A 57,671-nucleotide genomic window follows, 5' to 3' on the forward strand; every position below is an offset into this window, starting at 1 on the left:
AGCGAAGCCGAAGGACCTGCATTCCTCTCAAGCCACTACAACGTTTCTGGAAGCCAACATTCTGCGGGCAAGGCTTCAGCCGCTGAGGGAATTCAACACCCGCTGCTATCCTCAACCCAGCGGCACATGATGCAAACACGCACGATCCCCCGGCTTTTCCTTTGTTCCCTGTTGCTCCTTTCCGGTTGCGGCCAGCAAGAGACAAAGACCCCCGACACCCCGCAGCAAATCACTGCGCCGGAACTGCTGCCGCTTTCGCTTCCGCTCGCCATCGTAGGAACCACCTTCAACACAAGCCTGCTCGCACGTTACGGCACATCGCCATACACTTACGCCGTCACCAGCGGAACCCTGCCCACGGGCCTCACTCTTAGTTCCGGCGGCGCACTCACTGGCACCCCAACCACCACAGGCGTCTACGCATTTCAGGTCACACTCACGGACTCTGAGACTCCCGCCAAAACGGCAACGCAATCTTTCTCCGTCACCTCCTCCACACGGCTGCAGGTGGCATCTTCGGTGCCCATCCAGATTGCACGCGGAGCATCCTTCACCTCGCGCCTGTTGAGTGGAGGAACACCGCCATACACATCGGCAATTCTCAGCGGCACACTCCCCAGCGGAGTCGTACTGAACGCAGACGGCACAGTATCCGGAACAGCAACCGTGGCCGCTCCCTTCACAGCAACCATTCGCTGGACAGATGCCGTCGGTCAAACCGGAACCGGCACAGTAAGCATTCTCGTCACATCACCACCACTCGTCGCAACACCAGTGGCGCCGCTCTCCCTTCCTATCAACCAGAACATTCTGCAGCCGCTGAACGTGCAGGGCGGCACAACGCCCTATACGTTCTCCATCACCAGCGGCACCCTGCCCAACGGCGTTACTCTCACATCCACCGGCACACTGCAGGGTCAGGTCACGCAACCAGGCACATACAACGTCGTAATATCCGTCACCGACGCCACCATCCCGCAAAAGACCATCACCATTCCCGTCTCATTCCTGGTGTCGACAACCAGCGTGCACGTGAACTCTGACATCAACCTGCACACAGTTTCCGCAGAAGCCTACGGCATCCACACCTCTGTCTACGACCACTCCATCGGCGACATCAGCGGCGCAGCTCCCCTGCTCTCAACCGCAGGCACAAAGGTCCTGCGCTTCCCCGGCGGCTCTTACTCTGACCGCTATCACTGGGCGCAACATACCCTCACGCCAAACTTCTCGCCATCCGACACCGGAGCCTGCGCCAACATCTGGAATGGCTACCTTGCAGCCAACTCTGACTTCGGAAACTTCGGGCGACTCCTTCAGGCCAGCGGCACCACCGGCATCATCACCGTGAATTACGGCACCAGCGTGGCCGACTCCCTTGGAACAATCTCCACCAGCTGGAGCGGCGACAAGGACTGCTCTGCGCCCAACACCGGAGGCCAGCCGCAGGAAGCCGCCGCATGGGTCGCATACGCAAACGGAGCACCCGGCAACACACAAGTCATCGGCACCGACGCCACCGGATACGACTGGAAGACCGTCGGCTACTGGGCATCGCTGCGCGCCAGCCAGCCACTCGCACAGGATGACGGCCTCAACTTCCTGCGACTCGGCATGACCACGCCCATCGGCGTCCGTTACTGGGAGATTGGCAACGAGATCTACTACAACGGCTACAACAGCATCCTGACTGAAACTGATCTGCACGCGCCGTTCATCTACTCGAACGGCTATGCAAACGATCCTGACAGTCGACAGGGCATCAGCACGCTATCACCCACCGCATACGGCACCGGTGCCGCAGCGTATGCCAACGCCATGCGCGCCGTCGATCCCACCATTCAGGTCGGCATCGTCGTCGGTTCGGACATTGACCCCATCCCATCCACATGGACATCCGACGTCCTGACCGCAGCCTGCAGCAAAGCCACATTCGACTTCACCATCCTGCACTACTACCCCGGTACGTATAACGCCGTCACCACCGACGAACTACTCAGCAATCCCCAAAAAGATTTCCCCGGCATCGTGCAAGGGATTCAATCGCAGACCAACAGTCTCTGCACCACCTCACGCACTCCCATGCCCATCTTCATGACGGAGACCAACCCCAACGGCACACTCGCCTCCGCCACACCTGATGTCGCCACAGCACTCTTCGCCGCGCACGACTTGCTCACCGCATTCGAATCCGGCATCGACAACGCCGAATGGCTCGAACTGCACGGCGGTGCAGGCACCTTCCTGAGCGAATCAGAAGTACCCGGCCCAGCCTTCTACGGCTTCCAACTCGCCACCATCCTCGCCAGCGCAGGCGACCAACTCGTGCAAACCACCAGCGCCAGCAGCAACCTGCTCGTACACGCAGCAAAGCAAAAGAACGGCAAGCTAGCCGTCATGCTCATCAACCGCAGCGCCACAGACACGGCCTACGTCAACGTGCAGGGCAAGGGTCCGCTCACCAACATCGTCCGCTACGAATACGGCTCTCTCACAACCCCAACCAGCGCAAAGCTCGTTGGTAAATCGCTCGATAACAACGCAGCAAGCGCCATCAGCGTCGCGCCTCTCACTGCGGTCGTCATCGTCGCGGACGAGTCATCTTCCGCCAACTAAAACAAACACGTTGACCTGTAATGACAGCTCGTTGGCGTCTGTAATGCGCCCTGTGTATCCTGTGCGCGTGTCCAAACCAACTGAAAATCTGCCCTCTCTGAAAACTGAGACCGCTGCACCTTCGCGCGTCGATCGCCGTGACTTCCTTAAAACCAGCGCTCTCGTCGCAGGTGCATTCGCCGTTGGCGCGCCTGCCATTGTGCGTGGACAACATCTCAACAGCAAGCTGAACATCGCCTGCATCGGCATCGGCGGCAAAGGCCGCAGCGACACCGATGCCTGCTCCGCGCAAAACATCGTCGCTCTCTGCGACGTCGACGCCGGCACCGACGCCTATGCGATTCAGACCAAGAAGTATCCTGACGCAAAGTTCTACAAGGACTACCGCCAGATGCTCGATCAGATGGGCGACCGCATCGACGCCGTGACCGTCTCCACACCGGACCACATGCACGCCATCATCGCGTCCGCGGCCATGAAGCGTAATAAGGCAATCTTCTGCCAGAAGCCGCTCACGCAGACCATCTACGAAGCACGCTACCTCCGCAACATGGCGCATGACCACAAGCTCGTCACACAGATGGGTAATCAGGGCAGCGCCGCACCGGGCCTGCGCCGCGGTGTGGAAGTCATTCAGGACGGCCTCATAGGCCAGGTGCATCAGGTACACGTCTGGACCAACCGCCCCGTCTGGCCACAGGCAATGGACCGCCCCGTCGGAGAAGATCCCATCCCATCTACGCTCGATTGGGACGTTTGGCTCGGTCCCGCGCCCGTGCGCCCCTATGTCGGTCATCGCAATCCCAAGGACAAGAACGGCGTCTACACCCAGTTCAACTGGCGTGGCTGGCAGGACTTCGGCACCGGCGCACTCGGCGACATGGCCTGCCACACCGTCAACATGCCGTTCCGCGCCCTCGGTTTCGATGCCCCAACGGAAATCGAAGCCATCCCCTTCGGCACCATGAACAAGGAGTCCTACCCCGTAGGCACTAAGATCCGCTTCGAATTTCCCAAGCGCACCGCAAAGGTTCCGCTGGAACACCCCAGCTTCTTCCATCACACCCGCAAGATTGAATACGACGCCACCACACTCTTCTGGTACGACGGCGGTCAGCCCGACGAAAGCCTCCGCGGCGGGCACGATCTCACCAACAAGCCACCCGCAGAACTCACCGCAGACATCGTCGCTCTGCAGGGCAAACTCCCCGACAGCGGCTGCCTGCTCGTAGGCGACGGCGGCATGATCTTCTCGCCCGACGACTACGGCACGAACTTCTTCATCAAGCTCAAGGGCGAGAAGGAATTTGTTAACTACCTTAAGCATCCCGCGATGGCGAAGTACGCAGAGCGAATCCCACGCAACTCGCACGTCATGACGGATGCAAAAGGCTCCGCCAATCTCGTCCAGGCACACGCCGCCGAATGGCTCGCCGCAATCAAGGCCAACAAGCCCGAAGACTGCTACTCGCGCTTTGACATCGCAGGACGCCTCGTAGAAATCATGCTGCTCGGCTGCGTCTCCCTGCGCGCCGGCCAGAAGATCGAATGGGACGCCCACAAGATGGAAGCAAAGAACTGCCCACAAGCAGCACCCTACATCAAGCGCCAGAACCGCACCGGCTGGGCGCTCTCCTAGAGCAACTTCGCCACAAGCATGAAGAACGGTGGATGAGACAAGCAAACAAGCTTCCTATCCACCGTTTTTCATGCGCTCGTTCAACTCTTCTTCGGCGGATTGCCGCTGCCATCGTCACCAGGGCCACCATCGCCCGGCGTTCCGCCATAGATCGAACGACCATCCGGCAACGTAACGCGACGACCATCAATCAGGTGCGAACCATCCTTCGCACGATAACCATCCACAACAAGCGTGTCGCCGATTTTGATATCGCCCTTCTTCAAGCCACGACGTGACAACGCACCCGGCCCCGCGCCTTCACATCCCCACGTCGTTACTTTGCCTTTGTCATCCACTACGTCGACATAAAAGTAAGAGTGAGGGTTAGTCCATTCCACACGCGATAGTTTGCCCACCAGTCGAACCGGCTTTGAACCATCGAACTCCGCGGCAAAGGAATGGTGTGCGAAAGCAGGCACTGCAGCAAGCAGCACAAGCGCAGACGTAGCTGCAAACACTTTTGCCTTCATGGCAAAGGTCTCCTTAGTTGTATGTGAAAAACAAATGCGCAGACGCACGAAAGGCTCGCTGATGCGAGCCTGACAGGTGACTACGAGTAAGAGCGAAACTCTATCGACACAAGTGGGCGCAACACCAGCTCAGGGTGAGGGTGCTACAACAACGCGCCTGCAAAATTGCGTGCATGGGCTTGAATGTAAGCGGAACTTATCTTGCTGTCAACGGAATTGCTTGACGCCCCGCGCAATGTAACTTATGTTTTGGTTCATGCATCTACTCCCGATCGCGAATTGTTGCCGCCGGCCACATCTGCTGATCCGCGGAGTGATCGTGCGCGTTCTCTAACCTGAGCTTCTGCGTCCATCCCTTTTCTAACAATCCTTTGCGGGTCCGCTTGTTATGCGGAACGCGGCTGTGTGCTTTCTGTGTAACTGCGGAGTCGCACATACCCTTCGTCGCAAGGAGATTCCTGTGTATAGCCACGCCAAACGAGCGCTGCCTGCGTTCAGTCTGCTTTTCGCTCTACTTTCTGTAGGTGTGCCTGCCAACGCACAATCAGGAACCGGGCGTCCATCTCCCAACGCTGTCAATGAAGCAGACTTACCAAAGGGTCCCGCACCGCGACTTACAGATGGCCATCCAGACCTTTCCGGCTATTGGGTACCTAACAGAAAAGACAAACCAGGCGGCAACATCGGCAAGGATTATCCCGGCTATAAGTTGCCCTTCACACCCGCAGGCGAAGCCGCACTCAAATACAACGTAGAACACACAGTTGATCCCGAAGCACTCTGCATCGTCGGCGGCATTCCACGGCACGACGCAAGCGGACTTGCATTCCAACTACTACAGGGCCGCTCACAGGTTGCCTTTCTCTACTGGTACACCACCTATCGCCTCATTCCGTTCGATGTGAAAAAGCACGATCCCGATCCGGATCCGTCATTCTTCGGTGATGAAATTGGATGGTGGGAAGGCGATACCTTCGTCATCGATTCCACTTCGTTCAAAGAAGAGCGCACGTGGATTGATGAAAATGCTAATCCACACAGCGATCAACAGCACACCATCGAACGCTGGACGCGTCCCGACGTCTCGCATCTTCATCTTGAGCTCATCGTCGAAGACCCCAAGTTCTATAAAGAACCGCTGCACTACCAACGCACATGGTTCGCGGGTAAGCCCGGCCAGATTATTCGTGAATACTCCTGCGCAGAAGACAACGTTGATGCCCCGCACATCGGCCCTGGACCTGGACCAATCGGTCCTGACGGACAGCGAGGCTACGGCAAACTAGCACCTCTGCCACCACCTCCGGACAAGGATCATCCCGCAAAGACTTCTATTCCTGAATAGGTAACTTTCCTAACGAACGTCTCCGTGAGCCACTGCAACTCACGGAGACGAGCCACCTTTTTTTGAATAAGGATGTAGCTTGCCGCACTTCATTCAACACGTATGCCAGTTGCTTTACGACTCGCAATTCGGCACATACATCCGTGAATCGGATTACGCCTTCTCCATCATTGAGTCGATCCATGTACTTGCCATCACACTGCTCGTGGGCACAATCGCTCTGCTTGATCTGCGCATGCTCGGCGTTGTCCTGCGTGGCGTCTCCGTCACACGCATCGCACACACGGTATTTCCGCTCACATGGTCAGGCTTTGCCGTCATGTTTGTTTCCGGATTCCTGCTGTTCTGGGCTGAGGCGGCAAAGAACTACGGCAATCCAGCCTTTCGTATCAAGCTGGTTCTGCTTCTGCTGGTGGGATTAAATCCCCTCATCTTTCACACCACCATCTACCGCCGCGTCCATGAGTGGGAGCAGCTTGAGCTGTCTCCCTGGCGCGCCCGAGCTGCAGCCATCGCCTCGCTTTCCCTGTGGAGCGGCATCATCGTCGCGGGCCGCATGATTGCTTACTTCTAAAGGAGAGCCAATGCTTCCGTTGTTCGTTGCCCTATCGCACTCATGGCTCGGCCAGTACATGCAGCAATCACGCTGGGGTTTTGCCGTAGTTGAAGCGATTCACCTTCTTGGACTCGCGGTATTGGGTGGTGTTGTCCTCGTCGTCGATCTTCGCTTGCTCGGTCTGATTCTCAAAACAGAATCGGCACGCAACATCGCCCGCGGATTAAGCCGCACCTTGTTAGCAAGTCTTACGGTAATGCTTCTAACCGGTATAGCTCTCACCTCAGAAGAAGCGCTCAAGTGCTATCACAGCCCCGCATTCCGCTGGAAGATGTTGCTCCTCGCTGCGGCATTGCTGTTCTACTTCACCTTTCACCGCGCAGCACTGCTGCGCACAGATAAGTACCAGACAAACCTATGGTCGCGGCTCGCGGGCGCTGTATCGCTCACATTGTGGCTGGGTGTTGGTGTAGCAGGCCGCGCCATCGGTCTGCTCTAGACGAACTATTTGAAGAAAAGAGGCTGCATGAAATATCAATGGTCCAGGCTGTACACCCTGTCGATAAGTAGCCTCGTATGCATTGCCTCTGCCGCGATCGCAATCGGTGCACAAAACTCAAAGAGTACCGCCAAGCCACTTCCATCCAGCATTCAGCAAACGATGGATCTCCTGATCGATCCTGCAGCAGATTCTCTTTGGGAATCAGTTGGCACAGAAGAAACCGCCCATGGAACGCGTGAGAAGCAGCCGCGCACAGCAGCGGAATGGCAGAAGGTTGCACAACACGCACAGGCTCTCGTGCTTGGAGCAAAGCGCCTGCAAACGCCAGGCTTTCCCGTAGGTGCAAACGCACACAGCAAATTAGCAGACGCAGACACCCCAGGCACACGCACGGCTGCGCAAATCAGAGTCGACATCGATGCAGACCCAGCGCGATTTCGCGCAGCAGCGATTCGTTTGGAAGAGGCTGCAAATCACGCGCTAACAGCCAGCAGGACACACAATGCTGCGGGAGTCCTTACTGCAGGTGCAGAACTGGATGCTGCCTGCGAAGCATGCCACGCCGCCTATTGGTATCCGCGAACACCACCGCAACACCTACCCTCCCCGGCCGAGTTCGCCGCGCAATCGACACGACACTGAATGCAAGCACTGCAAGACCGACAAACGACTCACGCTTACGCTTACGCTTCCCTGCGATGAATGCACGCCAAAACGGAATATAGGGAGGGCCACCATCGCATAAAGATGGCTTGTGCGAACATACGCGTAAGCAACCGTCGCGCGTCAGCAGTTGGGAGAAAACAGCATGCAGCAGGAAGCAACGAGCGGTCTGGTAATACGTCGCAGCAGTCATTCTGTCGATGAAGTCGTGGAATCGTTGCAGGCGATGTTAGCGGCAAAAGGCATCCACCTGTTCGCCTTAGTCGACCATAGCGGAGAAGCCGCAAAGGTCGGCCTCAGCATGAGACCCACAAAGCTATTCATCTTTGGTGATCCCAAAGCCGGAACCCCACTCATGCTCGCATCCATCACCAGTGCGATCGACCTGCCGCTTAAGATTCTCGTTTGGGAAGACGAACAAGGGGCAACACAACTGGCCTACAACGACCCGGCATATCTCGGCGCTCGCCACCACATACCGGAAACATTGTTAGTGAACATCGCAAGCATTGAGAAACTCGTTGAAAAACTGATATAGAAAACGATTGCCATGAAGCTCATGGCTGGCCGCTCCCACAAACGGCAAGCAGCGGTGTCAAGCCCCCAAAGCACCTAAGTAAAACAAATCAAAACAAATAGAGTTGGCATGTTATTTCCCGACGCTCTCTAATAATAGAAACAAGGGAAAAACTAAGAGCTAAGGTCCAATAGCTAAAACCTTTAGAAAGACGATTTTGCCTCTAACCCCAATGGGCAGACGATTTTAGCGGCACTAGCGCCGTAACCCCAATAGAAAGACGATTTTAGGAAAACAGGGGGGAGGGGGTACCCCCCACACCTAAGGGCGGACAACACGCCGAAGGCGTCGAGGACAGCACGAAGTGCCCTACGCTCCGGCTATCGTCATCCCCTCAACTCGGAAGCACGGAGAAGCCGAAGCACCGCGAAAAATCAGGTCATTCCCAACCGCAACAATGTTGCGATACATGTCCTTCAGATTGCCTGCAATCGTGATCTCTTCCACAGCGCCGGTGAACTCACCATTCTCAATCCACAAACCAGCAGCGCCCTGCGAATAGTCGCCCGTCACCAGGTTCACACCGCTGCCCAGAACCTCGGTGACATAAAGCCCGTTCTGCACCTCGGCAATGATCTCCCGCGGTGTCTGCGTTCCAGCCTCCATGTAGAAGTTCCCCGCACCAATACCAGGCGCTCCGGCCAACCCGCGCGAAGCATTCCCGGTGCTCTTCACACCCAGCTTGCGTGCGGTGTACGAGTTTGTCACATACGTCTGAAGCACGCCCTTGTCGACGATCACCTTGCGCTGCATCGGCAAACCATCACCATCAAACGGCAACGTGCCGAAACCACCAAGCATCGGCTCCAGCATCATTGTGCCGTCATCCACAACCGTCACCAGCGGACTGGCAATCTGATCGCCCAGCTTGTCCTCGAACATCGACGCATGACGATAGATCGCATCGCCGTTCACCGCGTCGAAGATGTCCCCGATAATGCCGCGTGCAATCTCCCGTGAGAACACCACCGAAGCCTTCTGCGTCTTCACCCGCCGCGAACCAAGCCTGCGCACCGCACGCTTCGCCGCCTCTTTGCCAACATCCTCCGGCGATTCCAGCTTCGTCAACGTACGCGCACCGCTGCTCCATCCATCGCGCTGCATCCCGGAAGCATCCTGCGCAATCGCCGTCACGCCAATGCTGCAGTAGCTCTTGCGATACTCACCCGCAAACCCACACGAGTTCGCCATCGCCTTATACGAAGTCGCCGCAGAGAACGTACCGCCATCACTGTTCTGGATACGCACATCAGCCGCCATCGCCGCAGCCTCGGTCGCACGCGCCATCTCAATCCGGTCCGAAGCAGACAGCTTGTACACATCCTCGAAGTAGATATGTAAACCTTCCGCATTGCGTACCGACGAATACTCCCTCGCATCCGGCAACCCGGCAAATGGGTCTTCCTCGGTAATGCGCACCAACTCCACCGCACCACTCACCAGCCGCTTGAGGCTCTCCTCACTCAGGTCATTGGTAGAGGTACTGGCAGTACGCAACCCATGGAACACCCGCAAACCAACCGCCCGCGACGTCGACTCCGTAAGCGTCTCCACCTGCCCCAGCCGCACCTTGGTGGAGAACTCATCCCCCTCAAACACCACAGCCTCAGCATCGGTGGCCCCCGCCCCCAACGCACGCTCCACAATCTCCTGCACCAGAGCCAGCTTCACCTGCTTCGTCGTCGCCATGCTTAGTTCCCTATTCCGTGGCCAGTCCGCCGACCGTCATTTTGTCCAGCTTCACCGTCGGCATACCAACACCAACAGGCACGCCCTGTCCGCGCTTGCCGCAGGTGCCAATGCCCTCATCCAACGCCAGGTCATGGCCCACCATGCTCACGTGCTTCAGCGCCGTCGCTCCATCACCAATCAGCATCGCGCCCTTCACCGGCGCAGTCACCTTGCCATCCTCGATGAGGTAGGCTTCGCTGGCGGCGAATACGAACTTGCCGTTGGTAATGTCCACCGAACCACCGGAGAAGTTCACCGCGTACAAGCCACGCTTGACGCTGCGCAGGATATCCGCGGGATCATCCTCACCCGCCAGCATGTAGGTGTTGGTCATGCGCGGCATCGGCACGCAAGCATAGCTCTCGCGGCGTCCGCTGCCCGTCGACGGCAGGCCCAGCACCTTCGCCGACAGCTTGTCGCTCATGTACTGCCGCAAGATGCCCTTCTCGATCAGGACGTTGTTGCGCGTCGGCGTACCTTCGTCGTCCACGTTCAACGACCCGCGGCGGTTGGCGATGGTGCCGTTGTCCACCACCGTCACCTTATCCGTAGCCACACGCTCGCCCATCAACCCAGCAAACGCTGACTGCTTCTTCCGGTTGAAGTCCGCCTCCAACCCATGTCCGACAGCTTCGTGGATCAGTACGCCCGGCCATCCCGGCCCGAGCACCACTTCCATCTCACCGGCAGGCGCAGCCACCGCATCCAGTTGTAGGATGGCCTGCCGTGAGGCTTGGTGCGCATAGTGTTCTGGTGTACGCTCCGTGGTGTAGAAGTCCAGCTTGACACGGCCCCCGCCTCCGCCAGACCCGCGTGTGGTGACCCCGTCCGCCCCCTTCGCAATCACAAAAACACTGAACCGACTCAACGGTTGCGTGTCCGAAGCCCACGTGCCGTCACTGGCAGCAATCAGAATGTGACGAACCTCATCGTTGAATCCTGCACGAACCTGCGTGATGCGCGAGTCATACGTACGCGCCGCCTTATCCGCACGCTGCACCAACGCCAGCTTCTCGCGTATCTCCGCATCCAGCCCAACAACCGGATATAGGTTATGCACCTGCGTCTCCACAAACGGCACAACCTGCTGCTTCGCTGGCCCACTGGCAATCAACGCAGCCGTCTTCGCCGCATGGGTCAGCCGGTCTTCCTCCAGCGAATCCGTATAGCTATAACCTGTTCGCTCACCACTAAGTACGCGAACACCGCAACCCGTACTGTGGCCTTGGCTAGCCGACTTCACGATCCCCTCATCAATCCCAATAGAGGACGAAGTGACCGACTCAAAGTACAGCTCCGCGAAGTCCCCCCCGGCACTCAACGCAGCAGCAAGGCAGCGTGTCACAAGCGCATGGTCGACGCCGAAGCGTTCCTGGAAGTAGTTAGGAGAAGTCGATGTGGACGGCGGGGCAGCCAGGCTACTCATTCTGTCCTGATTCTACCCCTCTTTGTGCTAGGTTCAGGAGGATGACAACCGACACCCAAACGCAGCCGTCCAGCGATCCACGGTACCCGGTGGGCCGCTTCCACAAGCCGCAGACCATCGACGCAGTTGCTATCGAGACTGGCCTGAAGACGCTGGAAGAATTACCCAGGAAGCTTCGGAATGCAGTCGCGGATCTGAACGACGCGCAACTTGCCACCCCGTATCGTGAAGGTGGATGGACGGTGCGGCAAACGGTCCATCATGTCGCCGATTCCCACATGAATGCCTACATCCGTATGAAGCTCGCACTGACGGAAGATGCTCCCGTAATCAGGACGTACGAAGAGGCGCTCTGGGCTGAGTTGTCCGATGGCAAGAACGCGCCTTTGGAATGGTCACTGCAACTCCTCGAAGCACTGCATTCGCGCTGGGTGATGATGCTCCGTTCCTTAGATGACAAGCAATGGCAGCGCACGTTTGTACATCCCGAACATGGTCCGGTCAGTCTCCAGACGGGGCTGCTTATGTACGACTGGCATAGCCGTCATCACCTCGCACACATCACTTCCTTGCGGCAAGCCAAGGGCTGGTAAGCATTGGCATCATTGCGCACAGTGGAAGACCAATCGCCGGAAGTGGTTGCGCGTGCGCTGGAAGACTTTCTTGCAGACTACCCAACCGCCCTTGTCCTGGAAGAAGGACGCATGATCTTCGACATGCGTTCCGCACGCTACTCCATCCAGCAGGATCGCGGACGCTGCACTCTGCACCTGTGGAGTGAAGAGCACAACATGGTGCGGCGCATCACCGGCTCTGCATTGCGCAAGGATACGCTACGACTTGCCAGCATGCGCTTTGGACAAAGCAAGCCGCAGATGCTGGAGTTTGTATCGCGTCCTGATCGTCGTACACCAACAGAACGCGACACAACGCGAAGAGAATATGTTGCGCGTCTCGAACGTGTGCTTCAGCGTCAGTTCCCTGATTGGAAGTGCGATGCATTTCGTTCCGCAATGGACCTGGAGAAATCATTCGGTCCTGCATACGCGCGGGGCATGCTGATGCGCGGACAGGATGCGTGGGCTGTCGTCGGCGTGAATGCAGAGGAATCGCAAAGCACCATCGACGGCATTCTGACTGTTGGGATTTTGTGGCTGCAACACTGCCGTGATCATGCGGGCGGCAAGCGGCTGTTTCGCGGTTTGCGTGTTGTTCTTCCAAAGGGTACATCGCTCACGACACTCTCGCGTATGGGATGGCTGCGCCCCGATGCTGCGCAGTGGGAGTTGTACGAACTGGATGAGGGCACAGAAGCGCTGGAAGAGTGCGACCTGGCCGATACCGGTAACCTGGCAACGCGGTTGATTCATGCCACAGATCAACGACGCATGATAGAGCGCTTTGCCACTGCCATCGAGCAAGCACTTTCTCTCGTGCCAGAGACGATGCGCGATCGTGTGGAACTACGTCCACGTTCTTCCACAGAGATGGCACTCCTGCTGCACGGCCTGGAATTTGCGCGGATTCGTCATGGTGCATCCGCAAATTCATTTGACCGCACAACGGAGATAACGTTTGGGAACAGTGCACAGGAAACACCATTGGAGCCAGATACGGAGCCGATGCTGCGAGACTTTGTACAGCGGCTCTTCGAACGTCGTTATGCTGCAGGCTCGCAGAAGGATCCCCTGTTTCGTATGGCGCCGGAAGCATGGCTTGAGTCATCTCTGCGCGCCAATATCGGTTCATTGACCGATGGGCAAAGTAGCCTGTCGCAGTTTGATCCGGAACATGTCTACGCACAGGTCCCTGCTTTTCAAGCGGGTGATCGCGGCATGCTGGACCTGCTCACAGTCACACGCGATGGCCGTCTTGCAGTTCTGGAACTGAAAGCAAATGAAGATATGCACTTTGCATTACAGGGGCTGGATTACTGGCTTCGCGTTCGTTGGCACCACACGCAAACCATCGACGCTTCTTCAGGACTGGGCGCATTGCAACAACACGGATACTTCCCTACGCTGCGTCTGAGCGCATTACCACCACGGCTGTATTTGGTTGCGCCATCATTGCGTATCCATCCGGTAACAGAAACAGTTCTCCGCTACCTCAAACCAGAGGTGGAATGGGCCCTGCTTGGCCTGAATGAAAAATGGCGCGAAGGCGTGAAAGTAATCACGCGCCTCCGCGCCTCTTCTTTCGGACGCTAAGTTAGCGGCTGTTCACCGGACGCCACAGATCAATCTCCGGCGTATCCACAGCGTACTGATTAATCTGCTTCAGCTCTTCTTCACTGAAGGTGAGATTTCTCAGTGAGTTCAGCGAATCATCCAACTGGGCAACGTTGCGAGCGCCAATGAGCGACGAAGTAACGCGAGGATCACGCAGCGTCCATGCAATGGCCATCTGCGCCAGCGACTGTCCGCGCTTTTCTGCAATTGCACTCAGTGCTCGTACGCGCCCCAGAGTTTCCGGCTTCAGCAGATCTTTGCTGAAGCTGCTGTCGCCACCACTTGCGCGTGTGTTTTGTGTCGCATCACCCTTCAGATACTTGTTGGTCAGGAGGCCCTGCGCCAACGGGGAAAACGCAATGCATCCCACGCCAAGCTCGCCCAATGTGTCCAACAGTCCCTGCTCCAGAAAGCGATTCAGCATGGAATACGACGGCTGATGAATCAGAAGGCGAATGCCTTCCTTCGCCAGCAGTTCATACGCGATCTTCGTACGCTCAGGCGAGTACGAAGAGATGCCCACATAGAGCGCCTTGCCCTGACGGACAATCTGCGCAAGAGCACTTACCGTCTCTTCAATCGGAGTATCGAAATCGGGGCGATGGGTGTAGAAGATATCGACATACTCCAGCCCCATACGCTTCAGTGATTGATCTAGCGAAGCGACAAGATACTTCTTCGATCCACCAATGCCATATGGCCCGGGCCACATATCCCAGCCAGCTTTGGACGAAATGATGAGTTCATCGCGATGCGCCGCGAAGTCTGTGCGCAGCACCTTGCCGAAGTTTTCTTCCGCAGAACCATAGGGCGGGCCATAGTTATTCGCCAGATCGAAGTGCGTAACACCGCGATCAAACGCGCGTCGCAACATGGCTCGGCCTGTCTCAAAGACATCATCGCCACCAAAGTTCTGCCACAGGCCCAACGTAATCAGAGGCAACTTAATGCCGCTCTTGCCGCAGCGACGAAACTGCGCATTACTGTATCGATCAGGATTGGCGACGTACGACTGCGGAAATGCCATGCACTTACTCTCCACGGATAAAAGCTATCTGCATCGCAAAGTATACGCGGCTGACATCACACTCTTCCCGTGCCACGGAGGGTATAGGCAAGTGCTTCCAGTGTTCGTTCAGGAGGCACATCGGTCGGTACAGCCACCTCCATCTTCATGCACAGTGTATCCAGAAGGCGCGACCCAAGCTGAGCGCGTGCCTCCATTGGCAACGAGATCGCACGAGCAAGGAAACTGTCGATCAGGTGCAGGTCGTTATGTGTGAGACGGGCGACACGGTCCGCAGGAATTTCAGACAACATTGGAGGCGGAGTTGCAGGAGCTTCAAAGAGGTTGGAAGTGAAACTCCGACTTACAGGTGCAGACAAATATCCACCGAACTCATCTGTGCGTTCATGCACAACGATAGTGCCAGCTACGAGATCCCCCAGCCGCTTATTCTGCTTTGTCACAAGAATGGAAATCACACCTGTGAGATAGGCTCCCGGCAAGTTATCAATCACACGCAGCAGATTGCGTGCCAATGCCTCAAACAGCGTAATCTGCCGCCCGCTGTCTTTGATTACGCGGATCTTCAGCACACGTTTACCCGGCGTCTGCCCGTTGCGGAATGCTTCGAACAATGCGTAATAACCCCAGATAAGGGTGAAATATCCAAGGATAAGGAGCGCTACGAACCACTTCGCCGCAGTGTTGGACATGTTGTCCAGCTTGCTCGTACCAATCGCGCTGAAAACAATCGCTGCAACAAAAATCAGCAACAGTGTGACCGCTGTCTGGATCGCAATATCCAGTGCAGTCGCAAGAAACCGGCTTCCCAGGCCAGCCAGCGGAAAGTACAGCGCGACCTGTTCTGGCGTGTCGATTGCGTGATCGTCAAAAGTGGCGGGCGGTTGGGAAAACGTGCTCACAGAGGCAGACTCTCCAGTTAGCATTCACTATATGGTCTCCAACGGCTGGATTGCGGCGCGACGTGAAGATTGGGATCGACTGCATGCGCTGACCACAAGTGTGGAGGCAAAGGGATTGAAGTCGCTTACGGCAGACGATCTGCGCGATTTCGGCCTGCTCTATCGTCGTGCGACGGCTGATCTTTCCGCAGTACGCAGCGACCGAACCGCACAATCTCTGGCTGAATATCTGAATCGCCTTGTTAGCCGCGCTCATAATCACGTCTATAGCGGGCAGCGCACCAGCATGCTCAGCGTCTGGCGTTTTCTCAGCGCGGATTTCCCCATATTGGTGCGGCGTCTATGGCCTTACATTGCCGCTTCAGTAACCCTGTGTCTTCTGGGTGCGCTGCTCGGTTCGTTAGAGACGATCGCTCGCCCGCATTTCATGCGCGCTGTTCTAGGGCCGGAGATGGTGGCAACCATTGAACGCCATGAAATGTGGACAGAGAGTGTGCTGAGTGCCAAACCGCAGGAATCCAGCGCCATCATGACGAACAATATCGCCGTTACGTTTTATGTTTTTGCGGGTGGCATCCTTGCGGGCATTCCAACGGTATTGATGTTGTTCTGGAATGGCATGAGTGTCGGCATCATCTCTACGGCCTGCGCGCAACATGGCATGGCGCTCGATCTCTGGAGTTTTGTCGCAGCACATGGTGCGTTGGAACTACCGAGCATCTTCATTGCCGGTGGTGCAGGCCTGCGGATTGCCACAGGCTTGCTTTTCCCCGGCACCCTGACACGAAGGACTTCACTTGCGCGTGCGGGCAACGAAGCCGTACGCCTGCTTGCAGGTACCATCCCCATGCTGTTCATCGCGGGAATCCTGGAAGCCTTTCTCGATCCCACACATGTACCGAAAGCAGTGAAATTTTCAGTGTGCGCACTGTTGCTGACAGGGCTTTTCTTTTGGTTGAGCGAAGGCGGACGCAAGCGTCTGCCTGATATCAAAGCTGTCCCTGCGACTTAACTTCCAGGTACTTCGAGATACTGTCGCTGGCAACGTTTGCAGCACTGGTTTCTACCACCAGGACGCCTTGGGAACGCAATTGAGCCAGTAGAGTTCTTCTACGGTCAAGCATCTCCTGCGCCGCTGTAATGGCATACATTTCATGTGTGTTCTTCGGGCAAGACGACGCCAACGCTTCCAGTTCCGGTTGTTGAAGCAAAACAAGAACGACCAAATGACGGCGCACTAATGCGCTTACGGCGGTCACGATCTCCGGCCTACCTGCGCTTTCCGTCATTTCAGTAATCCACAATACAAGTCCGCGCCTCCGCTGCAACTGCCGCAAACGCACAGAGGCCATCAGATGATCTGCTTCCGCCGTCTCTGATCGCACCTGTGACAGCGCGTCGATCATGCGCCGCAAATGCAGCGTTCCCGATGATGGCAGTAGCTGCTGTTGCACACCACGGCCATACGTCAATAACGCACTGCGATCACCCGACTGCTGAATAACACGCGCGAGCTGTCCAGCTGCTGACGCTGCTTGATCCAACTGCGTAACGATTTGTGTTGCATCCTCTTCACCGTTCGCCGTGGATGTCTTTTCCAACACGAATGTTGTGCGCGATAGCCTTCCGGCATCCAACACAATCCAAACCTGCTGTGAACGCTCTGTGGTGAATTGTTGCGTGATCAGGCGATTGTGTCGTGCCGTTGCTTTCCAAGAAATATTGCGTAGTTCATCGCCAGTACGATACTCGCGCAACTGCTCAAATTCACGTCCGAGGCCAATACGCCGCAGTCTGCGCTTCTCCAGTTCAATCTGTCGCGCACGTAATAGGAATAATTCTGAAGATTCATTCGCCTGCTCTCCTGCCGCATAAACACGAATGGTTTGACGAAGGTCTGCGACTGCCCATCGCTCGGCAAATCCAATCGCGCCGCGATAACGGAAGTACAACTTACCCAGAGCCAGGTCGCCGCGCTGCGATGGCGTTGCCATGTATCTCACTGTCGATGGTTCGCTCGGATAGCTAAACATCGCCCCGATAGGTTGCGAGAACAACATGGATACATGCAGGTCATCTGTAAAGTGCAGCGTATGAATCCCGCTGGCAGACTTTATTGCCTGCAATTCGACATCAGCCGGAGTTCCTAACTCCGGCGCATGAAGAAACCTTCGTGTTAACTGAAATCGCTCAGGCGCTGGCAGCAAGAGCGCATCCACAACAAATGTTCCAAGCAACAATGCGTCAACCCCGAACATCAGCCATGGAGTGCGGCTAGCAAGGAACGCCGGGATACTAAGCAGTACGGATGCGGCCAGCAAAAGCAGCAGACGCGGTGTGGCACCAAAACCCAACAGTCTGCCAAGATGCTTCCCTTTAGGATGCGCAGCAGTAGTAACCGGTGATGGAATGAGCGTCTGCATGATTCTTTAACGAGGCAATGGAGTTGCTGCCAGTAAATCCGCGACCACACGATCCGTATTAAATCCTTCCAGTTCCGCCTCGGGTCTCAGGATGAGCCTGTGGCGCAAAACAGGTGCAGCAGCAGACTTCACATCATCGGGCAAAAGATAGTTGCGGCCGTCACGCGCGGCATAGGCTTTGGCAACCAACAGCAGGCTTGTCGCTGCACGAGGTGATGCACCGAGTGTTAACGCTGGCCATTCTCGTGTGCGCCGTACAACAGCGAGCAAATAGTCAAACAATGCTGGCTCAACCTGCACCGCACGCACTTCTGCACGTGCGGCTTCCATCAATTGCGGCATTACAGGCGTTAATTCGACATCTTCTAAACGGTGACCTACCGGTACTTCATGATGACGTTCAAGCACAACTCGCTCTTCCGCCAACTCTGGATAAGCAACACGAATTTTCAGCAGAAAGCGATCGAGCTGTGCTTCGGGTAGCGGATACGTACCCTCAAACTCAAGAGGATTCTGCGTTGCAAAGACAGTAAAGTATGGCGACAGAGCATACGTCTGGCCATCCAGCGTTACCTGTCGCTCCTCCATGGATTCCAGGAGTGCAGCCTGCGTTCTAGGAGGCATGCGGTTAATTTCGTCAGCCAGCAAAAACTCAGTGAACACTGGGCCACGATGCATGACAAACTCGCCGGTCTTCGGAGAAAACACGTTGGTTCCCAGGATGTCCGCAGGCATGATGTCCGGTGTTCCCTGCACGCGACGAAAATCAAGACCGAGGAAGCGAGCCAGAGTTTTCACCGCAAGCGTCTTCGCGACACCTGGAACGCCTTCAATCAGCGCATGTCCACCACAAAGTAATGTCAGCAAAGATTGCTCAATCAACTCCTGTTGCCCGGCAAGCACGCGGCCAAGCTCTTCGCGACCGCTTTGAAATAGTTCAAGGGAATGGCTCGTGGTGTTCACTTCATCTCCTGTACAAGCGGTTGAGATTGCGATGACTTCATCATGATTTGTAACCGTTCGATCTCTGCGTCCACTGCTCGCACCAATGTCAGCGCATCACGCGGACGCAGAGTTTCATAACGTGCAGCCTGTAGGCGATCTAGCAGCGCAGCAAGCGATTCTTGCGATTCACCGAACCGTTGCGCAATAAAGTCCGCTGCTCTCTGACTGGAATCTGCCATGTCAGCAGGCAGACCGCACACAGATGTCAAGAACCTTATAAGTCTGCGGTGAGCCCCATCTGTGGCAGGCTTGGACACTCCTGCACGTTCGTATAAGGCCCCCATACTCTCTACAAACTCAAGTGGCGATGCACGTGGCACCACAAGCGGTTCACGTATCGGTCCGCTACGCCGTGTGTACGTGAACATCAGAAACAAGAGAACAAGCGATGTCTGTACGATGAGGGAGCGCAGAGGCAGACCATGCAAGTAATCTGACGGCGAGGCCTGCTCACCACGATAGAACTCGTCGAAGATCACTGCACGACGACCATCGCCCGATGCTGGCCCAATTGCAAGCAGCAACAGATGCAACGACTGGTCCTGCTTCAATCCGCGATTGCTGAATGGCTCCGCTGAAGCGAGATAAATCATCGCACCGCCGTGCGGATATTTACGATGCACCAACACGGCATCCGCGCCACATCGCGCATCCACACGTACCAATGGCTCCAACGCATTCCAGGGCGCTATGTCATACAGCGCAAAACTGCCCGCCTGCGCCAGTTCACTATTTCCTTCTGGCAGTGCATTGCATAGGTTGCCTACAAACTGAGTAGGCTTTCCCGTACGACCACCAGGAAGAAATAATGCACCGCTCGATCCTGTTGCAATAACACGGCCACCACGACGAAGGAAGCGCTCCACCGCATCGTAATCACGCTTCTGTGCGTCCTCTGCAGGAGTATTTGGCGCAGCCAGCACATATGTGGTGTGAGCAGCGTCCGCTTCATCCAGCTTGGGTGCAGACGCATCGGATCGGCTTACGTTGTAACCAAGTTGCTGCAGCAGTAGATACGCGCCCTTCCAACCGGCAGCACCAGGATTGTAGGTGGTGGGCTTCTTGTCATCATCACTCGTTGCAGGAGCAAAGATGGCAGTAAGCGTCACCAGGAGCATCATGACACCGAGTACCCACAATACGGTACGGCGATCTGCGTTCGGCGACCTCATCGTGTCGCTCCTACGGCAACGCACTGGACACGATGATAATTCTGCTGCGCCGCTTCGTAATCTTCTTGCGTAGCATGAGCAAAGCCATACCAGATGCGCTCGAATGCAACTGTTTGCGCCGTCAGCGGTTCACGCAACAGCGAAGAAACCAACAGCAGTTGAAGTACCTCTCGCGGCGTACGTGTCTCACTGCGACGTAGCGTACGACGTTCTTCTAACAAAACGATGGTTGCCCAATAGAGACAATGAATCGCATCGCGCCATTCTCCATTTGCAGCGTGTATCTGCGCCAGCTCTGCCCATGCACGTGATGCTTCGATAGCTTCGCGCTTTGCCACATCTCCCGTCAGCTTTCCAAGAGCTATGCGTTGCCGGTCGAGTGCGCGATAGATCCAAAGAACAAGCAATGTAATCGCCGCAAGCAAAGATCCCCATTCCAGAAACTTTCCAAACCAAGGAGCGATCCGGCCAAGTGAAGCCGCGCCGCCAAAGATGCGTGCCAGCTTCTCTGACAACCATGCACTGACGCGTTCTCGCCAGGAATATTCGTGTACGACTTGAAACTCTTTCGAAGCCAGCACGTGGTCGCGCTGCACACGATCTTTCTGTTGCAGCGGTAAAGCAGACTTCGGGTGATTTAACTCCTCTTCCTGATCACTTAACCGTTGCTCTGCTTGTGCGAGTAGTTCCGTATGAGAACGGTGCACTGTAGGATCTCGATCATCCAGCAATGCCCGCAACCATCCATAACGCACAGTAAAGGATTGCCCTTGCAGTGGATGAACACGATCGTCATTGCCCACGCTCTCGGGGTTACACGCAGTCACGACACGGCCACAATCGGCGACCAAACTGCGTAACTCATCCAGGTGATGTCGATATTCATCAACAGAAACGTCCTGCAACGAAGGGAGACCTTGCGGCGGCATCAACGCGGGGACCTGCGCTTGCGCACGCAGGCACGGCGCAACGAATGCCACTACCAAAAGCCATCGATGCACGTCTTGCAAAAAGATCATCGCTAGCGATCAGGCTCCGGCTTCAGCACGTTCTGCAATGGAACGCTGCAACAAAAGTTCAATGTCATACCCTTCGCGGCGCACACGCTCGTCCGTATAGAACAAAGCCATTGCAATGGAAGCCACCGGAGAGACCAAGGCTGTCGCGATGAAAGCAATCAACAAGTCTGCTGCCAGAAGCAGAACGCGTTGTGCACCGTGCATGGTCTGCGCAAGGAAAACGAAAGGCACTTGCAGACCGCCTGCAACCATGTGCAGAACGTACACAAGCAAAAGCGCTAGAAAGATGCGGCCCTTACGCCCTGCTACCAACGCGCGCGAACGCCGAAGCGACGCATTAACACCAAGATTCTCCATCACGCCAGCTGCTTGGGCCAATGCCACACGGAGATAGTTCAATACGCCCAGAACAAAACCCGCCATTAACAGCAACCATCCCAGCAAGACGAGTCCTACAAAAGCCGCCGGGTGCGCCTTGACTCCGCCCGGCAATAGCAGCGCAATCAGCATCAACACAACACCGCCCAACACGGGCCACAAGAAGCTCCAAATCTGGCGTAATGCAATACCGGTCCAACGAAGCCAGTAACCCCGAATCGCGCGATAGGCATCTGCTGCAGTTGAAAGCGTGCCTTGCGATAGCTGCTGAACGGCGCGCACCGTGGCCGCTTGGGCCACGCCATAAACCACAAGGATGAGCAGTACTGCAGGCAGAAATGCCACCTGCATCAGAGCCATGGATCCCATCGCCTGTGCGGCTGCATTGGGATTCCCCGCCGTCGGTTGCGGGAGCTGCGCGAAGTCCCTCAGGAATATCAGCCGCAGAGCAGTGCTCAACACCACAACCGTTGCAGGCAAGGTACCGATGCCCACGAACAACCAGAAGTGCCTGCGGTAGAGCGCAAGCGTGCGGTCAAGGATCTCGCCCGTGGAAAGTGGCCGCAACATGGGCGGTTGCGCAGGTGAAGGCGCGACGGGCTCCTGCACGAGAGGCGCCCCATAACTCGACGGCGAAAATCCCTGGTAGCCAGGCTGCGTTTCCATCGCGACTCTCCTTCTTGCCTAGCGTGAAGCAGTCGACAACCACTGTTGCAGGCCGGGTTGTTGTTGACCACGAAAACGCACGCAACTATTGATGCTGTTTAACGCGTCACGCAAAGCACGGTCTGAGGAGTCCACTTTATGCGACGCGAAGAACTGCTGCACATCATCATGCTCTTCCTGCGAACAGAACGCACCCGTTGCGGAAACCAGACGATTGCCGCTACTGGTGGTCAACTGTGCGTGAATCGCATCCCAATGTTCCTTGATATAGTTCCACGTTTGCTGACGCGTTTTGCGTGTCTGCAGCAGAATGGTGAGCAATATCCAACTGTCCTGGTTGCGAACTTTGCCTGCAGCGATATCATCCAGCGTACGTTTCACCAGCGCAGGGTCTTCAAACGTCGCCAGCAAATACAGCGCCTGTGTTTGCTGGTTGGGATCAGTGCTGGTCTGAGCCACCCGCTGCATACGGTCATACAAAGCGGCGTCGCCGTGCTGTGCGGCGATTGCAAGTGCAGTATGCGCAAGCTCTGGATCTACCCTGCTATCGCCACTGAGGTCAGCGTTGGCAATGGTGTTTGCCTGTGCCAGCACAGCTGGATCTTGAGCGCCACCGAGCAGGCTGAACAACGTAACCCGACGTTGCTCCGCTTCAACGGACTCAGATGCGGATGCTTCTCCCAGCGAGCGATAGACCGGGCCGAACTCATTCCGCACCCACGCCTCGATCTGCCCTGTCTGCTGGTCGGTAGCGACACGGCTGCGCAACGACCCCAGGCCACTCACGGCTTGCTGCAGCACCTGTGCACTTGGGTCCGCACGCAGGGCTTCCACCAGTTGCATGTACTCGCCAACGGAGCCCTGACCGGAACGAAGTAGTGCGTAATGATCACCAACAAGCAGGATGCGTTCGGGTGCAGAATACGACGGTGCATGTTGCAGCACAGACTGCAGCGTGGCCGCGTCGTAGTTGCTGCGATAGTAGCCTCTGGCACTTACGTTCCGCAGGTCTTCCGGCGCACTTGCGGTGACACTCGCATCGCCACGAATCACCTGACACGTTCCCTTCGCAGGGCAGATGGGAACAGACCACGATTGGATAGGAGTTGTCGCTGGAGGGCTGAGGAAGAAGCGGCTCTCCTTCACTGCATAGTTGCCTTTGCCATTCGCCGTGAAGGTTAGTAGCGGCTCTCCCGGCTGTGCGACAAAGCTCTCCATCACTGCATCCACTGGCTTACTGCTGGCCTTGGTCTGCGCACCCCAGAAGTCTTCCGCAGTGGCGTTGCCGAACTTGTGCGCCTCCATGTAGTTATGTACACCGCGCTGGAAGGCACTCTCGCCGACATAGTGTTCCACCATGCCGATGACAGCTCCAGCCTTGCCGTACGCAATGCCGTCGAACTGCTCGTTGATCTCCTCCGGTGTGTCGGCTTTGCTGCGGATGGCACGTGTCTGTGCGGCTGCATCCAGGTTCAGCGTGCTGTTGAGGGTTTGGGCTTCGTCCTCTAGCACGCCCCATGTTGGCTGCCATTCGTGTACTGCCTTCGACTCCATCCATGTGGCGAAGCCCTCGTTCAGCCACAGGTTGTCCCACCACTTCATGGTGACCAGGTCGCCGAACCACTGATGGGCCATCTCGTGCGCGACGACGATCGCCACGTTCTTCCGGTCACTCAGAGAGGAGTTCTTCTCATCCACCAGCAGCGCGGTTTCGCGGTAGGTGATGCAACCCCAGTTCTCCATAGCGCCTGCCTCGAAGTCGGGGATGCCGATGAGATCCAGCTTGGGCATGGCGTATTTCACGCCGAAGTATTGGTCGTAGTAATGCAGGAAGTGTTCCGCCGCCTTCACCGCGAAGGGCGTCAGAGCAACCTTGTCCGGTGTGGAACAGACACGGATGGGAATGCCGTCGGATTCACCCTTGGAGCATGTCCAATCACCTACCTGAAAGGCGAGTAGATACGTGGACATCTTTGGTGTGGTGGCGAAGGTCTGCGTGTGCATGCCATTGTCTACGGGCTTGTCGCTGGTCATGTTGGTGTTGGCGATTACGGTATCGCCTTTGTCGATCGTCATGGCCAGATCGAACGTCGCCTTCATCGCAGGCTCGTCAAAGCTGGGGAATGCACGGCGCGCATCGGTTGCCTCAAACTGTGTCACTGCGTAGTTGCGCTTCGCTGTCTTGGAGAGATAGAAGCCGCGTAGCTTGTCGTTCAGGATGCCGGTGAACTGGATCGATAACGACACCTTTCCTGCAGGAAGCGGCGTGGTGAAGGTGAATGTGGCCTGCTCTTTGTCAGTGTCGTAACTTACGGTTCCGGTTTGTCCCAGCTCTGGTTTCTGCGCGTCTGCGATACGCTGACGAATCACCTTCACACTATTGATCTTCAGCTCGATGGCATTCAGTGTGATCGCGGTCTTCGGTGTGTCGAGTGTGAGATCAATCGTCTCTTCGCCTGTGAATGTTGCTGCCTTCAGGTTCGGCGTGAGATGCAACGAGTAATGCTCGGGATGAACGTCCGAGGGAAGGCGCTGCGCGGAAGCCGCGACTGCAACTGCAAAAACAAAAGGGAGAAAACGAAGACGCATGCGGACAGTGTATGCCTCGCCTCCCGGCATGGGTATACGGGAATCGTGGTGTTGCCGCAGCACGTTCGGTGTCAAGCATGGGACTCAGTTGTCGTCGTCGCCACCTTCACCGTCCTCCACCAGTTGCGTGGAGGTGCCGACTACGCTATAGACCACCGGGTCGCTACCGTTGGGCTTCACCGTTACGCGCATGGGTTCACGCTGCCACACCGAAGGAAGGCAGACGGGGCGAACACGCTCGGTTTGCGGCCATGGTGCGATGACCCTGGACAGTGCTGCCTTGTGCGCGCCGATCTGCCAGACCTCTGCGCTAAGTCCACTTGCCTTGGCCGTGGTGTGAATACCGCAGTACGCTGCGTAGTCGCGATACCAGACCACATCGCTGATGCTGGCGTCGAAGTCCGGCAAGTGCAGTGCCGTTACGCGGCCGGAGACGCGGTCGACGAGTATCCACGAACCCGGCTGCCAGACCCAACGACCAGACTTCTCTCCGGGCAGAGCGTCATTGATGTGCAGTACGCGGCGCGCTACGAAGCTGCGCTCTGTAATGTCATGCGTATCGCCGGTGAGCCATTCGCGCGTCTTGCCGTCGACGACCAACGGGCGGATGCGCAATGTTCCTGCCTCGTCCTCCTTCGCCTCGCTGGAGACGTCTGCCGCAACGAATGGGACGCGACGCACAGCGCCCAGCACGACGGTGTGCACCTTGGCAGTGGCAGCATGAATAGGCAGCAGCGCCGCAAATGCGGCGAGCATTGCAGTGGACCGGCAGAAACGCATACGCGGAGGGTAATGCTGCCGAAGCTACCGGGGCAAATACCAAAAGTTCGGTTTCTGTGATGGCGAAGGGATATTCGCGTATCCAGGAAGGTTCCTCCCTAATTTGGTAGAGTTTTCCGCTGGTTGGCAGAATCTACCGAGTAAACGGAGGCGTAAGATGCAGGCATAAGTTCTTGCGGACCGGCCGCTGTGCCGCTTGTCCGCCCGGATTTTCAAGCCGAAAGGAAACTCAAGAAGCTCATGTGGAAACCCAACACTCCCGGCTCCGGCGCTGCCACACCCTCCACCCCCGAACCCGTTCGTCCCAGCCAGCCTGCTGTGTCGTCCTATGAACAGCAGCCCAGCACCCGCACTGCCAGCCCGCAGACACCTGCCTCCACCGGTGAGCAGGCGACCATCGGCAAGAGCCTGATGATCAAGGGCGAAGTGACGGGCTCGGAATCCCTGTACATCGACGGCCGTATTGAAGGCACCATCAACCTGCCGGGCAACCGCGTTACCGTGGGCCGCAATGGCCAGGTGGCAGCGAACATCTCTGCCCGCGAGATCGTGGTCCTGGGCAAGGTTCGCGGCAACTGCCAGGCAAGCGACCGCATTGACATCCGCAGCGAAGGCTCGCTGACGGGCGACGTGATCGCAGCCCGCATCTCCATTGAAGACGGCGCGTTCTTCAAGGGTGGCATCGACATCCGCAAGCCCGGCGACCCGAAGGCTGCCGCTGCTGCTACCACTTCCGCACCGGCCGAACAGGGCCAGCTTGTGGAATCGGCTTCGTAAGCGAATCCCACCTCAGAATGAGAAACCCCGCTTCGGCGGGGTTTTCTTGTCTTTAGCCCAGAGGGGTACCCCCCTCCCCCCTGTTTTTCTAAAATCGTCTTTCTAAACGGTTTATGGATTTAGTGGCTGTAAAATCGTCTTCCTATTGGGGTTAGGGGCAAAATCGTCTTTCTAAAGCTTTTAGCTGGTGGCTTTCGCTTTTAGCTATTTCCCTTCTTCTATTTTAGAGAGTTTAGGGAAATTACCTGCCAACTCTATTTCTTTTGGTTTGTTGGGGTTGGGTGGTTTTGGGGCTTGACAGTATTTGGTTCGGTTCTGGAAGAGCGGCCAGCCATGGTTGTTCCGTGGGCGCGCGGGGTTGGCGTTATGCTCCTGTTTATTTTGGTGACCGCGCGGGTTCTTGGCTGGGGTTTTGCGGCAGGGCTGAAGCCCTGCCCTCCGAGTACTTCGTACCGTTCACGACGCTTCGCGTGATCGCCCAGGTTTGGCTGTTGATGCGGTTTTGGCTTCCTGCGGCGTTGGAGTGGGGTGAGAGGAATGCAGGTCCTTCGGCTTCACTTCGTTTCGCTCAGGATGACGAATTGCATTCGTACGAGCTTCGCTGGTTCGCACTCTGTGCGACGGATCGCGCTTTGCGCGATAAGCCAGGTTCGCTTCGCAAACCTGGGGCATGCGCGTTTGTGGCCGGAAGGGATGAGCAGCGTTGGTGCGGTGAAGTGTGTGGGGATTCTTCGCTTCGCTCTGAATGACGGCCTTGGGCCGTTGGATCGCGCCTTGCGCGATGCCCGGGTTAGCTTCGCGGACCTGGGGCACCCGGTTTTGGTGGTGATGCGGTTTCGGCTTCCTGCGGCGTTGGAGTGGGCGGAGGGGAATGCGGGTCCTTCGGCTTCACTTCGTTTCGCTCAGGATGACGAATTTCATTCGTAGGAGCTTCGCTGGTTCGCACTCCGTGCGATGGATCGTGCTCGCGCGATGACCCAGGTTAGCTTCGCCAACCTGGGGGATTCGGTTTTGGTGGCGGGGCGAGTCGAGCGGGCCTTTAGCCTTTGTTCTTTACGGACGCGTACCTGGGCCTTCGGCCCAGGCTAAGATATCGGCGCGCCTTTGGCGCTTGTTCGCGTAGTGACTGGCTTTGATTGACCTTCTAGGGAGATTGGGCTGCTCGAAGGTCTGGATGCGAAATACTTTCGCATCGAGTGGGCAATTTTGACTGCGTGCAACCCTTCGAGGTGACTCGTCTCTCAAAGTGGAGGAGCCTGATTTTTTATGAGTTTGCGATCGTTTGTCATTCTTTCCGTTTTTGTTCTGGGTGGGGTTGCGACAGCAGCCGCGCAGAGTGCTGCCGATGATACAGCGCAGAAGCCTTCCGAACTGGTGCAGCCAGCGCTGGATAAGGTGGCGCATGCGGGCAGCAATGTGGACCTGAACAAATGGAAGGGTGGCAACGGACTGCGCGGCGAGGTGGATGCCAATCTGGCCTCGGTGCAGAAGGATTTGCAGAACACGCTGCCTTCGATACTTTCGGATTCCGATAAAGCGCCCGAATCTGTACCGGCGAGTCTTCGTATTCTGATGAACCTGGACGCGCTGTACAGTGTGCTGTTGCGCATTGAGATAGCAGGTAAGGCAAACGCTCCACGGGACCAGGCAGACGCGCTGGATGGGGCATTGGCGGCGCTGGATGGGGCACGTCGTAGCCTGGGTGACCGGATTACTTCTTCCGCAGCGGCGCAAGAGAAGCATGTGACGCAGTTGCAGGCGACGATTCAGCAGCAGAATGCGCAAATTGCAGCTGCACAACAGGCTGCGGCGACGGCGGCAGCGGCTGTGCCACCGGCAAAGACGACCACGAAGAAGAAAACCGTGAAGAAGAAGCCTGCTACGACGACTCCTGCTGCTACAACCGCTCCTGCGGCTGCACCACCGGGGGCTACGAAGTAGGTTTCCCTTAGCCTTCATTCCCTTTGTTACGGCAGGGCTTCAGCCCTGCCCTTCCGAAAGAGGACGTGCTTTGCGCGTTGGAGCTTCGCTTTTGCGAAGCTGGTTTGGGACTCGTGGCTGGAAGGATTCGGAAATAGTGGCAGGATGAGGGTTCGCTGGGATTCTTCGCTGCGCTCAGAATGACGGTCTTTGACCGTAGGAGCTTCGCTGGTTCTCACAATGAGAGCGGCATTCTGACAATGAGAGAGGCATCCCGTTTGGGATGCCTCTCTTGCTTGCCGGTGGCGCGATCTTTGCAATGTTGCATCGCGGCCATGCTTTTCACGTTGCTTAGCGGCCGTGCTCTTCGAGGTATTTTTCGACTTCGAGAGCGGCCATGCAGCCGGTGCCTGCGGCGGTGATGGCCTGGCGGTAGCGGCGGTCCTGCACGTCGCCTGCGGCGAAGACGCCGGGGATGACCTGACCGTTGCGCGTGGTGAAGACGTTGTCCTTGCTCTTGATGTAGCCATCTTCGTCCAGATCCATCTGGCCTTCAAAGAACTTGGCGTTCGGGATGTGGCCGATGCCGAGGAAGAAGCCGCTGAGTGCGATGTTCTTTACTTCGCCTGTGACAGTGTTGCGCACGCGGATGCCGCTGACTTCCTTTTGCTCCACGCCGAGAACCTCTTCCACGACCGTGTTCTGCAGAAACTCAATCTGCGGATGAGCCATGGCGCGTTCCAGCATGATCTTGCTGGCGCGGAAGGTGGCCGAGCGATGGATCAGGTACACCTTGGTAGCAAAACGGGTGAGGAAGATGGCCTCTTCCATGGCCGAGTCGCCGCCGCCAATGACGCAAATCTCTTTGCCGGAGAAGAAGAAGCCGTCGCAGGTGGCGCAGGAGGAAACGCCGTGGCCGATGAGCGCCTGTTCGCTGGGCAGTCCCAGCCAACGCGCTGATGCGCCGGACGCAACGATGAGCGTGCGCGTGTGCACGATGCGATTGCCGCCGAAGTTCAACTCAATGGGTGTCTTGGACAGGTCCGCGGAGTGGAGATGGCCCATCTCGATTTCTGCGCCGAACTTCTGCGCCTGCTTGCGGATGTTCTCCACAAGTTCAGGACCCTGCACGCCGTCAGGCCAGCCGGGAAAGTTTTCCACCAGCGTGGTGATGGAGAGCTGGCCGCCGGGTTCGTGGCCTTCAATGACAAGCGGCTTGAGGTTGGCGCGAGCCGTGTAAATGGCAGCGGTAAGGCCGCTGACGCCGGAGCCGAGGATGACAACGTCGCGTGTGGTGCTGGATGGCGTAGAGGATGTGTTCGACATGAGGTCCGATCTGCTGTCTCTTTTGCGCTGACCATTAAAGCAGACAACGCAACAGCCATCATTCTAAATGCGCGAGCAGTATGAAAGGATTCATGACGGGCCACCCGGTATGCGACGGTGGCGTCCCACAGACTGATGACGACACGACAAAAGAAGCTTTCTGAACCGACACGAGACATTTTGAAGGGCGCGCTGGCGGGATTGATTGGCGGCTTGATTGCCACGGCAGCCAAGTCTGCTGCGGAAAAGGTTTATCCGCCCCATGAGCATGGCGAGCCGGAGCCCCGGCAGAAGAAGTTCTTGGAAGAGAGCCTTCCCTGGGTTCTGGGAGCGACGGCGGGCGCTGCCTATGGTGCGTTGGCCGAGATCTATCCGCAGGTGACCGATAAGTATGGCGCCAACTTTGGCATGACGCTGATGGCGGTGACGCACGAGGGGCCTTTGCATGCCCTGGGGCTGGCGACGCGTCCGGAGCCGAACGAAGCTCGGGAGCAACGCAGCGAAGTGGTGACGCATGTGGTGTACGGCGTGGTGTGCGAGACGGTGCGGGGGCTGGTGCGGCGCTCTCTTTAAGAGCAGTTGACAGGCGAGTGCCGGGTTCACTACATAAGCGGCGGAACACTTGCGTGTGCTGAGGCGTATTGCGAGCACACGCTTTTAAAGGATGCCCCGCTATGCTCGTTGTTCGATCGTCCGGTATTGCGTTTTTGCTGCTCACAACCTTTGCTGCAACCTGCCAGACCGCCGTTCAACCGGGGTCGATGAAGAAGGTTGCGGAGGTTGATCCACGTTTTCTTTCCTACAACGTGGAGACAGTAGAGATTACGGGTGGTCGTTTCTGGAAGCCGTATTCCGCGAAGACAGAAGCGCCTGCAGCGGCGGCGGCAAATGCAAACATGCCTGTAGGGATTGATCCGAGCATGTTTCAATATCGCGCTCCGATTGATCTTTCGCAGGCGAAGTTGCGACGGCTGGCAGGTGCGCTGGCTCCGGCTTATATGCGTGTGAGCGGGACGTGGCGGAACAGCAGCTACTTTCAGAACACGGATGATCCTGCGCCGAAGACTCCGCCGAAGGGTTACCAGGCGGTGTTGACGCGCGCGCAGTGGAAGGGTGTGGTGGACTTTTCGCACGCTGCGGGTGCGGAGCTGGTGACGTCCGTTGCCACGAGTGCGGGAACGCGCGATGCGAACGGGGCGTGGACTCCTGCGGAAGCGGCTGGGTTCTTCGAATACACAAAGAGTATTGGTGGCCACATTGCCGCAACGGAGTTCATGAATGAGCCGACGTATGCGTCGATTGGTGGAGCGCCTGCGGGTTACAGCGGGGCGGACTTTGGGCGCGATATGAAGGTGTTCAGCGGCTTTCTGAAGAAAGCTTCACCCGGTACGCTACTGCTGGGACCGGGAAGTGTCGGCGAGGGCACGGTCATGGCGGGCGGTGCGACTGCGGGTGGACCGAAGCTGTCGCCAACAACGCCGGAGATAATGCAGGCTACGGGGCCGATCTTTGATGGCTTCTCGTACCACTTTTATTCGGACGCTTCGCAGCGTTGTACGCGCATGATGGGGGCGAAGTACATCAACACGCCGGAGACGGCGATGACGACTGCATGGTTTGACCGAAATATGCAGTCACTGAATTTCTATGCGGCCTATCGCGACAAATACCTGCCCGGAAAGCCTCTTTGGTTGACGGAGACGGGCGAGGCGGCGTGTGGCGGTGATCCTTTTGCCGCGCAGTTTGTGGATGTGTTTCGTTTCATGGATCAGCTTGGTTCGCTGTCGGCAAAGGGTGTGCGCAGCGTGATGGTGAACACGCTGGCGTCAAGCGATTACGGGCTATTGGATGAAGAAACGTATGCCCCGCGACCGAACTTCTGGGCAGCCGTGTTGTGGAAGCGCACGATGGGCGAGCGCGTGCTGGATCCTGGCATTTCGCTGGGCAGTAAAGCGCGTGTGTATGCCGCTTGTGAACGCGATCACAAGGGCGGCGTGACGCTGCTGGTGATTAACTTTGACAACGCAGCGGAACAGACGCTTGTACTGCCTGTAGCGGGTGAGCGTTACACGCTTTCGTCGCCGGAGCTGACGAGTAAGCAGACTATGCTGAATGGGACAGAATTGACTGCCGGTGAGGATGGTTCGTTGCCGGCTATGGGTGGCGCGAAGGTGTCTGCGGGGAAGGTTGGCTTTGCGCCTTTGACCGTTAGTTTTGTTACGCTGCCGGATGTTAAGAACGCAGCTTGCCGGTAAATAAAACGCCCTCTTCTCCCGATGTTTTGCAGTAGGAGAAGAGGGCGTTTTTGTTTTGTTGCGAGTTGCTAAATCTGCGAGTAGGCAGTGGGTGTGAGCACGAGGTTGTCGACGTGCGTCACGATGGGTTCGCTGGCGTAGCGCGGATTGCTGGAGAGCTTCTTCCAGTCAGGGTGGCTGGTGAAGTTCTTCCAGTTCTGATCCATGGCGGCGAGGTCTTTGTGCGCCAGCATATAGGTCAGGCTGGGAAGGTCGGGGCCGATGAGGTTGTCAGAGTAGAAGACGCCGCGTGCGCCTGATTCCTCAAAGATGCGGAACTCGCCCTGATGGAACATTTCCACCTTGCGCTCGTGTGCGGCGAAGGTGGGGCTGATGTAGGTGCGGAGCTGCAGGATGCGAGGCTCCTTTGCCGGAACGACGAGCTGCGGGAAACCTTCAAAAGCAATCGAGAGGCGGCTGGTGACACTGATGAACGGCGACTGCGTGGCCGGTGTTGCCCAGAATGGAGCGGCGGCGGAGACGAATGCCGGATCCTTCGCGAGCAGAAGGTCGAGTTTCGCGAGTTTCTCCAGGTCGTTGCCCGAGATGATGACGTAGACCTGCGGTGTGGCGTCGCCGTAGCTGAGATTGAAGACACCGACGGGGCCGAGGCCGAGGCGCTGCAATGCAGGCAGAAGCGCGTCAGACAGATAGGTGCTGAGCAGCTTGCCCGAAGGGCCAGACTGCATTTTATAAATGCGGGTCAGGAAGTAGCTGCGGGGCTTTGCGCCTTGCGCTACGGACGGGGTTGCGTTTGCCATTCCAGCGGCGGCTGCCAGAGCAGCGCCTCCCTTTAACCAGTCGCGCCGGTTCATGTTCGGTTCCTTCTTGGATGAAATCGGATGTGCGGGAAAAGTGTACCGGTATGAGCCATGCATTCGCGAGCGGTTTCACACGCGTGACATCTCCTGACGCTCGCCGCTCCATTATGCTGAGGGTATGCGTAAGTTCCTTGCTACAGCCGCCCTTGTTGCCGTTCTTTTGCCGTCTGCCGCCCATGCGTGGTGGGAGAAGGGACACCGCCTGGTGGCGCAGATTGCCTGGGACCACCTGACGCCGGTTGCGCGCAAGAATGTGCAGTTTCTGCTGGGTAAGGAGTCGCTTTCAGACGTGGCTTCCTGGCCGGATGTGTACCGTCCGAGTGTGACGCAGACGGGTAACTGGCACTTCACGGATATTCCGGGAGACACGGATAAGTATGATCGCGACCGTGACTGCCCGTTGCAACCAGGCGTGAAGATGGGTAGCTATAACGACAAGGTGCGCGACTGCGCCACGGACCGTATTCCGTTCTTTGAAAAGATCGTTGCAGATACAACAGTCGACCCTTCTGAGCGCGCAACGGCGCTGAAGTTCCTGGTTCACTTTGTCGGCGATATCCACCAGCCGTTTCATGCGTCGGGCGTAGAGAAGGGTGGCAACGGCATTATCGTCACCGCGTTTGGTCAGCCGACTTGCAGCAGCTATGCCACCCAATCCAAGTGCAACCTGCACGCGATCTGGGATGGTTTCCTGATTGACCGCCGCAAGCTGAGCGATAAGCAGTATCTGAAGATGCTGGAAGGCGATATTAAAGCGCACTCAGTAGAAGCTGGACCGATTGATGCTGTGGCCTGGACGGAACAGTCAAAGATTGTTTCTGACGCAGGCATGGTGCAGAGCGGCGCTGATATTGATGATGCGTATTACCAGAAGTTCATTCCAACGATTGATCGTCAGTTGGAACTGGGCGGACTTCGGTTGGCCGCAGTCTTGAATGCAGCCTTCACACAACCGCCACACACCTTTGTGCCGGTGGATGCAGAAAAGGCAGAAGCACAACGCGAAAGCGCATCGCAGAAGCCCGCAAGCAAGTAAGTTACGACTTACCTGAATCGACGAGAGAGGGTCGCCATATGGCGACCCTCTCGTACGTTCTTACTCATTTAAGAGATTAGTTTCCTGCAGGAGCGGGCGGTGCAGGGGTCGCAGTTCCTTTCGCTGCGCTAAAGCTGCCGCTGACACCAAACGGATCCACGTCCATGGTGCCGGTCAACGCGCCTTTATCCAGCTTGCCGTGATAGGTGATGGTGTAGTCGTCACCGTTGTATTTGCCATTGTGCTGGAAGGTAACGTCGCCACCTTTGACGGAACCGGTGGTGGGCCACTTGGTTCCCTGCACGTCGCAGTTGCCAGTGAGGCTGGCGTCGTCTGCCTGAACAAAGGTGCAGTGCTCTACCACCTGAACACCGGCGACTTCACCACCGATATCCCATGCGCCCGCAACGTTTGCCGGAGCTGTCGTCTGCGCCATGAGAGGTGCTGCCACTGCGAATGCTGCGATCCATAGCTTCTTCATTTATGTCCTCCACCAAAGGGTGTTGCGGTTACTGAGATTACTTATTGATCTTTTTCATGGCAAAGGCTCCGCCCGCATTGATTGGCTGCATGTCAATGGAGCCAGTGATCGATGAGGAAGAATCCACCTTGCCGAAGAAGGATACCGTCATATCTTCTCCCTGGTACGCAGCAGGGTGTGAAAAGGTTACATTCCCGCCGTTGTTCTTTCCAGTAACGGCAAACTTTCCACCGGGTGTATCGCAGGTGCCACTCAGAACACCTTCTGCGGACTGCTTCAACGCACAGGTTTCATTCACGGCAATTCCCTGCACCTCAGTCTGCGTGGTCCATGTACCGGTGATATCTGACGGAGACTGCGCATGCATTGTGGCAAGAAACAAACATACACAGATAGAAAGGGACAGTTTCACTTGGTATCTCCGCAGAAGTTTGGGTTAACTCCCACTGTAGAACCTGTTTTGTATTTTGTCTGACACAAAATATCCCACATGCGGGCTTTTTCACCCGATAGATGTTTACAGCGTATGCCGTTAAGATGGGGCCATCCGCAATGCAGACCTTATCCGGCCGACAAAGACAGAGAGCGTTGTTCTGGCGCAAAGGAGAAAGCACGTCTCTGCACGCTGTAAGAATTGTCACGGCTACCGTCGTGATGCTTGTGGCGTTTCCTGTGCTTCTGGGTTGGGTACTGCCCGATACAGCGAAATTTGTGCCTGCGGGATGGATGGCCATGAAGGCCAATACCGCATTGCTGATCCTGATGAGTCTGGCGAGTCTTCTTGCGACCGAACGTAGCCGTTCCCGCTGGATGAAGATGGTCGGAGCTGTGCTGGGTTTGGCTGTGTTTGTTTTAGCCGGTGTTACAGCGATTCAATATGCGGACATTCACCTCTTTGAGGTAAATACGATGCTGGCACCGGATCCTTATGGGAGGGTTCCGGGACGGCCATCCTTGCAGGCCAGCATTGGATTTCTGCTGATGGGCGTTGCCCTGTGTACGCTGGGCGGACGCACACGCCGCACACTGCGGGTTGCGGATGGGATGGCCATGCTACTGATCCTGTTTCTACTTAGTTTTGTAGGAAGTATTTTCTTCACCACTGAGGGATCGCCCGGATGGTCGCTGAAGCGCCAACTGGCACCAGAAACATTCCTTTGCCTTTGCCTGCTGACTGCTCTGGTTGCGCTGCGCAGGACAGAGCCAGGCGGCATTTTTCATATCTTTCGAGAGCGTGGCATGGGTGGAAAGACCGCGCGACTGGCGGGGCCAGCGGCTCTGGCATTTCCTTTTGTTTTGTCAGGGCTGCGCGAGGTGATGATTCGTTTCCACCTGCTTACAACAAACTATGCAATCGCTTTTGCTCCTGCAGTGACGGCAGTGCTGGCGCTACTGTTTGTGATGCTGCTGGCCCGCCGTAACCGCGATCTGGAAACCGCGTTGCACGATCTTTCTCTGCGCGACGAATTGACCGGTGTGTACAACAGGCGAGGATTTCATCTGCTGGCGGAACAGGCGTTTCGTGAGGCCGTGCGCGCGAGTTCTGGTTTCTCCGTCATCTTTCTGGATGTGGATGACCTGAAGGTGATTAACGATACTGCCGGACATGATGATGGATCGCGCCTGCTGCAGCGTATGGCGAAAGAACTGCATCATGCATTTCGCTTAACGGACATTGTGGGGCGGATTGGCGGAGATGAATTCCTGGTGGCAGCAAAGGCAACACAAAGTGAGATATTGCATGCCATCCAGAGATTGCATGATGCCACGTCTGTGACTTCAGAGGAAGAGTTTCCGCTGCGCTTCAGCTACGGGATTGCTTCGCGGGAAACCATGAGCGATACGCTGACAGACCTGATCCAGCAGGCCGATGCACGGATGTACGAAACCAAGCGCAGGAGAAAAGGGGAGAGCGGGGCGCACCTTAGAATGGAACCGGAAGAATTGACGCAACGATAGTTAAGTTTGTTACCGTTCCGGCTCTACGTGCTTCATTACCCAGCCGAGCGAGATGCTGTTGGACACCTCTAACGAAGTCACACGCAGTCCGTACTGCGCGGCTCGCGGCTCAATGAGTTCGACGATGCGCTCTGCAAAAAGCGATGGCGAGTTGAGGATGGTGTCTGTCTCAAACTCCACGGATGCGGATGGGATCACCTTCTCAAGCGCGACGTAGAGCGCGCCAAACGCGTCGGAACTCTGCGTGATGTAAAGCTGGGGATCACTGACGCGATACTCACCACCGAAGGATGCGCGGACCACGCCATCGTCTGCAGTGAGCAGTTCGCGGGCAGAGACCTGAAACGGCTTGGTGCGCATGTCCACCGGCACCAACGACTGCGAGGGACGAACCCAGTGATAACCGGGTTCGACGACCTTCACTACGGAGTCGCCCTTGAGAAGAACGCCGCGGTTGAACGGCAGCAGTTTGATGCGCGACGGCACAAACGACAGCTTGCCCAGAATGCGCTGCAGAACCGTGCCCGCCAGCACAATCAGCGCCAGCTCCACTGCTACCCCTGCCAGAACGTCAAACGAATTCGCCATAATCCCTGTCAATAGATTAGACGCTCTGTCCAGCGGAGATGATTCTGTCTCAAAACGACTGCCGAGAAAAAAATGAGCCCGCCGCGAACGGCAGGCCCAATGGCCAAAGAGGATCAGTTGCCTCAGAAGTTGAATTTGGCGGCAGCCTGGAAGATGCGAGGATCGCCTGCGGCGGTCGCGTATCCGAATGTGCTGCTGCTGGGGTTAGAGGTGGTAAAGCCGTTGAGGAATGGGTGGTTGAACATGTTGAAGCTTTCAATGCGAAGCTGAAGATTCAACCGCTCGTGGATGGGGAAGATGCGGCTCAACGCGACGTCCATGTTGTAGTAAGCGGGGCCGCGCAAGGAGTTGCGCGCCAGGTTGCCGTATGTACCGGTCGGGTTGAGCGTATAGGCCGATCCGACGAAGTAGAAGCGGTTTCCGGGAGTTGAGCTTGTTACCTTGACGCCACTGTAGACATTCGCTCCCGCCACTGCATTGGGACGATCATTTGCCTGTGCGGTCAGCGAACGGTCCGAACCGCTGGTTACGTTGTATGTTGCACCGCTCATGATGCGCAGATATGGTGCGAGCTGCCAGTGGTTGACCACCGCCGATGTCCATCCATGCAGACTCTTGAAGTTGCTCTGTGCAACGACTGTGACGTTTGCAATGTGACGGATATCGAAACCGCAGTAGGAGTAATCGCCGCGTGGGTTATCCGAGTTTTGCAACGTGGTTGCAGCCACGTCACCCGGATTGTCCGCCAGCGAAAGGCACTTGGACCAGGTGTAGTTTGCCAGGAAGCTGAAGCTTCCCGTACCGCGATGCTGCACGGTAAAGATGCCACCGTGATACGCCGAGTACGCCTTGTCGTCGATCAGCGTCATCGTTGGTGTGTAATACGCACCCTGCGATGGATTCGTCAGCGAAAGCGGTGTACGTGCGTTCGCGTTGGCTGAAGCCGTGGTGGAGCAAGCCGAACCAGACGCAGGCAGATTCGATCCTGTCAGAGCACCGCATGATCCAGCCAGGCCGGTGGAAGTTCCGGGAATGTACTTTGCGTGGTTAAAGTAATTGCCAAGCCACTGGAAGTTATTCTTGTTGCCAAGGTAGTTCATGGACATGGACCAACCCATGCCGAGGTCATGCTGCAAACTGGCTGTCCACTGATAAATTACCGGCGTACGGATATTCCGCTTCAGAACAACGAACTGTCCCTGTGTTGGGAAGGTCGCCGTCTTATCCGGAGGAAATACACCGGGGAAAGGGCTGCCACCGGGATAACCCGACCATGGATCAGAAAACGGGATGTTACCGGTGAGATCAATTTCATTGGTGTAAGGCGGATTCGTCATCTGCCGTTGGTTCATGTATAGGTTCGGCACGTCATACATGATGGCGCCGCCCATACGAATGACTGTCTTATCGTCTGCCGCATAGGAAAGACCGACGCGTGGCGAGAAGTTCAGCATGCGGTTGTTTGTCAGGCTCTTCGGAATTCCCGGATCGCCGTAGTACAGCGAACCTGCTGGAGCATTGGGAAACACGATGGAGTGCGTTCCATTGTTAAACGCAGTCTGATCAAATGTGCTTCCGCGGCCTTGCTTGTCCGTTTGATACAGCATCGGTTCCCAGCGGAGACCATAGGTTGCAGTCAGCTTCTGCGTTGCATGCCATGTGTCCTGTCCGTAAAGCGAAAAGATGTTTTGGCGGAACTCATTCGGTTGATTACGGCTTTGACCAAAGGACTGCATACGTCCTGTGAGGAAGTCGAGCATGCCTTCACCGGTGTTGCCATTCTTCGCACCACTTAGCTGGCCGTTGAATGTGTATTGACCATTCTGCAGATAACCCGCACTCACGTTGTTGCCCGTACGGATGTACTCTGCACCAAACGCAACTGCATGCTTTCCAAGCTGCCAATCGATGTCATCCGAAAATGCTTCGGTATTCACGTTGAAGAAGCCAGGGGAGCACGTTCCGCAACCCACCGAAAATCCATTGGTCACGCTGAGACGGAGATCCACTGGCACATAGGTGTACACGTTGACGCCGAGTGTCTGTGCGTTGATGCCGCCTGCTGTCGGTCCACGGTTATTTCTACGACGTGCGTACGTTCCGTGGAACGTATTGATCATGTTCGATGTGAAGTTGAATGTATCTCCGAGTGTGAAGGTCTGCACACGTTCATCGTTACCCGCTGTGGTGGTTAGCAACAGGTTCGTTGGCGAGTAATACGATGGTGCGTTGTAATTCGTGATGTAGTAACGGCCAAACAGCGAATGGCGCGGGGACCATGTGTAATCGACACGGCCAATGTATTGGTCTTCCGAGTAGTTCGCCGGAAGTGCGATACGGATGTAGCCGTACTGATCTGCGAGAGACGTTGGCAGGTACTTCACCAGGTTCAGCGATTGCGGGCTGTAAGTGGAGGTATCCACACGGCGATAATTTGCAGAGCCAGGCGTGGTGGAGATGGTGGCTCCGCTTGCCGGGTTCAACAGCGTCTGGCCGTCCTTCACGTTGTAGGCGCAATTACCGCCCATCTTGCTGAAGTCGCCCGACAGCTCTGCAGCTGTAGGAATGCAGTAGCCTGTGGCGTTGCTTACCTGACGGTTTCTTGTTCCCTGATAGCCGCCAAAGAAGAACAACTTGTCACGTACGACATAGCCGCCGAACGTGCCACCAAACTGATTCCGCTTCAGTGTGTCCTTCGCTACGGAGAAGAAGTTCGTGGAGTTGATGATGTTATTGCGGATGAACTCGAAGACCGTTCCATGCCACTGGTTCGTGCCAGAGTTTGTGACAGCATTGACCAGTGCGCCGGGGTGAATACCATTACGCGCAGGCAGCCAGTTGGACTCCACTGAAAATTCGCGGAGTGCGTCGGGGAACGGGAATGGCAAGTTTACGTTTGTGAACTCGTCAACGTGATAGCCGCCGTCGAGCACGTAGTTGTTGTAATTGCCCTGTCCGCCCGCTACAGCGATCACTGTGGAACTGGCGTAGTTCTTGGAACCCACCATATCGCCGCTGGGTGCAGTAACTGCTCCGCCCGTGATGAGTACAAGCTGCGTTGGCTGACGACCATTCAGCGGCAGTTCGTTGATGCGCGTGGAGTCGACGACCTGCTTGAAGTTCACCGTCTCCGTTTCCAGAGACACACCGTTCGACTGAACCGTCACCTCTTCTGCCGAAGAACCAACCTTCATTTCCGCGTTGATGGTGCTGCTGTTACCCACTTGGAGGAGGATGTTCTGCTGCACGTATGAAGCGAAGCCTGTTGCCGTGACAGTGAGTTTGTATGTCCCAACGGGAATATTGGGGAAGGAGTAACGGCCTTCCGCATCGCTTTTCGCGGCGCGCGTAAAGTCTGTGGCCGTATTCGTGATGGTGATGCTGGCACCTGGGATAGTGGCGCCGGCGGGATCCACCACGGCTCCGGAAAGACTTGCCGTTCCAGCAGCCTGAGCATACGCCGCGGGCACGGATACCAGCGCGGATCCGCCTACAAGCAGCGGACATAGAAGCAGTGCGCTTCTCCGCAATGAAGTTGTCATATACAGCCTCCAAGAAATGCAGTGGCAAGCCACCGCGCACGAAACGTTTCAGCTCGCAAAACCGGTGGCTTTGCAAGGCGAAAGGAAGCTATGCGAGATGAGGGAGATTCGTCAATAAAAATGTTTCTTATTGATAATCGGAGAATCCAGTCAGGACACAGCAGGAGGTATATCAGGTCTCAATCTGCAGGCTTTCTATAATGACCGCAACGGAACTTTTGGGGGATGAGATGCGAAAGCAGCTACTGGCAGTGGCAATGTTGGCAACAAGTGTCGTGGCGAGTGCGGGTTCGACAGGGTCGGTCTACAGCTTTCACATGAAGACGATCGACGGTACACCGACGACACTGGCACCGTATAAGGGCAAGGTGCTGCTGCTGGTGAATGTGGCCAGCGCCTGTGGCTACACGCCGCAGTACGCGGCGCTGGAATCGGTCTACGAGAAGTACAAGGACAAGGGACTGGTCATTGTCGGCATTCCGGCGAATAACTTCGCCAACCAGGAGAGCGGTTCGGACGCAGAGATCAAGACCTTCTGCAACCGTAAGTACCATGTATCGTTTCCGATGATGTCGAAGATTTCCGTTAAGGGTGCGGATCAGACGCCGCTGTACGGTTACTTGACCAGCTCAACTACCGACCCGAAGTTTGCCGGAGATATCAAGTGGAATTTCACTAAGTTCCTGGTCGCTCGCAACGGTCAACCCGTAGCTCGTTTTGAGCCTGCAACTACACCGGATTCGCCGCAGGTGATTGCGGCGATTGAGAGCGAACTTAGTAAGAAGTAGTTAAAAAAATACCGGTGATGTAAACAGCGGCCCGCACCTCCTCTTACCGTGGAGCAGGTGTGGGCCGTATGCGTTTCTGTCATTCCGTACATTCACGTTATTTTCTTTCCTATTCTTTTGTGTTCGGCCTATGATCTACGCCGGAAGCTGCGGGGGTGCTGCAATCACTCCCGCGCTGCCCAACTTTTTTGCGCTTACTGAATTGATGAAGCCGCTCCCTTAGAGAGCACGGATCTGTTCCGGACAGACGCCGCATTTCTGCCATGCGCGTCATAACTGCAATCTCTTTTCAGGAGATACCCATGCACGTCCGTAATCTTCCCGTTCTTGCATTTGCCTTGCTGTGTAAGGGTGCACTCGCAGCCACGCTCTGCGTGAGCGCCAGTGGTGGCGGGTGTTATCACCACATCAGCGATGCCGTAGCTGCTGCCGCACCGGGCGACACCATCGTTGTCGTTGAGGGAACCTTTCACGAGCAAGTCACTATCACCAAGTCACTGTCGTTGACTGCGCTAAGCGGTGTGATCGACGCGTCCGGTATGGTCAATGGAGTTATCGTAGATGGCCTGCACAACGCTGGCCTGGCGAATGTACATATTTCGAACCTGACAATTAAGAACGCCAAGCATGAAGGCATTCTTGTGTTGAACGCTTCGTATGTCAGCGTTTCCGGTAACACGGTGAAGAACAACAACACTTCGCTGGCTGGAGGAATGTGTCCTGACCTGCCAACCTATGAGCCGGGTGAAGCGCAGGACTGCGGTGAAGGCATTCATCTGCAAGCCGCGGATCACGCGATTGTGACGGACAACACTGTGACGGGTAATGCAGGCGGCATTCTGATCTCAGACGATAGCGGGCCGACGCATGACAACCTGATCAGCTTCAACAATGTGCATGACAACCCCGGTGCATGCGGCATCACCATGGCTTCGCATGTGCCTGCGCCCAGCACTGGCGCGGCAGTGCCTTTTGGCGTGTATCACAACACCATCTATGGCAATCGTTCGTTGCGGAATGGTGCGGGAATTGGTGGCGGCGCGGGCTTCGGCATCTTTGCTTCAATTCCGGGTGCGAAGACCTACAGCAACGTGGTGGTGAACAATTTCGCCAAGGATAACGGCCTGCCCGGTATTGCGATGCATGCGCATGCGCCGAATCAACAGTTGAACGACAACATGCTGATTGGCAATACGCTCGTAGGCAACGGAGCCGATACTGCCGATGCCGCAACCGCAGGGCCGACCGGCATCAATGTCTTCTCCGCTGTGCCGACATCGAATGCGAGCGGCATCATGATCTCTGGCAATAACATTCAGCAGGAGCAGGTGGATGTGAATGTGAACAATCCGCAAGCCGTCACCGTGGAGTTCAATAACCTGCTGGGCAAAGGTACAGGTGTGTCGAACACGGGGACATCGACTGTGGATGCCACGGGCAATTGGTGGGGCTGCATCTTTGGGCCGACACTGGCGCCGGGTGCCTGCTCGACGGTTAAGGGCGCAGTCATTTCCCTGCCGTGGTCCATTACGCCGGTGCAGATTCAGCCTAACTTCTAACCGATGCAACGTCGTGTATACCGTTGGGCGGACTCTTCGGAGTTCGCCCTTTGTTTTCTGATTGCGACTGACTCCTGATTAAGAGTGGCATCGTGCCGCCCCCATAGAGTCTCGTAGGCTTGGCGCATCCTGGTTCACATTTCGCTTTCAAAAGAACGGTATGCTGTTGGCCATGAAGAAACACCTTGCTGCCTGCGTTCTGATGTGTTCGCTTGCCGTTCTGTCTGCGTCCGCGCAGAAGATGAATACGCTTACTGCCAAAGAAAAGGCGGATGGCTGGAAGCTGTTGTTTGATGGCAAGACGACGAATGGTTGGCACAGTGCGCGTGGTGGTGGCTTTCCTGCTACGGGTTGGGCAGTGCAGGACGGCACCATTACTGTGACTGAGACGGGTGGCGAAGAAGCTGGCAACGGCGGCGATATTGTTACCGACCGTACTTACTCCAACTTTGAGTTGTCGGTGGACTTCAAGACTTCGCCGGGTGCGAACTCCGGCATTATGTACTTTGTGAACCTGGACCTGATGCCGTGGCACAACGGCCACGGTTCGCCCGTTGGATTTGAGTATCAGATTCTGGATGACGCTCTGCACCCGGATGCGAAGCGCGGCAAGGATGGCGACCGCACTGTGGCGTCACTCTATGACATGATCCCCGCCGCTGCGGATAAGCCCATCAAGCCCGTGGGCGAATGGAATACGGCGCGTATCGTTGTGCGCGGCAAACATGCGGAGCATTGGCTGAATGGTGTGAAGGTTCTGGAGTACGACCGTGACTCACCGGAGTTCAAGGCCATCCTTGCGGCGAGTAAGTACCATGTGTTTCCGCAGTACGGGCAGGAGACGAGCGGATACATCCTGCTACAGGATCATGGATTTCCGGTTTGGTTCCGGAATATCAAGATTCGGGAATTGCACTAAACTTCGATCGCTTTCGAATGACTTACTACTGGTCTACTTCATCAGTAAGCCAGCCATAAGCCCCCGGCATAATCGTCTCAGCAGAAGGTGTCCAAACCCCTCCAGACGCAAGTATCTTCACCCGTTGCAGCCGAATACTGGATAGATCTATTGTGAATTGCTTCAGATCTGCATCTTGAAAATTCATCCATTTAATCTCTTGATCCAGATTAGCTTTCCAATTCGGATCATAACGAAGAGGTTTCCAAGACATATCCCATCCATCATTTTCGTAGACCAAGAAGTCATTTGCATAAATGCGTAGAGACTTAATGCGTTTGGTGATACCCGGTGAACACCTAAGCTGAACAAACGCTCGATCCAGTTTTCCTAAATTACCTATCGATTTACCGTCAGAAAACGTCCCTCCCGCTTCCAGACGTTTTAGATACTGATAGCTAAATAGAAATGTCCCTACCTCATCTCGGAAAGGTGGGGAAAGCCAGACCTTACTCTGTATTCCGTCTGTCGGGCCGAATCCCATAGGCAAGAGCTGCTTCTCACTGAAACTTGAAATATATATCGAAGGTGCGTTTCGGTCCTCAGTAAAGCTAATCGCTGTGACACAAGCAAAACTCTGTAGATCGGACAATGTAGCCACATCTTTCAATGCAATCACTGCGAAGATTCCTCTAAGAGGTTGGTCCCACTCCCGGATAAAAACGGGTCTCAAGCTTTCATCGTTACGTGATTTCGTAGGCACAGGCCTCGCCACTGCAGCAACATTAGCTTCTGTCAAATCAACCCATCTTTTGGCACCCAAAAGAGCTAGAAAGGTTACAAGTAGAGTGAACAACAACCTGGATAAAAGACTTCTTATGCAAAGACCGCGTAGAGAGAACAGGGATTTGATGGATAGCGGTAAAACAGCCAAAACGAAAGCGGCTCGCGCTACGTAAAATTGTTTTGACAGGGACAGAGAACAGGTGGCAACAGCTAAGAATGCTGCCGATATCCATGAAAGCGAAGTCCATCCGAATACGTCCGCCCAGAAATCCTTAGTAGGTAGGGATGGCTGGGCAAAGGCTGCATCTCTCGCAATTCGTCTTTCAAGTTTGATCCTAGAATCCTTGCCCATCCGGAGAATTCTATAAGAGGGGTACTGGAGGAGATAGCGGCGATTTTAGAAACTTCCAGCACGGTCCACAAACAAAGGGCGGACTCTTTCGAGTCCGCCCTTTGTTTCTTGTTGTGATCGCGCTTATTCGGCGGCGAGTTCTTCCTGTTCGCCTTCCATGCGCATGGCTTCGAGCTCGCGCTCTTCTGCGTCGTGCGCTTCCTGGACTTCCTGCTGGATCTTGGCTGCCGCTTCTTCCAGCTCTGGTGAGAGCTGAACGTTGCGGTAGTACTCCATGCCCGTACCAGCGGGGATGAGGCGACCGACGATGACGTTTTCCTTCAGGCCGCGGAGGGTATCCACAGCGCCGTTGATGGACGCCTCAGTGAGTACGCGGGTCGTCTCCTGGAAGCTGGCCGCGGAGATGAAGCTGTCAGTGGACAGCGACGCCTTCGTGATACCCAGCAGCAGCGGACGGCCAAGCGGCGGACGGCCACCATCGTTCAGGCAGCGCTGGCGCTCCGCGTTGTAGCGGAAGCGATCCACCTGCTGCTCGAGGAGGAAGGTGCTGTCACCCACTTCGTCGATCTTGACCCAGCGAAGCATCTGGCGAACGATCACCTCGATGTGCTTATCCGAGATGGCCACGCCCTGCAGACGGTAGACTTCCTGGATTTCGTTCACCAGGTAACGCTGCAGTTCCTGCTCACCGAGCACGGCGAGAACGTCATGCGGGTTCAGCGGACCGTCAAACAGCTTGTCACCAGCCTGAAGGCGTTCGCCCTCCTGCACGTTGACGTAGATGCTGCGCGGTACGCTGTACTCACGCTCTTCGCCGTTGTCGCCCGTGATGTAGATCTTGCGCTGGCCCTTGACCACGTCGCCAAAGCGAACCACACCGTCGATCTCGGCAATTGTGGCCGTCTCGCGCGGCTTACGCGCTTCGAACAGTTCCACAACGCGCGGCAGACCGCCCGTGATGTCCTTGGTACGGGTGGACTCACGCGGGATCTTGGCGAGGATGTCGCCCGGTCCCACTTCCTGTCCGTCCTGCACCATGAGGTTTGCACGGCTGGGCATGAGGTAACGCTTCTTGCCACCGTCGATGCCGTCAACGATCAGCGCCGGCTGGCGCTTTTCATCGGGAGCGTCGGCAACAACGAGACGCGACAGGCCGGTGACCTCGTCCACTTCGTCGTTGAGCGTGACACCTTCCTGCAGATCCTTGAACTGGATGGTGCCGCCGATTTCCGTGACGATGGAGTAGGTGTACGGATCCCACTCGCCGAGCGTGGTGCCGATTTCAACCTGAGCGCCATCTTCCACGCGCAGCTTTGCACCGTAGACGATGGGGTAACGCTCACGTTCGCGGCCCTTGTCGTCAATGATGGCGACCTGACCCGAACGGTTCATGGCAACCAGGCTGCCGTCCTTGGCGCGAACGGTGGAAAGGTTAATGAACTTAACCGCTCCGGCGTTCTTCGCGTCGAGGTGCGACTGATCCGAAACTCGCGATGCCGTACCACCCACGTGGAAGGTACGCATGGTGAGCTGCGTGCCGGGTTCACCGATGGACTGAGCAGCGATAACACCGACCGCTTCACCCATTTCCACCAGCTTGCCCGACCCGAGGTTACGGCCGTAGCAGAGCTTGCAGACGCCACGCTTGGATTCGCAGGTGAGCACCGAGCGGATCTTCACCTTCTCCACGCCAGCGGCCTGGATGTCGGTTGCGAGCTGCTCGTCGATCTCCTGGTTCGGGCCGATGACGATGTTGCCTTCCTGGTCCTTGTACTCTTCGGTCGTTACACGGCCGATGATACGGTCGCGCAGCGGCTCGATGATTTCGCCAGCTTCGATGATCGGCATGACGTAAATGCCCTTGCTGGTGCCGCAATCGCTCTCGGTGATGATGACGTCCTGAGCGACGTCAACGAGACGACGGGTCAGGTAGCCCGAGTCAGCGGTCTTCAACGCGGTATCCGCAAGGCCCTTACGCGCGCCGTGCGTCGAGATGAAGTACTGCTGCACCGTGAGGCCTTCACGGAAGTTCGCGGTGATGGGCACTTCGATGATTTCGCCCGAGGGCTTCGCCATCAAACCACGCATACCGGAGAGCTGACGGATCTGCTGCTTCGAACCACGCGCACCGGAGTCGGCCATGATGTAGATCGGGTTCATGGCTCCTTCCTTGTCCGCACGCTTCATGTTGTTGAACATTTCATCTGCAACGCGCTCCGTTACACCGGACCACATCTGGATGACCTTGTTCGAACGCTCGCCGTTAGTGATGGCACCGTCGAGGTACTGCTGCTGCACAGCAATTACCTGCTTTTCAGCTTCGTGCACAACGGTGTACTTGCTGTCCGGGATCACCATGTCGTCGAGACCGACCGAGAGGCCGGAACGCGTGGCGAACTGGAAGCCGAGTTCCTTGATGCGATCGAGCGCCTTCACCGTCACTTCGAGACCGAGGTTCAGGTAGCAGTAGTTGATGAGCTGGCCGATGCCCTTCTTCTTCAGCAGACCGTTTACGTACGGCATGCCTTCCGGCAGAGCGTCGTTCAGGATGGCGCGGCCCACAGTGGTGTTGATGAACTGCTTGTTGTACTCAACCACTTCTGTGTGCGTCAGGTCCTGATCGTCGTATGCCGTCGTGAGGTCAAGCACGGGGCCGGTGTAACGCAGACGAATCGGCGTCAGCGTTTCCACCTGCTTGGCTTCGAGAGCCATCAGCACTTCTTCAATGTTCGCGAAGACGCGGCCTTCACCCTTGGCGCCAACCTTGGCCTTGGTCAGGTAGTACAGACCAAGAACCATGTCCTGCGTGGGCACCGTGATGGGCTGACCCGACGCGGGTGACAGGATGTTGTGCGCAGCGAGCATCAGCACGCTGGCTTCGACCTGAGCTTCCGGCGACAACGGAATGTGCACAGCCATCTGGTCACCGTCGAAGTCGGCGTTGAACGCCGTGCAGACGAGCGGGTGAATCTTGATGGCCTTACCTTCTACGAGCACAGGCTCAAACGCCTGGATGCCGAGACGGTGAAGTGTTGGAGCGCGGTTCAACAGGACCGGGTGATCCTTGATGACCTCTTCCAGGATGTCCCAGACGATGGGCTCCTGCATCTCCACCATTTCCTTGGCCTGCTTGATGGTGGTGCAGTGGCCTGTCTGCTCAAGGCGGTGATAGATGAAGGGCTTGAAGAGTTCAAGCGCCATCTTCTTCGGCAGACCGCACTGGTGCAGCTTCAGCTCAGGACCGACCACAATTACGGAACGGCCGGAGTAATCCACACGCTTACCGAGCAGGTTCTGACGGAAGCGGCCCTGCTTACCCTTGAGGGTGTCAGAGAGCGACTTGAGCGGACGGTTGTTTGCACCGCGCAGCACGCGGCCACGACGGCCGTTGTCAAACAGCGCGTCGACTGCTTCCTGCAGCATGCGCTTTTCGTTGCGCACGATGACTTCAGGAGCATGCAGGTCCATCAGCTTCTTCAGACGGTTGTTACGGTTGATCACGCGGCGATACAGATCGTTAAGATCCGAAGTCGCGAAACGGCCACCGTCCAATGGCACGAGCGGGCGAAGCTCAGGCGGGATCACGGGGATCACGTCGAGGATCATCCACTGGGGCTTGTTGTCGCTGCGGCGGAAGGCCTCAACAACCTTGAGACGCTTGGCGTACTTCAGCTTCTTCTGAAGGCTCTGTTCGACCTTCATCTTCTCGCGCATCTCAATGGCGAGCTCTTCGATCTCAACGCGCTTCAGCAGTTCCTTGATGGCTTCCGCGCCCATCATGGCCTTGAAGCCCGAGGGACGGTACTGCTGATCGAGCTCGCGGAAACGCTGCTCGTCCTTGATGATTTCGCGCTCCTTCACGGGCGCATCACCTGCGTCGATAACAACGTACGACTCGAAGTAGAGAACAGCTTCGAGCTCGCGCAGCGAGATGTCGAGCAGGTGGCCGATACGCGACGGCAGGCCCTTAAAGAACCAGACGTGCGAGCAGGGCGATGCCAGCTCGATGTGGCCCAGGCGCTCACGACGAACCTTGGACAGTGTGACTTCGACGCCGCACTTGTCGCAGATCACGCCGCGGTGCTTCATGCGCTTGTACTTGCCGCAGAGGCACTCCCAGTCCGTGATGGGTCCGAAGATGCGGGCGCAGAAGAGGCCATCGCGTTCGGGCTTGAAGGTACGGTAGTTGATGGTTTCCGGCTTCGTCACCTCACCGTGCGACCACGAACGAATCTTCTCGGGGGATGCGAGCGAAATTCGGATCGAATCGAAATCGGTGATGGGGCCGGACATCTCAAACGGGCTTGAACGGAACATTCGGTTGGTCTCCGTTGCAGCTATTAGCTCTTCGCTTCTGGCTCTTAGCTAGTGCTGCGGTTGGTACTGCTATTCGCAATCACTTGTGGCGGATTGCATGCCGGTACTTACAAAACTTATGCGCTGCTTGAGCTCCGCCTTTAGCCCTTAGCAAGTACAAGCTAAGAGCTAAAGGCTAAGAGCCAGAAGTTAGTCGGCGGCTGCCGCGATGGGCATCGTCGGGATCTTCTTCAGGTCTTCCTGCTTGACGAGTTCCACGTCAAGGCAGAGTGACTGCAGCTCGCGGATGAGCACGTTGAACGACTCCGGTACGCCGGGTTCGATCGCCGCTTCGCCCTTCACGATAGCCTCGTAGATCTTCGTACGTCCGAAGACGTCATCCGACTTGGCCGTGAGCAGCTCCTGCAGGATGTAAGCCGCGCCGTATGCTTCCAGCGCCCACACTTCCATCTCACCGAAGCGCTGTCCGCCGAACTGTGCCTTACCACCCAGCGGCTGCTGCGTGATGAGTGAGTACGGTCCGATGGAGCGAGCGTGAATCTTGTCGTCCACAAGGTGCGACAGCTTCAGCATGTAGATGTAGCCAACGGTTGCCGGCTGTTCGAACGCATCGCCGGTCATACCGTCGAAGAGTTCGCTCTTACCGGACGAAGGCAGACCAGCCGCTGCAAGCAGCGCCTTGATTTCGCCTTCCTGTGCACCGTCGAACACCGCAGTGCCGAACCAGATGCCACGCTTCATGCCCTTGGCGACGCGAAGCGTCATCTCGTCATCCAGCTCCAGGAGCTGGTTCAGAGCAGCCGTGTTCTTGAAGCGAGCCTTGAAGATTTCACGAACCTCGTTGGCGTCCGCGGCCTGCTTCGCCAACTCAGCAACCTTCACGCCGAGTTCGTGCGCAGCCCAACCGAGGTGCGTTTCGAGAATCTGACCCACGTTCATACGCGACGGCACACCCAGCGGATTCAGCACGATTTCTACCGGCGTTCCATCCGGCAGGTACGGCATGTCTTCCTCAGGCAGGATGCGTGCAACCACACCCTTGTTACCGTGACGGCCGGCCATCTTGTCACCCACCGAGAGGCGGCGCTTCATGGCGATGTACACCTTCACCATCTTGATGACGCCAGGCGAAAGCTCATCGCCCTTCTGCATCTTGCCGATCTTCTCGTTCGTGATCTTGCGCAGAACGTCGATCTGACGCGAGGTCATCTCTTCGATCTCGTCGATCTGCTCGTTCACGCGCGGATCCTTGTCGGCGTAACGAATACGCTTGAGGTTACGCGTGCTGATCAGCTCGATGGTGTCGCGATCAAGGATGTCGCCCTTGGAGAGCAGCTTCTTGTTGGTGCGCTCGTCATGCAGGTCAGCCTGCACTTCCTTGCCACCCAGAATTGCTTCCAAACGCTTCAGACGCTCGTCGGTCAGGATTCGGATTTCGTCAGCCAGATTCTTCTCCAGCCGCTCAATCTGCTCCTGCTCAATCTGCTTGGCGCGCTCGTCCTTCTCCTGGCCCTTACGGGAGAAGATGCGGACGTCGACCACCGTGCCTTCGATACCCGGAGGGCACGTCAGCGAAGCATCACGTACGTCGCCAGCCTTCTCACCGAAGATGGCGCGCAGCAGCTTCTCTTCCGGCGTCAGCTGGGTTTCGCCCTTCGGCGTTACCTTGCCCACAAGGATGTCGTTGTGACCAACCTTCGCGCCGATGCGGATGATGCCCGACTCGTCCAGGTCACGCAGAGCGTGCTCAGAAACGTTCGGAATATCGCGCGTGATTTCTTCCGGTCCCAGCTTCGTGTCGCGCGCTTCGATCTCGAACTCCTCGATGTGGATCGAGGTGTAGTAGTCCTCACGGACCAGCTTTTCCGAGATGAGGATCGCGTCCTCGAAGTTGTAACCGCGCCACGGCATGAAGGCCACCAGCACGTTACGACCAAGACCAAGCTCGCCCTGCTCCGTGCAAGGACCATCTGCGATCACCTGGCCCTTAACCACGCGGTCGCCCTTGCGAACGATCGGCTTCTGGTTGATGCAGGTGTTCTGGTTCGAGCGCTTGAACTTCGTGAGCTGATAGATGTCCGAACCCACCTCACGCGACAACTGCGTGGGATGATGCTCGCCCTCGACACGCACGATGATGCGCTCGGAGTCGACCGAATCAATGATACCGTTACGGCGAGCAAGGATCACAGCACCGGAATCGCGAGCCGTGACGCCTTCCATACCCGTACCGACGAACGGAGCTTCCGCCATCAGCAACGGCACCGACTGACGCTGCATGTTCGCACCCATCAGAGCGCGGTTCGCGTCGTCATGCTCAAGGAATGGCACGAGCGATGCAGCAACCGACACAAGCTGCTTCGGCGAAACGTCAATGTAGTCGATCTCGCTCTTGGGAACGAGTACGAAGTTACCCTGACGACGAGCGTTGACCAGGTCTTCCGTCAACTGACCTTCAGCGTCCATCTCCACGTTCGCCTGAGCGATCGTGTGACGATCTTCTTCCCATGCGGAAAGGTAGAAGCTGAACGGCTCGGTCTCAATGACACGCTTGCCAGCCTTCGCCAGATCCTGCTTCATCTTGCGAGCTTCGTTGATTTCAACTGGGTCGCCCTGACGCAGACCGCTCTCACCGGCGTTGGTGATCGCGACATAGTCAATGACCTTACCGTCCTTGACCTTGCGGTAAGGCGATTCGATGAAGCCGTACTCGTTGATGCGCGCAAAGCAGCTCAGCGACGAGATCAGACCGATGTTCGGGCCTTCCGGCGTTTCGATCGGGCAGATACGGCCATAGTGCGTCGGGTGAACGTCGCGGACTTCGAAGCCAGCGCGTTCACGCGACAGACCGCCCGGTCCAAGGGCCGACAGACGACGCTTGTGCGTGATTTCCGACAGCGGGTTCGTCTGGTCCATGAACTGCGAGAGCTGCGACGATCCGAAGAACTCGCGGATCGCAGCCATCACCGGCTTGGCATTGATGAGGTCGTGCGGCATGGCCGTCGACATCTCCTGGTACACGCTCATCTTTTCCTTGATGGCGCGCTCCATACGCACAAGACCGATGCGGAACTGGTTCTCCATCAACTCGCCCACCGCGCGAACGCGACGGTTGCCGAGGTGATCGATGTCGTCCACAAGGCCGATGTTCTTACGCAGCTTCAGCAGGTAACGGATGGTTCCGTAGAAGTCTTCCGGCGTCAGCGTGCGCTTGTCCAGGTTGGTTGCGTCCTGGTTCTCGTACAGCTTGATGTTGAACTTCAGACGGCCCACGCGCGAGAAGTCATACTTGCGCGGATCGAAGAACATGCCTTCGAACAGAGCCGTCGCGGTGTCCAGCGTCGGCGGGTCGCCCGGACGCAGCTTACGGTAGATCTCGATGAGAGCTTCTTCCGGCTTGCGAACCGAGTCACGCTTCAGCGTGTTCGTGATGATGTTGCCTACGTCGTCCTTCTCAGGGAAGAACACTTCGAAGCTGGTGGCGCCGCTCTGCAGCGTCTTGTGCAGCTTGTCTGCGCCAGCTTCCTGGTTGGCCTCATACAGCAGCTCGCCCGTGGTCAGATCGACAACGTCAGCAGCGAAGATCGCGCCATCGAAGTCGCTCTGCGCAACTTCAATTTCCGTGACGCCGCCTGCGCGCAGCTTGGACAGCAGCGCGGTGCTGATCTTGCGGCCAGCAGCAACGATTTCCGCGCCGTCGGTGCCATTGATTGCGTTGGCAGGCTTCACACCAACAATGTTGGTCGCGCCTTCCGCAGGGATCTGCCAGAAGAGCTTGCCATCGCGAACCTGGATGGTGTCTGCGGTGTAGAAGGTCTTGAGGATTTCTTCGTCCGTGCGCAGGCCGAGAGCGCGCAGGAAGATGGTTCCCAGGAACTTACGCTTACGGTCAATGCGGACGTACAGAATGTTCTTCTGGTCGTACTCGAACTCAACCCAGCTTCCGCGGTACGGGATGATCTTGCCCAGGAAGTAGGTACGGTTGTTCGCCGTCTCAAAGAAGACGCCGGGCGAACGGTGCAACTGCGACACGATGACACGCTCGGTGCCGTTCACAATGAACGTACCGTTGGCCGACATCAAAGGAATGTCGCCAAAGAAGACTTCCTGCTCCTTCATGTCGCGCAGGGTCTTCACGCCCGTCTCCGGGTCCTTGTCGTAAATCTTTAGGCGGATGGTGACCTTCAGCGGAGCGGAATAGGTCATGCCACGCTCTTCGCACTCAGCCTGGTCATACTTCAACTGCAGACCCACCGGGTCACCGCACTTGGTGCAGAAGTCCGGCGTGTTCTTGTTGTAGGTACCGCAATAGTGGCAGAGCACATCGCCGGGATGGAACGGGTCGGTGATGACCATGTGGCCGCAGGTGGTGCAGGCCGTGCGCAGGTGGTTCAGACCTTTCAAGTAGCCGCACTTGCACTCCCAGTTGCCGATGGAATAATCGACAAACTCCAACTCCGACACGTTGCGGAAATCGGTGATCGGGAACACGGAGGTAAACACGGACTGCAGTCCGTTGTCCTCGCGCTCCTGGGGCAGCTTGTCCATCTGGAGGAAGCGCTCATACGAACGACGCTGCACCTCGATCAGATTCGGGATCTGAATTGCGGTTGGGATCTTGGAAAAGTCGAGACGGCTGCGGAGTGCGCGCGTTTCGGTGTTGCTTGCCATACGTTGTAGACTCCCCTTGTTCGTGCCGAGGCCTCCCTTCCGATTTCCACCGCATCCGATGCGGTAGAGTTTCGATTGAGAGCCGAAACATGGCCGTGTGGGCGGCTGTTTCGTGGGTGGTGTGCGCTTAAAGTTCCTGCGGAGGCTCTGCCCCGGTGCGAGTTCCGCGCGCAATTGAGATGGGCTTGATGCCCGTTCAGGGTGATACGAAGCTTGTCTTCTCGGTTACTGCTGATTTCCTGCCATTACAGTGCTATGCCGGTGTATGCGGTCGACTCGGAGGTTTCTCCGGAGACGCGAAATGGCCCACAGGGACAGGAAAGCCCGTGAGCGCAAGATCCGACTTTTGCACCAGTTCAAATTTGCTAAAAATAACTGCCGCCCTTGTTACCCTTCTCGCTGCCTGGCGGGGCAGGAAATTTGAGGCGTTGACTGCACGATAGACCTCCGCCGCCTGAGACATACCGTGGCCGGCTCTCACTTGAGCCGGAGAAGGTTCTGATTGTCGCTTTAGCCGACCAACTCCAAAGAAGAGGATACCCAAGGACAAAGAATTGCGCAAGTGCCGAAAAGCTACAAAGTCCAAGCTCTCTTCCCGCGAGAAATACACGTTAGCCAACTGAGACTACACTTGCGTCGTTCAGAACGAGTTTTTGGGGCGCGAGGAGGGCTCCAGAAGGACCAGTTCAGTCCCGATGCCGTTCAAATCTCCAGATACCAAATGGGCCCGCATTCTCCGTTTCGATATCCGAAGGATTTGGCAAACGTGAAACTTTGGGGGAAAGCTTCTCCACGTGATAGTAGAGGTCATCGTTCCCCTTGATGATCTGCTGTAATGCATCCAAGTCGATCTCATGTAAGCTGCGTTGCTCATTCCAATCAAGAATTTCGCGACCTGCACGGCCATATGAGTATGAGTGTTGGACGAGGCTGTGCAGCATGGCTGCATCACAGATCGCGATTTCGTTAACGGATGCAGCAGCGCCAATCGCCAGGACGAATAATGAGGTCTTGCTGAACCTGAGCCGTTGCAGGTAACGCGCACTGATCCAGGAAAGCAGCATAAGAGGAATTATGCTGCCACGCATGCAGTAATTATTGAAAAGACTATAACCAATCCAATAGGTAGACAACAGGAATAGCGCGACAAGAACGAGGATCAGGCCATCCGTTTGAGCGATTCGGCTGCGGGCTTTGACAAGAATAATAATCTGCGGCAGGAAATTAAGCGCTAGCAGAATGCAGAAGAGGAAAAAGCCTCCTACAAGCCCTAGCGGGATCGACCAGTGCAGAGGTGCGATAACTAGATGAAAATCAGGATGCAACGGAACGAGGAAACCGACCGATCCACGTTTACCAAGATATATCCATAAGATCGGCAAAGCGAGCAAGACAATTTGCAGCGTGATTAAGACAAGATCGCGAAAGCGGCTGCGGAGATCGCGGTAAGCCAGCAGAAGCCCAAGGGGAAGCGCACCTAATACAACAAATACGCTGCTGTAAAAGGCGAACACGACCAGTAGGGCGACATGAAGGAGGGATGCAAGATGTCTGTCCCTACAGCCCCAAAGGTGAGCCGCAAGCAACAGGGCGACAGCGGCGAGAAGGTGGTGAATAACCCAGAGTAATAAGGTGACAAAGGATGGATAATTTAGACGTAAGCCAATGAAAAACATCCAAATGGCATGATGGCGGAGAGGCTCTACCAACGAAAAGAGCGATTCAATACCGGCGTACAAGCCAAACAAGTATGCGGCGCCAAAAGCCTGCGAACGACTTTCCGCATAGTAGAGCATGATCCAAATCAAAGAGAAGATACTTGTAATAGTGTAGAAGATCGTTGCCACTGCGAATACGCTCTTGATAGTTACGAATGAAACCGGGAGCGCAACATACAAGGCAGAGGGAAGCATCCAAGCTGCGTAGTAGAACGAGAGATATGCGTGCGAATTAAAGCTCGAAACAGCAGGATAGGATGCGCTATGGACGAGCGAGTTGATCTCCTGAATATGCCATAAATCATCCCAAACCACGACACGCATGAGAGAGTGTCTGAGCGGCTCGATAATATAGGCGACACGTGCCAGACAACAGAGCAGCGCTAGCACCCCAGCGCAACGCAGTAAGACAATCTGGTCCTTCTGTGCTAGTGCGCCAGTAGTTCTATTTATAACCACAGGCTGGAGACGCCACGACAAGAGAAGCGCGAGCAAAAAGACCACAGGTAGAAGACTGGTTCGGACACGAACCAGATTCATGACCACCATGGTTAGGATATCTGCTGGAAGCACGCAATACAGAATCAGCATGCTAAGCCGTGGAAGTGCAAGTAGGAAACGGTCGATCCGAGCCGCCACGGATCCTCCCAAGCGCAGTGAGGAAAATCAAGAGTCCACGGCGCACTTATATGCGCCGTGGACTAATCTAGAGTAACTACTTGATTTCGACAGTCGCGATGCCGTCAAACTTCTTGGCAATAGCAGCTGCGTCATCCTTCGAAACGTTCTCCTTCAGGGGCTTCGGAGCGCCGTCAACCAGGTCCTTAGCTTCCTTCAGGCCCAGGCTCGTTACTTCACGAACAGCCTTGATGGTGTTGATCTTGTTTGCGCCGGCATCCTTCAGGATAACGGTGAACTCGGTCTTCTCTTCTGCTGCCGGAGCGGCTGCGCCGCCACCTGCTGCAGGAGCAACGGCCACAGCTGCTGCTGCTGCCGAAACGCCGAGGCGCTCTTCAAGCTTCTTCACGAGCTCAGCTGCTTCGAGCAGGCTCAGGCTAACGATTGCGTCTTCCAACTGCTGGATGTCTGCCATGGTAATTCCCTCTTAGTCAATCAATCTGGATACTGCGGATTACGTCTCCGGAATCCAACTTCTATTCCGGCTGTCCTTCCCGTTTTCAAGGTTTCCGATGCGCCCAGACTTGCGCCCCTCAAAACAGTCACGACAAAACTTATTGCGAACCCGGCGATACCCTGCCGGGTCAAACTTTTATCCCTCGGCGGGAGCTTCGTCGGCAGCCGCTTCGGCCTGAGCCGAAGCACCTTCCGTGTCCGCAGCGGGAGCAGCTTCCGCTGCTGCTGCGACAGGAGCCGCGCCACCCAGCTTGTTCTGTTCCACGGCCTGGTTGATCACCACAGCCAGATCGCGACCGGTTGCGTTGATGACCGTAGCCAGACGCTGCGCCGGAGCGTTGATGAGGAACAGGAGCTTTGCGAACAGCTCTTCCTTGCCCGGCATGGTTGCCAGCTGGTTCACTTCCGCAACGGAAAGAACCTTGCCGTCGACGATGCCCAGCTTGAAGGTGAACTGCGAGTTGTCCTTCACCCAGGTGCTCAGAGCCTTCGCCAGAGCCACCGGATCGCCGGAGGTGTAAGCGATGGAGCTGACGCCCTTCAGGCCGCCCAGCGCGTTCTCAATCTTGGTGCCTTCGCCAGCCTTGGGAGCCAGCTTGTTCTTCAACACCTGATACTTGCCGCCCGCAGCGCGGACAGTCTTGCGGAGGTCAACATCCTTTGCCGCGGTCATCGCGGTGAAGGTGCCGATGATGGCAGCGGTCGCGCCCTGCAGCTCGCCCGCGAGCGCCGCAACCTTCTCCTGCTTCTTCTGCTTGGTCAATGCCATGGTTTTATCCCTCGCCGGGTTCGCGCCCGGCCGAATCTTTCAGAGCCGCACTATGCGCGGCGAAATCGTTACGCCTTTGCGGCAGCCTCGGCGACAGCCTGATCCAGCTCAATGCCAGGGCCCATCGTGGACGAGATATACATCGCCTTGATGTACTTGCCCTTAGCAGCAGCCGG

The 57,671-nt window shown here is 56.6% G+C and carries 45 protein-coding genes (1 of these 45 cut by a window edge); 20 read left to right on the top strand and 25 right to left on the bottom strand.

The features are described 5' to 3' along the window. Positions 1 to 126: 126 nt before the first annotated feature. Both JAO32_RS05260 and JAO32_RS05265 read left to right on the top strand, forming a co-directional pair. A complete protein-coding gene (locus JAO32_RS05260) occupies positions 127 to 2,616 on the top strand; it encodes a putative Ig domain-containing protein (protein ID WP_334238218.1) in 2,490 nt (829 codons plus the stop codon). Positions 2,617 to 2,683: 67 nt separating this feature from the next. Continuing rightward, positions 2,684 to 4,255: a Gfo/Idh/MocA family oxidoreductase gene (locus JAO32_RS05265; RefSeq protein WP_334238219.1), complete on the top strand. Its 1,572-nt coding sequence runs from the start codon at positions 2,684 to 2,686 to the stop codon at positions 4,253 to 4,255. Between the two features lie 80 nt (positions 4,256 to 4,335). Here the strand turns inward: JAO32_RS05265 and JAO32_RS05270 are convergent, their stop codons facing one another. Continuing rightward, positions 4,336 to 4,767 (bottom strand): DUF6152 family protein, encoded by a 432-nt coding sequence (locus JAO32_RS05270; RefSeq protein WP_334238221.1) that lies wholly within the window; start codon positions 4,765 to 4,767, stop codon positions 4,336 to 4,338. A 460-nt stretch (positions 4,768 to 5,227) separates the two neighbouring features. On the opposite strand from JAO32_RS05270, the gene JAO32_RS05275 reads away from it, so the two are divergent. The 5 genes from JAO32_RS05275 (at position 5,228) to JAO32_RS05295 (ending at position 8,371) form a co-directional block, all read left to right on the top strand. After that, the gene (locus JAO32_RS05275) at positions 5,228 to 6,112 is read left to right on the top strand and encodes a hypothetical protein (RefSeq protein WP_334238223.1); all 885 of its coding nucleotides are present in this window, start codon (positions 5,228 to 5,230) and stop codon (positions 6,110 to 6,112) included. 79 nt (positions 6,113 to 6,191) lie between these two features. Continuing rightward, positions 6,192 to 6,686, top strand: a complete 495-nt coding sequence (locus JAO32_RS05280; RefSeq protein WP_334238225.1) for a DUF6644 family protein — start codon at positions 6,192 to 6,194, stop codon at positions 6,684 to 6,686. 10 nt (positions 6,687 to 6,696) lie between these two features. Continuing rightward, positions 6,697 to 7,167 (top strand): DUF6644 family protein, encoded by a 471-nt coding sequence (locus JAO32_RS05285; RefSeq protein ID WP_334238227.1) that lies wholly within the window; start codon positions 6,697 to 6,699, stop codon positions 7,165 to 7,167. A gap of 162 nt (positions 7,168 to 7,329) precedes the next feature. Next, entirely contained in the window at positions 7,330 to 7,812 is a 483-nt protein-coding gene (locus JAO32_RS05290; RefSeq protein WP_334238229.1) for a cytochrome c, read from the top strand. A 166-nt stretch (positions 7,813 to 7,978) separates the two neighbouring features. Continuing rightward, positions 7,979 to 8,371: a DUF302 domain-containing protein gene (locus JAO32_RS05295; protein ID WP_334238231.1), complete on the top strand. Its 393-nt coding sequence runs from the start codon at positions 7,979 to 7,981 to the stop codon at positions 8,369 to 8,371. A gap of 348 nt (positions 8,372 to 8,719) precedes the next feature. On the opposite strand, the gene JAO32_RS05300 is transcribed toward JAO32_RS05295, so the two are convergent. Continuing rightward, a complete protein-coding gene (locus JAO32_RS05300) occupies positions 8,720 to 10,099 on the bottom strand; it encodes a TldD/PmbA family protein (RefSeq protein WP_334238232.1) in 1,380 nt (459 codons plus the stop codon). A 10-nt stretch (positions 10,100 to 10,109) separates the two neighbouring features. Continuing rightward, positions 10,110 to 11,567 carry a metalloprotease TldD gene (tldD, locus tag JAO32_RS05305; protein ID WP_334238234.1) on the bottom strand — a complete coding sequence of 486 codons (1,458 nt, stop codon included), beginning with the start codon at positions 11,565 to 11,567 and terminating at the stop codon, positions 10,110 to 10,112. Between the two features lie 41 nt (positions 11,568 to 11,608). Between tldD and JAO32_RS05310 the strand changes: the two genes are divergently transcribed. Both JAO32_RS05310 and JAO32_RS05315 read left to right on the top strand, forming a co-directional pair. Further along, positions 11,609 to 12,160 (top strand): YfiT family bacillithiol transferase, encoded by a 552-nt coding sequence (locus JAO32_RS05310; protein ID WP_334238236.1) that lies wholly within the window; start codon positions 11,609 to 11,611, stop codon positions 12,158 to 12,160. A 3-nt stretch (positions 12,161 to 12,163) separates the two neighbouring features. Next, positions 12,164 to 13,777 (top strand): hypothetical protein, encoded by a 1,614-nt coding sequence (locus JAO32_RS05315; RefSeq protein ID WP_334238238.1) that lies wholly within the window; start codon positions 12,164 to 12,166, stop codon positions 13,775 to 13,777. Between the two features lies 1 nt (position 13,778). Here the strand turns inward: JAO32_RS05315 and mgrA are convergent, their stop codons facing one another. Then, on the bottom strand, positions 13,779 to 14,825 hold the full coding sequence (mgrA, locus tag JAO32_RS05320) for an L-glyceraldehyde 3-phosphate reductase (protein ID WP_334238240.1): 1,047 nt from the start codon (positions 14,823 to 14,825) through the stop codon (positions 13,779 to 13,781). 56 nt (positions 14,826 to 14,881) lie between these two features. Beyond that, complete coding sequence (locus tag JAO32_RS05325) at positions 14,882 to 15,727, bottom strand: RDD family protein (protein WP_334238242.1); 846 nt, start codon at positions 15,725 to 15,727, stop codon at positions 14,882 to 14,884. On the opposite strand from JAO32_RS05325, the gene JAO32_RS05330 reads away from it, so the two are divergent. Further along, positions 15,720 to 16,739: a stage II sporulation protein M gene (locus JAO32_RS05330; protein WP_334238244.1), complete on the top strand. Its 1,020-nt coding sequence runs from the start codon at positions 15,720 to 15,722 to the stop codon at positions 16,737 to 16,739. The two genes, JAO32_RS05325 and JAO32_RS05330, sit on opposite strands and share 8 nt — an antisense overlap. Here JAO32_RS05330 and JAO32_RS05335 read toward each other — a convergent pair. The 7 genes from JAO32_RS05335 to JAO32_RS05365 all read right to left on the bottom strand — a co-directional run bounded on the left by JAO32_RS05335 (position 16,717) and on the right by JAO32_RS05365 (position 25,759). Further along, a complete protein-coding gene (locus JAO32_RS05335) occupies positions 16,717 to 18,150 on the bottom strand; it encodes a DUF58 domain-containing protein (protein WP_334238246.1) in 1,434 nt (477 codons plus the stop codon). The genes JAO32_RS05330 and JAO32_RS05335 overlap by 23 nt on opposite strands. Positions 18,151 to 18,156: 6 nt before the next feature. After that, positions 18,157 to 19,113, bottom strand: a complete 957-nt coding sequence (locus tag JAO32_RS05340) for an AAA family ATPase (RefSeq protein WP_334238248.1) — start codon at positions 19,111 to 19,113, stop codon at positions 18,157 to 18,159. Beyond that, positions 19,110 to 20,327, bottom strand: coding sequence for a DUF4350 domain-containing protein (locus JAO32_RS05345; RefSeq protein WP_334238250.1), 1,218 nt, complete (start codon positions 20,325 to 20,327; stop codon positions 19,110 to 19,112). The genes JAO32_RS05340 and JAO32_RS05345 overlap by 4 nt, the downstream gene beginning before the upstream one ends. Then, positions 20,324 to 21,346 carry a DUF4129 domain-containing protein gene (locus JAO32_RS05350; RefSeq protein ID WP_334238252.1) on the bottom strand — a complete coding sequence of 341 codons (1,023 nt, stop codon included), beginning with the start codon at positions 21,344 to 21,346 and terminating at the stop codon, positions 20,324 to 20,326. The genes JAO32_RS05345 and JAO32_RS05350 overlap by 4 nt, the downstream gene beginning before the upstream one ends. Before the next feature lie 9 nt (positions 21,347 to 21,355). Then, a complete protein-coding gene (locus tag JAO32_RS05355; RefSeq protein ID WP_334238254.1) occupies positions 21,356 to 22,390 on the bottom strand; it encodes a hypothetical protein in 1,035 nt (344 codons plus the stop codon). 18 nt (positions 22,391 to 22,408) lie between these two features. Next, complete coding sequence (locus tag JAO32_RS05360) at positions 22,409 to 24,979, bottom strand: M1 family metallopeptidase (RefSeq protein ID WP_334238257.1); 2,571 nt, start codon at positions 24,977 to 24,979, stop codon at positions 22,409 to 22,411. A gap of 84 nt (positions 24,980 to 25,063) precedes the next feature. Further along, a complete protein-coding gene (locus JAO32_RS05365; protein WP_334238260.1) occupies positions 25,064 to 25,759 on the bottom strand; it encodes a hypothetical protein in 696 nt (231 codons plus the stop codon). Positions 25,760 to 25,999: 240 nt separating this feature from the next. On the opposite strand from JAO32_RS05365, the gene JAO32_RS05370 reads away from it, so the two are divergent. The 3 genes from JAO32_RS05370 (at position 26,000) to JAO32_RS05380 (ending at position 28,477) form a co-directional block, all read left to right on the top strand. Next, positions 26,000 to 26,536, top strand: coding sequence for a bactofilin family protein (locus JAO32_RS05370; protein WP_334238262.1), 537 nt, complete (start codon positions 26,000 to 26,002; stop codon positions 26,534 to 26,536). A gap of 693 nt (positions 26,537 to 27,229) precedes the next feature. Then, the gene (locus JAO32_RS05375; RefSeq protein ID WP_334238264.1) at positions 27,230 to 27,463 is read left to right on the top strand and encodes a hypothetical protein; all 234 of its coding nucleotides are present in this window, start codon (positions 27,230 to 27,232) and stop codon (positions 27,461 to 27,463) included. A 339-nt stretch (positions 27,464 to 27,802) separates the two neighbouring features. Continuing rightward, complete coding sequence (locus JAO32_RS05380) at positions 27,803 to 28,477, top strand: hypothetical protein (protein WP_334238266.1); 675 nt, start codon at positions 27,803 to 27,805, stop codon at positions 28,475 to 28,477. A gap of 330 nt (positions 28,478 to 28,807) precedes the next feature. Here JAO32_RS05380 and trxB read toward each other — a convergent pair whose 3' ends face one another. Continuing rightward, positions 28,808 to 29,782 carry a thioredoxin-disulfide reductase gene (trxB, locus tag JAO32_RS05385; protein WP_334238268.1) on the bottom strand — a complete coding sequence of 325 codons (975 nt, stop codon included), beginning with the start codon at positions 29,780 to 29,782 and terminating at the stop codon, positions 28,808 to 28,810. A 135-nt stretch (positions 29,783 to 29,917) separates the two neighbouring features. Here trxB and JAO32_RS05390 point away from each other — a divergent pair, with 135 nt between their 5' ends. Both JAO32_RS05390 and JAO32_RS05395 read left to right on the top strand, forming a co-directional pair. Then, the gene (locus JAO32_RS05390) at positions 29,918 to 30,355 is read left to right on the top strand and encodes a DUF1440 domain-containing protein (protein WP_334238270.1); all 438 of its coding nucleotides are present in this window, start codon (positions 29,918 to 29,920) and stop codon (positions 30,353 to 30,355) included. Between the two features lie 101 nt (positions 30,356 to 30,456). Then, the gene (locus tag JAO32_RS05395; protein WP_334238272.1) at positions 30,457 to 32,037 is read left to right on the top strand and encodes a hypothetical protein; all 1,581 of its coding nucleotides are present in this window, start codon (positions 30,457 to 30,459) and stop codon (positions 32,035 to 32,037) included. A 68-nt stretch (positions 32,038 to 32,105) separates the two neighbouring features. On the opposite strand, the gene JAO32_RS05400 is transcribed toward JAO32_RS05395, so the two are convergent. Then, positions 32,106 to 32,891 carry an NIPSNAP family protein gene (locus JAO32_RS05400; protein ID WP_334238274.1) on the bottom strand — a complete coding sequence of 262 codons (786 nt, stop codon included), beginning with the start codon at positions 32,889 to 32,891 and terminating at the stop codon, positions 32,106 to 32,108. 124 nt (positions 32,892 to 33,015) lie between these two features. Here JAO32_RS05400 and JAO32_RS05405 point away from each other — a divergent pair, with 124 nt between their 5' ends. After that, positions 33,016 to 33,933 carry a S1/P1 nuclease gene (locus JAO32_RS05405; protein ID WP_334238276.1) on the top strand — a complete coding sequence of 306 codons (918 nt, stop codon included), beginning with the start codon at positions 33,016 to 33,018 and terminating at the stop codon, positions 33,931 to 33,933. A gap of 76 nt (positions 33,934 to 34,009) precedes the next feature. Here JAO32_RS05405 and JAO32_RS05410 read toward each other — a convergent pair whose 3' ends face one another. Further along, positions 34,010 to 34,414 (bottom strand): hypothetical protein, encoded by a 405-nt coding sequence (locus JAO32_RS05410; RefSeq protein WP_334238278.1) that lies wholly within the window; start codon positions 34,412 to 34,414, stop codon positions 34,010 to 34,012. Positions 34,415 to 34,451: 37 nt separating this feature from the next. Further along, positions 34,452 to 34,826, bottom strand: a complete 375-nt coding sequence (locus JAO32_RS05415; RefSeq protein ID WP_334238280.1) for a hypothetical protein — start codon at positions 34,824 to 34,826, stop codon at positions 34,452 to 34,454. Positions 34,827 to 34,966: 140 nt separating this feature from the next. Between JAO32_RS05415 and JAO32_RS05420 the strand changes: the two genes are divergently transcribed. Then, positions 34,967 to 36,373, top strand: coding sequence for a GGDEF domain-containing protein (locus tag JAO32_RS05420; protein ID WP_334238283.1), 1,407 nt, complete (start codon positions 34,967 to 34,969; stop codon positions 36,371 to 36,373). A 9-nt stretch (positions 36,374 to 36,382) separates the two neighbouring features. Here JAO32_RS05420 and JAO32_RS05425 read toward each other — a convergent pair whose 3' ends face one another. Further along, positions 36,383 to 36,961 carry an SPFH domain-containing protein gene (locus tag JAO32_RS05425; protein WP_334238285.1) on the bottom strand — a complete coding sequence of 193 codons (579 nt, stop codon included), beginning with the start codon at positions 36,959 to 36,961 and terminating at the stop codon, positions 36,383 to 36,385. Positions 36,962 to 37,083: 122 nt separating this feature from the next. Then, on the bottom strand, positions 37,084 to 40,503 hold the full coding sequence (locus tag JAO32_RS05430) for a TonB-dependent receptor (protein WP_334238287.1): 3,420 nt from the start codon (positions 40,501 to 40,503) through the stop codon (positions 37,084 to 37,086). 200 nt (positions 40,504 to 40,703) lie between these two features. Here JAO32_RS05430 and JAO32_RS05435 point away from each other — a divergent pair, with 200 nt between their 5' ends. From JAO32_RS05435 to JAO32_RS05445, 3 genes are all read left to right on the top strand, one after another. Then, on the top strand, positions 40,704 to 41,291 hold the full coding sequence (locus tag JAO32_RS05435) for a glutathione peroxidase (protein ID WP_443082573.1): 588 nt from the start codon (positions 40,704 to 40,706) through the stop codon (positions 41,289 to 41,291). Positions 41,292 to 41,593: 302 nt separating this feature from the next. Next, on the top strand, positions 41,594 to 42,850 hold the full coding sequence (locus JAO32_RS05440) for a right-handed parallel beta-helix repeat-containing protein (protein ID WP_334238289.1): 1,257 nt from the start codon (positions 41,594 to 41,596) through the stop codon (positions 42,848 to 42,850). 172 nt (positions 42,851 to 43,022) lie between these two features. Beyond that, on the top strand, positions 43,023 to 43,769 hold the full coding sequence (locus JAO32_RS05445; RefSeq protein WP_334238291.1) for a 3-keto-disaccharide hydrolase: 747 nt from the start codon (positions 43,023 to 43,025) through the stop codon (positions 43,767 to 43,769). 25 nt (positions 43,770 to 43,794) lie between these two features. Here the strand turns inward: JAO32_RS05445 and JAO32_RS05450 are convergent, their stop codons facing one another. From JAO32_RS05450 to rplA, 7 genes are all read right to left on the bottom strand, one after another. Beyond that, positions 43,795 to 44,886, bottom strand: a complete 1,092-nt coding sequence (locus tag JAO32_RS05450; protein ID WP_334238293.1) for a hypothetical protein — start codon at positions 44,884 to 44,886, stop codon at positions 43,795 to 43,797. 123 nt (positions 44,887 to 45,009) lie between these two features. Next, entirely contained in the window at positions 45,010 to 49,203 is a 4,194-nt protein-coding gene (gene rpoC / locus JAO32_RS05455; protein ID WP_334238294.1) for a DNA-directed RNA polymerase subunit beta', read from the bottom strand. Between the two features lie 189 nt (positions 49,204 to 49,392). Continuing rightward, entirely contained in the window at positions 49,393 to 53,874 is a 4,482-nt protein-coding gene (rpoB, locus tag JAO32_RS05460) for a DNA-directed RNA polymerase subunit beta (protein WP_334238296.1), read from the bottom strand. A 686-nt stretch (positions 53,875 to 54,560) separates the two neighbouring features. Then, positions 54,561 to 56,231 carry a hypothetical protein gene (locus tag JAO32_RS05465; RefSeq protein WP_334238297.1) on the bottom strand — a complete coding sequence of 557 codons (1,671 nt, stop codon included), beginning with the start codon at positions 56,229 to 56,231 and terminating at the stop codon, positions 54,561 to 54,563. Positions 56,232 to 56,307: 76 nt separating this feature from the next. Continuing rightward, positions 56,308 to 56,685 (bottom strand): 50S ribosomal protein L7/L12, encoded by a 378-nt coding sequence (gene rplL / locus JAO32_RS05470; RefSeq protein ID WP_443082574.1) that lies wholly within the window; start codon positions 56,683 to 56,685, stop codon positions 56,308 to 56,310. Positions 56,686 to 56,862: 177 nt separating this feature from the next. Beyond that, the gene (gene rplJ, locus JAO32_RS05475) at positions 56,863 to 57,495 is read right to left on the bottom strand and encodes a 50S ribosomal protein L10 (RefSeq protein WP_334238299.1); all 633 of its coding nucleotides are present in this window, start codon (positions 57,493 to 57,495) and stop codon (positions 56,863 to 56,865) included. Between the two features lie 68 nt (positions 57,496 to 57,563). After that, on the bottom strand, positions 57,564 to 57,671 hold the 3' end of the coding sequence (rplA, locus tag JAO32_RS05480) for a 50S ribosomal protein L1 (protein WP_083343546.1). 603 nt of this gene lie beyond the right edge of the window; only the last 108 of its 711 coding nucleotides appear in the window; its start codon lies beyond the right edge, outside the window; its stop codon occupies positions 57,564 to 57,566.

The sequence above is a fragment of the Terriglobus sp. ADX1 genome (assembly GCF_036877645.1).
Classification (GTDB): Bacteria; Acidobacteriota; Terriglobia; order Terriglobales; family Acidobacteriaceae; genus Terriglobus.

What these genes read in the sequence shown, in the direction of transcription:
- JAO32_RS05285 (WP_334238227.1), top strand. Translation starts at nt 6,697, where the DNA reads ATGCTTCCGTTGTTCGTTGCCCTATCGCACTCATGGCTCGGCCAGTAC.
- trxB (WP_334238268.1), bottom strand. Translation starts at nt 29,782, where the DNA reads ATGTCGAACACATCCTCTACGCCATCCAGCACCACACGCGACGTTGTC.
- JAO32_RS05300 (WP_334238232.1), bottom strand. Translation starts at nt 10,099, where the DNA reads ATGGCGACGACGAAGCAGGTGAAGCTGGCTCTGGTGCAGGAGATTGTG.
- JAO32_RS05400 (WP_334238274.1), bottom strand. Translation starts at nt 32,891, where the DNA reads ATGAACCGGCGCGACTGGTTAAAGGGAGGCGCTGCTCTGGCAGCCGCC.
- JAO32_RS05435 (WP_443082573.1), top strand. Translation starts at nt 40,704, where the DNA reads ATGACCGCAACGGAACTTTTGGGGGATGAGATGCGAAAGCAGCTACTG.
- JAO32_RS05370 (WP_334238262.1), top strand. Translation starts at nt 26,000, where the DNA reads ATGTGGAAACCCAACACTCCCGGCTCCGGCGCTGCCACACCCTCCACC.
- mgrA (WP_334238240.1), bottom strand. Translation starts at nt 14,825, where the DNA reads ATGGCATTTCCGCAGTCGTACGTCGCCAATCCTGATCGATACAGTAAT.
- JAO32_RS05395 (WP_334238272.1), top strand. Translation starts at nt 30,457, where the DNA reads ATGCTCGTTGTTCGATCGTCCGGTATTGCGTTTTTGCTGCTCACAACC.
- JAO32_RS05410 (WP_334238278.1), bottom strand. Translation starts at nt 34,414, where the DNA reads ATGAAGAAGCTATGGATCGCAGCATTCGCAGTGGCAGCACCTCTCATG.
- JAO32_RS05345 (WP_334238250.1), bottom strand. Translation starts at nt 20,327, where the DNA reads ATGAGGTCGCCGAACGCAGATCGCCGTACCGTATTGTGGGTACTCGGT.
- JAO32_RS05405 (WP_334238276.1), top strand. Translation starts at nt 33,016, where the DNA reads ATGCGTAAGTTCCTTGCTACAGCCGCCCTTGTTGCCGTTCTTTTGCCG.
- JAO32_RS05350 (WP_334238252.1), bottom strand. Translation starts at nt 21,346, where the DNA reads ATGATCTTTTTGCAAGACGTGCATCGATGGCTTTTGGTAGTGGCATTC.
- JAO32_RS05420 (WP_334238283.1), top strand. Translation starts at nt 34,967, where the DNA reads ATGCAGACCTTATCCGGCCGACAAAGACAGAGAGCGTTGTTCTGGCGC.
- rplJ (WP_334238299.1), bottom strand. Translation starts at nt 57,495, where the DNA reads ATGGCATTGACCAAGCAGAAGAAGCAGGAGAAGGTTGCGGCGCTCGCG.
- JAO32_RS05380 (WP_334238266.1), top strand. Translation starts at nt 27,803, where the DNA reads ATGAGTTTGCGATCGTTTGTCATTCTTTCCGTTTTTGTTCTGGGTGGG.
- JAO32_RS05260 (WP_334238218.1), top strand. Translation starts at nt 127, where the DNA reads ATGATGCAAACACGCACGATCCCCCGGCTTTTCCTTTGTTCCCTGTTG.
- JAO32_RS05445 (WP_334238291.1), top strand. Translation starts at nt 43,023, where the DNA reads ATGAAGAAACACCTTGCTGCCTGCGTTCTGATGTGTTCGCTTGCCGTT.
- JAO32_RS05365 (WP_334238260.1), bottom strand. Translation starts at nt 25,759, where the DNA reads ATGCGTTTCTGCCGGTCCACTGCAATGCTCGCCGCATTTGCGGCGCTG.
- JAO32_RS05430 (WP_334238287.1), bottom strand. Translation starts at nt 40,503, where the DNA reads ATGACAACTTCATTGCGGAGAAGCGCACTGCTTCTATGTCCGCTGCTT.
- JAO32_RS05310 (WP_334238236.1), top strand. Translation starts at nt 11,609, where the DNA reads ATGACAACCGACACCCAAACGCAGCCGTCCAGCGATCCACGGTACCCG.
- rplL (WP_443082574.1), bottom strand. Translation starts at nt 56,685, where the DNA reads ATGGCAGACATCCAGCAGTTGGAAGACGCAATCGTTAGCCTGAGCCTG.
- JAO32_RS05335 (WP_334238246.1), bottom strand. Translation starts at nt 18,150, where the DNA reads ATGCAGACGCTCATTCCATCACCGGTTACTACTGCTGCGCATCCTAAA.
- JAO32_RS05375 (WP_334238264.1), top strand. Translation starts at nt 27,230, where the DNA reads ATGAGCAGCGTTGGTGCGGTGAAGTGTGTGGGGATTCTTCGCTTCGCT.
- JAO32_RS05425 (WP_334238285.1), bottom strand. Translation starts at nt 36,961, where the DNA reads ATGGCGAATTCGTTTGACGTTCTGGCAGGGGTAGCAGTGGAGCTGGCG.
- JAO32_RS05270 (WP_334238221.1), bottom strand. Translation starts at nt 4,767, where the DNA reads ATGAAGGCAAAAGTGTTTGCAGCTACGTCTGCGCTTGTGCTGCTTGCT.
- JAO32_RS05295 (WP_334238231.1), top strand. Translation starts at nt 7,979, where the DNA reads ATGCAGCAGGAAGCAACGAGCGGTCTGGTAATACGTCGCAGCAGTCAT.
- tldD (WP_334238234.1), bottom strand. Translation starts at nt 11,567, where the DNA reads ATGAGTAGCCTGGCTGCCCCGCCGTCCACATCGACTTCTCCTAACTAC.
- JAO32_RS05355 (WP_334238254.1), bottom strand. Translation starts at nt 22,390, where the DNA reads ATGGAAACGCAGCCTGGCTACCAGGGATTTTCGCCGTCGAGTTATGGG.
- JAO32_RS05360 (WP_334238257.1), bottom strand. Translation starts at nt 24,979, where the DNA reads ATGCGTCTTCGTTTTCTCCCTTTTGTTTTTGCAGTTGCAGTCGCGGCT.
- rpoC (WP_334238294.1), bottom strand. Translation starts at nt 49,203, where the DNA reads ATGTTCCGTTCAAGCCCGTTTGAGATGTCCGGCCCCATCACCGATTTC.
- JAO32_RS05290 (WP_334238229.1), top strand. Translation starts at nt 7,330, where the DNA reads ATGGATCTCCTGATCGATCCTGCAGCAGATTCTCTTTGGGAATCAGTT.
- JAO32_RS05390 (WP_334238270.1), top strand. Translation starts at nt 29,918, where the DNA reads ATGACGACACGACAAAAGAAGCTTTCTGAACCGACACGAGACATTTTG.
- JAO32_RS05440 (WP_334238289.1), top strand. Translation starts at nt 41,594, where the DNA reads ATGCACGTCCGTAATCTTCCCGTTCTTGCATTTGCCTTGCTGTGTAAG.
- rpoB (WP_334238296.1), bottom strand. Translation starts at nt 53,874, where the DNA reads ATGGCAAGCAACACCGAAACGCGCGCACTCCGCAGCCGTCTCGACTTT.
- JAO32_RS05450 (WP_334238293.1), bottom strand. Translation starts at nt 44,886, where the DNA reads ATGGGCAAGGATTCTAGGATCAAACTTGAAAGACGAATTGCGAGAGAT.